The sequence below is a fragment of the Rapidithrix thailandica genome (assembly GCF_039710355.1).
GTDB lineage: Bacteria > Bacteroidota > Bacteroidia > Cytophagales > Flammeovirgaceae > Rapidithrix > Rapidithrix thailandica.
The window spans coordinates 115,344-173,014 of the sequence record NZ_JBDKWZ010000013.1; the positions used below are offsets into that span (position 1 = coordinate 115,344).

The window sequence follows — 57,671 nt, forward strand, 5'->3', positions numbered from 1 at the left end:
ACATTTCAAGAGTATTTGAGCAAATATGCCCCGTTTGAACATCACCGGGTAGCTAACAAAGCTGCTTCTGCGGCAGAGTTTGATCAAGTGTATAAAAAGGTAAAAGACAAGGGAATTGTAGTGGTGAGTTTTCATGGAATGAATAACCGGAAAAAATACCACTATGGGATCAGCAACAATGCCGTGCGCTTTATCCAAAAGTTGCAAAAGGAAACCAAAGTAGTCGTGGTAGCATTTGGCAATCCTTACAGCTTGCAATACCTTGAAAGCAGCGAGTATCTGGTATGTGCTTATGAGAATGATCCTTTGATGCAAAAAGTTGTGCCACAAGTGTTATTTGGCGCTGTTACATCACATGGGAAATTACCGGTGACGGCGTCACCGGGTTTGCCTGTAGGAACCGGGTTCAAGATTACCAGCCTGGGGCGTATGGGATACGAAATTCCGGAGGGAGTAGGTTTATCCAGTTTTATTTTAGGGAGAATCGACAGCTTGGCCGAAGCAGCGATTGCTGATGAAGCAACTCCCGGGTGTCAGATAGTGGTGGCCAAAAGCGGTAAAATCGTTTATGAAAAAGCATTTGGGTATTATACCTATGAGAAAAAGCAACCTGTTACCTTTGAGTCTATTTACGATGTGGCTTCTGTTACCAAAGTGGCTTCTACCTTACAAGCATTAATGTACCTGGATGGTAAGAGGCAGTTTAACTTGGAGGAAACTTTGAAAGAGTTTTTGCCGGAAGCGGATTCTACCAATAAAGGCGATATGCTGATGCGGGATTTGCTGACACATCAGGCAGGCCTGAAATCATTTATCCCATTTTGGAATCATGTGCGCAACAAGCAAGGCTTGAAACCGGAATTTATCTCTCAGACCCGTTCGGATAGTTTTAATCTGGAAATTTCTCCGGGTTTATATGCCGTAAATAGCATTAACGATTCTATCTGGCATTGGACGTTGGAATCATCCCTTACCCGTAGAAAAAAAAATAGCTATGGCATGTATCGCTATTGGTATAGTGATGTGGCTTTTTACATTATGCAAAATATTGTAGAAAGAGTAACCGGTTGGCCTTTGGATGAATTGGTGAGAGAAAAATTTTACAAACCACTGGGCCTGAAAACCACTACCTATATGCCTTTGAAACAGTTTTCTTTGGAACGCATTGTGCCTACCGAAATGGATACGGAGCTTCGCCATAGTTTGATTCAAGGGTATGTGCATGATCCGGGAGCGGCCTTGAAAGGAGGGGTAGGAGGACATGCCGGGCTCTTTAGTAACGCACATGATTTGGCAATTTTGATGCAGATGAACTTGCAGGAGGGGTATTATGGAGGAGAGTTCTACTTATTACCTTCGGTACTTGCCAAATACAATACACAACCTTACAAACGCTATGACAACCGGAGAGCCATTGGCTGGGATAAACCTTCTTTAGGGGAAGGGGGACTCACTTCAGACTATTCAACAGATGCCACATTCGGACATACAGGCTTCACCGGAACATGTGTGTGGGTTGATCCGGAATATGAATTAGTGTATGTGTTCCTTTCTAACAGGGTCTATCCCTTTGTGGGAAACCAGAAGTTGAACCGCAACCGTGTTCGCCAATCCATTCATAACACCGTTTATGAATCCATGTTTATTCATGAACAATGGGCCTTAAACCGCTTGAAACAGTAAGTTCTCATATAAAACTTGATGAATTTTGAAGAAGAAAATCGAGCACTTGCTGCAATAAATCTTTTGAGCTATGGTTTTTTATCCATAAAAAAGCCACTTCCAGCCATCAAGGCTCAAAGTGGCTTTTATTTTTTTACGGATAGGATGCTTAGTTTTTAGCAATCGTTTCATCCACTTTTCCACATTTCAGCATTTTATCTCCGAAATAAGGGTTTTTGATCTCCTCTTCAGCACTCAACCAAAATGCACCGGTATTGTCAAAAGCCATAGGGCAAAATTGCTTGTACACCTCATTGGAATTATCGGAAGAGGCTTTTACCAAATCGTATACTTTTTGCGTAAGTTCTTGAAAGCTTGCTCTCTGAACCTCTACATCATCGTTGTTGGCAATGGCTTCGGCTGTAGTTTTAACCTCCCCTTCGCTTACTTCAGCCAATTTGCCGGCCGCAGTTTTTGCCTCGTTTGCATCGGTGGCTACCAATGCATTTTTAAGGGCATAGTAAGCTGATAAGATTTTATCTGTCTGGTTCTCAGCTGTTACTTCAGTAGTTGTCTCCTCGGGTTTTGTGTCGGTAGCTGTGTGTTCATGCTCATGTCCATGATCGTGGCCGTGGTGAGCATGTTCGCCACCTTGTTCTTTTGATCCACATCCGCTCAATGCAAATAAGGCGATACTCATTGCACATATCCATTGAAGTAAGCTCAAGTTCATGCGTTTCATAAATTCTCTTAATTTTAGTTGTTTATCTATTTATTTGGAAAAAACTTCGATTAGCAAAATAATACATAAAGTGCCTACTAAAAAATAGACAAACGTGTTAAAAAGCTTTTTAACCTTACTTGGCTTGCAATCACCGGTTTCACAACATTTTTTCATAGGATAGTGCTTTAACTTAGTTTCCAATGGGTTAAGTTTGTAGGTGTTTTTACAAAAGTGGAGGATCTGTCTCGAAAATACGAAGCTTTGGACAAAAATTTGATTTGAAAGAAAATCGAAAGGGATAGGAACCAAGCAAATTGTTTGAGCAAATCTTACCCGGAAGAAACGTAAGTGGGTGTAAGGCATTATAAGCCGGCAAATGAACAAGAATTAATTTTTTTACTCTCCTCATGTTGGATCATTTTATATATTCTGAAAATAGTCCTTTATTATTTACACAGGCCAAATTTTGGGTGTTTTTCGGGGCGATTGTTTTGCTTTATCAACTGGTATACAAGAAGGTCTATTACCGGAATCTGATCTTGTTGCTTTTCAGTTTGTATTTTTATTATCTCTCCAGTGGGTTCTATTTTACACTGTTACTATTCTCCACGCTGGTGGATTATTACTTGGGTGATGCCATCTACAAAACCCAGGATATAAAGAAGAAAAAACGCTATGTTACCTTGAGTGTCGTAATCAACCTGGGGGTGCTGAGCTATTTTAAATACACCTACTTTTTTACAGATACTTTCAATCAAATCTTCCAAACCAACCTGCAAGCCAATAATTTGCTGGCGCAATTGGCCAACGGACTGTTTGGAACGCATTTGGAAGTTGCTCACATTTTCCTTCCTGTGGGGATTTCTTTTTTTACTTTTCAAACAATTAGTTATTCCATTGATATCTACAGAGGGCATGTGAAACCTGTCAAAAGCATTATTGATTTTGCTTTTTACGTCAGTTTCTTTCCGCAGTTAGTAGCGGGACCTATCGTCAGGGCTGCAGATTTTGTTCCTCAGATTTATAAAAAATACCATTTGAGTCAGGAGGAATTCAGTAGGGCATTTTTCTTAATTGTGAATGGCTTGGTTAAAAAAATCTTGATTTCAGATTATATCTCTGTCAATTTCGTAGACCGCGTCTTCGAAAGCCCTACGAGCTATTCCGGTTTTGAAAACCTGATGGCTGTATATGGCTATGCCATTCAAATTTACTGTGACTTTTCGGGATATACCGATATCGCCATCGGTGTGGCTCTGTTATTAGGGTTTCGCTTACCGCTCAACTTTAATTCACCTTATCAGTCTACGAGTATCACGGATTTTTGGCGGAGATGGCATATTTCACTGTCCAGCTGGCTGCGTGACTACTTGTATATCCCATTGGGGGGTAACCGGAAAGGAAACAGCCGGACTTATGTCAACTTATTAATCACCATGTTGTTAGGCGGTTTATGGCATGGAGCCCATATGCGATTTGTCATTTGGGGCGGTTTACACGGCTTGGCACTGGCATTCCATAAACTATGGAGTAGCTTCTTTAAAAATAAAGTCAAGGAAAACTTTGCCACCAAATTGGTAGCCGGGTTTATTACCTTTCATTTTGTCTGTTTCTGTTGGATCTTCTTCCGGGCCAATTCCATGGATGCCGTTTATCAAATGCTGTTGCAAATTTCAACCAACTTCCATTATGAACTAATCAACGAAGTGTTGAAGGCATATAGCAATATTTTTATCGTAATGTTGATAGGGTATGCCCTGCATTGGACCCCTTCTTCGGTCAAGTTGAACGTCTCTAATGCCTTTGCCCGCACTCCGGATTATGTGAAAGCCTTTATGTTGATATGCATTGCCATATTTTTGTTTCAAATGAAATCTTCTGAGATTCAGCCTTTTATTTATTTTCAATTTTAAAGGCGAAAAAAAAAATAGATTTTTTTTCAAAAAAGACTTGCAGGAATGAGGTTCCCGATATAGTTTTGCATCCGTAATTAAACAATTACACTCCTCCATAGCTCAGTTGGTTAGAGCGGCTGACTGTTAATCAGTAGGTCCTTGGTTCGAGTCCAAGTGGGGGAGCTTCTCAAAAAGCAGTTGTGTGAAAATACAACTGCTTTTTTATTTTTTAAATCCTGTGTAAAGGTGAAAATTTCATCCCCCAGGAATAAGGATTGATCCTATTTGTAGGGTTGGACCGGTTCTCAATTTATGAATTTTGATACCAACTTTTCTTGTTTAGCGCTCATTGAAAATGTTTCCGGTTTCAAGATTTAATCCCAATCTTTTCGGATATTTGCAACCTGATGCAAACCCAGAAAAAGACAATAACCCAAGATAAACCGGCTACAGCGCGTATATACGGGCTACAATTTGTTTTTTTGTGCCTGAGCTCTTTCCTATTTTTTCTCAGTTTTAATTTAATTATTCCCGAATTGCCCGACTATTTGAGTAGTATGGGAGGGGAGGAATATATCGGTTTGATTATCGGTTTGTTTACATTGACCGCAGGGGTTTCCCGGCCGTTTAGTGGTAAACTTGCCGATCATTGGGGGCGCATTCCCGTGATGATATTGGGAGCGGTAGTATGTTGTATTTGTGGGGTGTTGTATCCCTTTTTAGTGAGTGTTTCCGGGTTTCTTCTGTTACGATTGATGCATGGGTTTTCCACAGGATTTAAACCTACAGGTACCTCGGCATATGTAGCAGACTTGGTGCCGGCTAATCGTAGAGGGGAAGCGATGGGAATTTTGGGATTCTGTGGGAATATTGGAATGGCTTCAGGGCCGGCTTTAGGAAGTTGGGTTGCAACGGAATTCTCTTTGGACAGCATGTTTTATATCTCGGCTGCTGCTGCAATCTTATCTGTGATTGTGTTGGCCGGTATGAAAGAAACCTTGCCCAATCCCAAGCCTTTTCAATGGAAAATGTTGAGCGTAAACAGTAAAGAAGTGATAGAGCCCAGAGTATGGTTGCCCTCGGTGATTTTAATGTTGAGTATTTTCCCGCTTGGAATTGTACTTACCTTGATCCCTGACTTTAGCAAGCATATTGGATTGGAAAACAAAGGGATTTTTTATACGTATTATACCTTGGCTTCTTTGATGGTTCGAATCCTTGCCGGAAAAACGTCTGACCGCTATGGAAGAGTGCCGGTCATCATTGTAGCTTTGCTTGTGCTGGTCATCGCAATGGTGTTTCTGGGAATGGCCGAAACCAAGACGGGACTGTTAACCGGAGCTGTGTTGTTTGGCTTGGGTGTGGGAATGAATAATCCTACCATCATTGCCTGGACGATAGATCTTAGCCATGAGCAACACCGGGGAAAAGCCATTTCTACCATGTATATTGCTTTGGAAACAGGAATTGGTGTCGGTGCGGTATTTAGCGGTTGGTTGTATGGAGGAGCCGTGGAAATGTTGAAATATTCTTTTTGGTCGGGAGCCATTACCTCTTTTCTGGCTTTGTTGCTACTGACCGTACAAGCAGGCAAAAAATATAGAAAACAAAAAGAGTAGGTCAAGGTATATGTAGCAGGGTAAGAAATGCTCATACCTTCATGCCTTCAATCTTCAACCTTCAATCTTGCAATAAGCTTATGGATTGGCATGTAGCCCGTGAAGAATTTAAAAATTACTTAAAACTGGAAAGATCGTTGACGGGCAACACAGTAGAGGCGTATGTCAGAGATTTGACTAAGTTGGTGGAGTTTTTTGAGTTACAGGAGTTTTCTTTGAGTCCCGAAACCGTGGAAAGCAGTCATATCGAAGGGTTTTTAAAATACCTTACCGAGTTGAATGTATCTTCCTATACCCAAGCCCGTATTTTGTCCGGCGTAAAGGCATTTTATAAATTTCTGATCCAGACAGATTATCAGGATACCGATCCTACGGCCTTGATTTCCTCGCCAAAGCTCACCCGGAAGTTGCCGGATACCTTGGAGTTTCATGAAATAGAAGAGCTATTGAGCGTCATTGATATGGCCAAGCCGGAGGGAACCCGGAACCGGGCCATCATCGAAGTCCTTTACAGTTCGGGGTTGCGGGTATCCGAACTGCTCAATTTGAAATTGAATAACCTGTATTTTGATCTGGGATTTATCAAAATTCTGGGAAAAGGGAGAAAAGAACGCTTTGTACCCATTGGGAAAGATGCCATGAAATATACACAATTGTATATCACGGAGTATCGAAACAAAATGAAAGTCAAAAAGGGCCATGAAGATTTTGTGTTTTTGAATAGAAGGGGGGCTCAACTCACCCGCGTGATGATTTTTACGATTGTGAAAAATTTGGCCAAAGCCATTGGCTTGAATAAAAATATCAGTCCGCATACGTTCCGGCATTCTTTTGCTACCCACTTAGTAGAGGGTGGTGCCGATTTGAGGGCGATTCAGGAAATGCTCGGGCATGAATCTATTACCACTACTGAAATTTACACTCACCTGGATATGAGTTATTTGCAACAGGTGGTTCACGAGTTTCACCCAAGAGGTAAGGGGAATGATCAGTGATCATCCAACGTGAATTAGAGGAAATGTTGACAACTAAGAATATGAAAGACATTCTTGCTATTTGACGAATAGCTCCCTGCTTATTTTACCAAATTCCCATCTGTATTTCCTGAAAGACTTCTTCCTATCATATTGAATTCTGGCGGCTTAGCAAGTACACATTCCTTAAAATTGTTTATTTTGGGTTTTGATTATCCGAATACCAGGAATCACATACAAGCAATCAATACCCTATATGTAATGGAAAACTAAGCTAAATACGCCAGAAATTGAAAGAGTACACAGACCAAAAACTATCTAAATTACTAAATCAAGGAGACCCCAAAGGGTTTAAAATGATCTTTGATCAATACTATCGCCCCTTGACACTTTTTGCCTATAAGTATCTTCAAGATATGGAAGAAGCCCGGGAACTCTCACAAGACTTCTTTGCCCGGCTTTGGGAAAAACATGCTCAATTAAATATTAACCTTTCTTTGAAAGCATACCTGTACCGTGGTGTGTACAATGCCTGTCTGAGTCGCTTGAAAGCAAACTCAAAATATCATCACGTAGTGAATATGCCTGAACTGGTAGCCCATCAGGAGGATAGTTTGCACCGGATGATGCTTGCCGAACAGGAAGAGCTGCTTATCCGGGCCATCGAAAACCTGCCCGCAAAATGCCGTGAAATTTTTGAGCTCAGCCGTTTCGAACAGTTGAGTAACCGGGAAATTGCAGAGAAAATGGACTTATCCGTCAAAACCATTGAAGGGCAAATGACCATCGCTTTAAAACGTCTACGGCAGGTGCTGATTTGTGTATTGCTCTTTTGTGTGTTATCGGTTTATTAAGTTTAGTACACGTCTTTTATAAAATGACAACCCATAAACCTACTGGGGTATTTTTTGTGTCATATGTTGAAAGGGGGCGTTTTTTTCGATTGTTTTCTCTTTGTAGGAGAGTGTAAAAGAGCCTTTTTTAAAAAAAAGAAAAAAACTACAATCTTTTTTAGGGGTAGTAAGGCATTTTGATGTCTTATGCTTTGAATGTCACTATGGAAAAACCAAACTCACACCAGGACAGAAGGTGGTATCTTGCCGCAAAATTGCTAACAGATCAACTCAGTTCCAAAGAACAAGTGGAATGGGAAGGCTGTTTGGCAAATGATGAAGCCTTTAAAACGGACTTTGAGCGGCTATCGCAGCATTGGAGAAAACTGGATCAACTTCCTTATCAAGAAGTGAATACACAGAATGATTGGGAACTCCTGGTGAAGCGTTTACAAAAAGAACAAAACTTTCCTAAGGGCAAAAGACCTTTATTGCCCTGGGTGAAAATAGCTGCGGCGGTGCTGTTGCTTCTGTTGGCAACCGTATTGTTTTGGCAGACGGACATTACCCTCTTAACCAATACACAACACAGCGAATCCTCTTTGCTGGTGGTGGAAGCGCCCATGGGTTCCAAATCAATGGTCAACTTACCGGATGGCTCTAAAGTATGGCTGAATGCAAAGAGTAAGATCACATTTGATGACCGTTTTAATGTTGATAACCGGGATATCTATTTAGAAGGGGAAGCATTTTTTGATGTGGAAAAAGACAAGGTCCCTTTTACGGTACATATTGACCAATATGATATCGCAGTGTTGGGGACGGCATTTAATGTGCGGGCTTACCCGGAAGACTCCAACATCATCACCACCTTGGTGAGGGGTTCTTTAAAGGTACAACCCAAAATTCCGGGAACCCGGCATAAGGACATTCTCCTCAAGCCCAATGAAAAAGTGGTGTTGCAGAAAAGCAAACAAGTAGCGGATAGTCTTTCTGGGGATAAGGAAAATGATCCGCCGGCAAAGTCAATACCTTTGTCTGTGACCAAAGCACCGGAATTGATCAAAAATGTAGATACCCATATTGAAACGGCCTGGCGTGAAGGATGGCTGACCATTCAAGGAGAATCATTGGAAGAGTTGGCTAAACGTATGGAAAGGCTGTATGATATAGAAATTTCGTTTGAGAGTGAAGAATTGAAATCGTATCGCTATACTGGAAATATCAAGCAACTAAGCTTGGAACAGGTTCTCAAGGCCTTGGCACTTACTTCTCCGGTAGAGTTTACGATTCATGAAAAATCCGTATCTCTCGAATTGAATCAACAAGAGAAATCGAAATACCAAAAAATGCAATAGTCAAGAGGGTTCAAGGGTGGACAATACTACGATACTTCTTTTACCACTACCTCTTTTCAGGAGCAATATTATCATAATGATCTAAACTGTTATAAATATGAAGAGACTCTACGCTTTCTATCCCAGTTAATTTTCAAATTCCATAAAACAAAAAAGGACCGTAAATGCCGCCACATTTACGGGTCCGTAAGGCCTGGTTACAGGTTTCACTATGCCCATTTTCCGGACATAGTCAGGGATTCTATTTGTCTAAACCAAAACCCCCCTTAAAACTATGAAAAAACACAAATACGATCAAGTACAAGCTTGCTCGGTATTTATGAAAATTGCATTAATCATGAAAATATGGCTTTTATTGCTCATTATTACTGTTGATGTAACCTTAGCCGACACGGCTTTTTCCCAGGAGATTAGTGTAAAGATTAAAAACCTTACCCTAAGGGATGCTCTCCGTACCATTGAGAAGGAAAGTGCTTACTCCTTTTTTTATAACGATGCCTTCACTGCACTTAATAAAAAAGTGTCCTTGAAATCCAATACGGCATCCTTTCAAGTTGTGATGGATAAAGTGTTGAACGGCACCGGATTGACATATAAAATTCTGGAGGAGAATTTGGTGGTAATTGCGCCAAAGGAAGTGATTGAAGTGTTGAAAATATCAGGGCGAGTCATCTCCGGTTCCGATAAACAACCACTTCCGGGTGTCAATGTATTTGTCAAAGGAACCAGCAAAGGGACGATCACCAATGTAGAAGGAAAGTTTGAAATTGAAGCGGCTAAAGGCGATTCTTTGATCTTTTCTTTTATTGGATTTGTGACGGCTACCGTTCCGGTGACCAATAAAACCCAATTGGAAATCACTTTGGAAGAAAATGTACAGACGCTCAATGAGGTAACCGTCATCTCTACCGGATATCAAAATGTAGATAAGAGGTTGTTTACCGGGTCGGTAGTGAAATTGGATGCCGAGGAGATTAAAACCGAGGGCTCCATTGACGTAAGCCGGATGTTACAAGGCCGGGCAGCCGGCGTATCCGTACAAAATGTATCGGGTACATTTGGCGCAGCCCCCAAAGTCCGTGTACGGGGAGCAACTTCGATTACCGGAGATAACAAGCCGCTCTGGGTCGTGGATGGAGTGGTACTGGAAGACGTGGTCAACGTCTCTACGGACCAGCTTACTTCCGGTGATCCCAGCACCTTGATAGGCTCTTCCGTGGCCGGTTTGAATGCGGATGATATTGCCAGTATTAACATCCTGAAAGATGCTTCGGCTACGGCTTTGTACGGTGCCCGTGCAAAAGACGGGGTGATTGTGATTACCACTAAAAGAGGTCGTATAGGCAAACCCGTAATTACTTATACGGGAAATTATTCTACTTACCTCAAGCCGAGTTATAACGATTATAACATTCTCAATTCGGCAGACCAGATGTCGGTATATTTGGAAATGGAGCGCAAAGGTCTGTTGAATCATTCGGATGTGTCCAGGCAGGCCAATGGGGGAGTATTTGCCAAAATGTACGATCTGATCAATGAAGCGTATGACAGTGATAAGGATAATTTCGGATTGGAAAATACTCCTGAAGCCCGGGCCCGCTTTCTGAGGCGCTATGCCGGAGCCAATACCGATTGGTTTGACCTCCTGTTTCGCAATTCCTTTATACAAGAACATTCGTTGAGTGTTTCTACGGGAACAGAAGCTTCTCAAATGTACTTTTCCACCAGTTATTATAACGACAATGGTTGGAGTATTGCGGACAATGTGGATCGTTACACGGTCAATGCCCGGGGGAATTTTAAGCTTTCGGATAGGTTTAACATTGGTTTGGCTACCAGTGGAGCCATTCGTAATCAAGGTGCTCCGGGTACGATTTCACGCTCTACCAATGCGGTAGAAGGAAGTTATGACAGGAATTTTGACATCAATCCCTTTAGCTATGCCTTGAATACCAGTCGCGTGTTGACGGCTTATGATGAAAACGGGGAGTTGGAGTATTTCAGACGCAACTATGCTCCTTTTAACATTATCAATGAAGTGAATAAAAACTCTATTGATTTGAACCAATTGGACCTGAAGCTACAAGGAGAATTGGGATATCAAATTGCCAAGGGGTTGAAATACGATTTCTTAGGGGCTATTCGCTATGTGAAAACGACTACTGAGCACAAAGTGAAAGAGGGGTCAAACATGGCCGAAGCGTACCGGGCAGCCAGCTCCGAAACCGTCCGGGAGGGCAACAACTTCCTGTATAATGACCCGGACTTTCCCAATTTGCCTCCGATTGTCGTCTTGCCTTCCGGTGGGTTTTATAACCGCACCGAAGACCAAATGGTCAGTTACTATTTCAAAAACCAGTTGAGTTGGAATGCAACGTTTAAGAAGATTCATAATATCAACCTGGTAGCAGGACAGGAGATCCGTCAGATCGATCGGCAAAATGCCTTTAACAAAGGCTATGGCTATCAATTTGAACAAGGGGGAGTGGCCTTTACCGATTACCATATCATCAAACAACTGATTGAGCAAAACAATGCTTACTTCGGGGTGGGCAATTCTTACGACCGTTATGCCAGTTTCTATACGGCTGCTACCTACTCTTACAAAGGCAAGTATGTGTTGAATGCCACTACCCGTTGGGACGGTTCAAACCGCTTGGGAGAATCAAGGAATGCCCGTTGGTTGCCCACTTGGAATGCCAGTGTGGCTTGGAACGTTGATGCAGAAGACTTTATGCAAAACTGGGAAGGTATCGATTTCCTGACCTTACGGGTAGGGTATGGTTTGACTGCCAATACCGGAAATGCTACCAACTCTTCCGTTGTGTATGCGAACGGTACCACCAGACGACCCATTATTGGCGATATCGAATCTCAGATCGAAATCGAAAACCTGGAAAACAGCGATCTTACCTGGGAGAAACAATACGAAGCCAACATCGGACTGAATATAGGAGTGTTCGACCGTTTAAACCTGACGGTAGATTATTATACCAGAGACCACTTTGACTTGATCAGCTGGATCAGGACTTCGGGTATCGGTGGTGAGGGGATCAAAGCCATCAACTATGCCGATATGAAATCGCATGGGGTGGACCTTTCGTTGGGAGCCAAGATCCTTACTACAGGCAACCTGAAGTGGAACTCAAACTTTATCTTCAGTTATAACAAAAATGAAATCACTCATTTGAAAAACTCTCCACGGATCTACAACCTGGTGTTCCCCGAAGGTGGCGCATTAGAAGGTTATCCGGTGCGAGGTTTATTCTCTTTGAACTTTCAGGGGCTTTCGCCTGAAAACGGAATGCCTTTGTTTATCAACGAAGAAGGTGAACTCAGCGAAGATATTTATTTGCAAAGCGAAGGCTTAGACTATCTGGTGTACGAAGGGCCGGTAGATCCGCCTATTACAGGGGGATGGTCCAATACATTTACCTATAAAAATTTCACGCTGAATGCCTTTGTTACCTATCAGACAGGAAATAAAGTAAGGTTGGACCCTACTTTCAGGGCGAGATATTCTGACCTGGATGCGATGCCGCGGGAGTTCCTCGATCGTTGGACATTGCCTGGAGACGAAACCAGAACCCAAGTGCCTTCCATCCTGGATGAAGTAGAGTTATCCAAACTGAATTCTTCTTATCCTTATAACAATTACAATTATTCTACAGCCCGGGTAGCTGACGGTTCTTTTATCCGCTTAAAGAGTGTATCACTGACCTATCAATTGCCTGTCAAATCTCTGTTAGGAGCAAATTTCCAAAGTGCCTCTTTCAGCCTGGTGGGTACAAACCTTTGGTTGATCTATGCGGATAAAAAGCTGTACGGACAGGATCCCGAATTTTTTGGGGCTGGTGGAGTGGCATTGCCTATTGCCAAGCAAATTACCGCTTCGGTAAAAGTAAGTTTCTAGTGTATTTATATAAATAGAATTTCAAGTAGAGGAACAATACGGTATTTATCGGGAATAAATAAAACGCCTCTACCGAATCATTCAAATAAAGCATATGAATTTGATGAAAAAATATAGTTTACTCCTGCTGCTTAGTTGTGCTTTGCTCAGTGGCTGTGATGATTTTTTATCGCAGGTTCCAGACAACCGCACCTCTCTGGACACCGGAGAGAAGATTGCAGCGCTGTTAGTTTCGGCATATCCGGAGGGCAATTACATCACCTTTTGTGAAGCCATGAGTGATAATGTGACGCAAAACACCAATTCGGCCATAAAAGATGACCGGAATGCAGATGCGTATTTTTGGAAAGATGTGGCCTCTACCGCACAAGATTCTCCGGAATATTATTGGAAATCCTGCTATCAGGCAATTGCGGCTGCCAATCATGCCCTGGAAGCCATAGAAAAGGCAGGTGACCCTACTGAGTACCAAGCGCAGAAAGGAGAAGCATTGGTAGCCAGAGCGTATTCGCATTTCATGCTGGTGAGCTTGTTTGCAAATATGTACAATCCGGCTACGGCCGCTGCCGATCCCGGTATACCTTACGTCACCGAACCGGAAAAAGAGTCCTTAAAAACCTATGAGCGCAAAACGGTGGCGTATGTGTACGAAATGATCGAAAAAGACTTGGAGGAAGGTATTCCTTTGATCAATGACAATGCGTATCAATCCATTGCTTTCCATTTTAATAAAAAAGCAGCTCATGCTTTTGCTACACGCTTTTACCTTTTCAAACAGGCCTATGAAAAAGTGATTGAGCATGCTAATCAGGCTTTCCCGAACGATGCGATCAAAGAGTATATACGCGAATGGAACGGAGAATATCAGGACCTGACTGCTGATGAATTAGGTTTGCATTACACCAGTTCCAATGAAAAAGCCAACCTTTTGCTTTGTGAGACTTCTTCCCTTTGGGCGCGAAGCTATGGCAGGTATCAATTTGCCACGGATAATGCGAAGCAACAAGAAATCGTTGGGTCTGACAATGTGATGGGAGGAGGTTATGATTATAAAGTGTATCTGTATTCATCCTTAGGAACGTATTTCGTGTTGAAGTTTGAAGAGCATTTTGTCGTGACCAATACCAATTCCAATACCGGATTGCCATATACGATTGTACCGCTGCTCTCTTCCGAAGAGATGCTGTTTAACCGGGCTGAAGCTTATGCCAAACTGGGTCGCTACGAAGAAGCGTTGGCTGATTTGAATATTTTCGCCAGCAAGCGGATGAGTAATTATCAGCCTCAACATCATGATTTGAATGAAAATAAGGTCAGAGATTTTTATGAAACGGGCGATACGGAAGAAGCGTTGATCGCGGCCATCCTGGATATGCGCAGAGCGGAGTTTTTGCACGAAGGCTTGCGTTGGTTCGATATTTTACGCTACCGTTTGCCGGTGGTACACCGGACAAACAGCGGGGAAGTTTACGAGCTCAATCCTGGAGATCCTCGAAGGGTATTGCAAATTCCTCCGGAGTCCATCACGCTGGGAGGTTTGGAGCCCAATCCTCGCTAGGCCTTTGAATTTTATCCTTATTGATCTAAACCTATTTAGTCATGATAAATAAAAAGTTTATGTTGTTGTTGGGCTCATTGATGTTGATTTGGGCATCATGTGAAGACCCCTACAATGACGAATTGAATCTTGATCAACTGAATTTTGGAGAGAGCCTTCCGAAAACCGAACTGGATAATTGGTTGTATGAGAACTTTACCTCTCCGTATAATATTGAAGTAAAGTACCGATGGGACGCCTCTGAAACCGATGTGGATTATACGTTGGTGCCTCCCAAACCCGAAAAGGTGACGGAAGTAATGACTTTAGTAAAGGAGGCATGGATTGCTCCCTATATGAAAATAGCCGGAGCTGGCTTTTTCAATTCGTATAGCCCTAAGCAATTTGTACTATTGGGAAGTGCCAAATACAATCCGGGCGGAACCATCACCTTGGGGACGGCAGAAGGGGGGAGGAAAGTTGTGCTTTATGTAGTCAATGATTTTGACCTGGGTAGCCGGGAACATATTAAGCACGTGATGCATACCGTACATCATGAGTTTGCGCATATTCTGCATCAGAATATTCTCTATCCCAGTGAATTCAAATTGATTACCCCTGGGGATTATTCTTCTTCGGATTGGGACGAGTTTTCCGATGCTGAAGCCCGTAGAATGGGTTTTATTACCAATTACGCTATGGCTTCTCCGGACGAAGATTTTGTAGAAATGCTTTCGACCATGTTGGTAGAAGGGCACTGTGGGTATGAGAATATTTTAAGCGCTATCCAAGTGAGAGGCAGTGATGGAGAAGTAGATGAAGAAGCGACCAATAAAGCGGTGGAGAATATCCGGAAAAAGGAGCAAATCGTGATCAATTATTTGAAAGAGACCTACAATATTGATTTTGAGGATTTGCAAACGGAAGTACAAGCCTCTATGGATCAGTTGGCTCCTCCGTATACTCTGCTCGACCAATGGGGAAGTGACAAAGCATATTCCACCGTCAGGTTGTCTCCTGAGCTAGTCAACGGTTTGCCAGATGCCTTTTTAGCGATGTATAACGAAGCCAAAGAGAATTTGAAAAATGATACCGGGCTGGACTTGGTATATATGGAGCTGATTTATGATTCTGAGAACCAGATTCTTTTACACTTGCCGATTAAGGACAGCGGGGGAACCGTTTATAATGCTTTGTTTGCCTATAAACCTGAAACGGATGAAAATGGGAAGCTGACATTTGTTTATCAGGGAAGTAATGGCAACGGTAACTTTATCAGTGGGATGGTAAAAGCTCTGACGGATCATTTGGAAAACAACGCTTTTGTGGTGGAATGGTATCATCCGGCTAACAATCCTTGTGCCCAGTATCCAGGCTTCTTTCCGGAAGGAAACCCCGAGGCATATTTCTTCGGTAATCTTCACAACTAAATTAAATGCTGTCAGGCATTTGACTTTATGAATTTTGGATGAAAAAACAATGTAAATGAAACAAATACTGAATCATATAGCTTTGGGAATCACAGGGTTGTGGCTGTTTACAGCTTGTGAGAATAACTACGAACCTGATTTTTCCCAAGAAGCGGACCAACGCCTGAATGTTCAGCTCACCGAATACCAGACACTTTTGGAAGGCGCGCCTCACGGGTGGAAAGCCATGGTTAAAACCGGAACCAATACAGGCCTCTTTTACTATTTCGATTTTAAAGAAGGGAATGAAGTAGCAATGTTGTCGGATTTTAACAACGGTACGGCCACGGATATACAGGAAAGTATCTGGCAACTTAAGGGATTGCAACGCCCTACATTGAGTTTCCCGGTGTACTCTTACGTACATTTACCGGCTGACCCGAAAGGCAGTGTGAACGGAGGAACCAATGGTAAAGGCTTGGTTTCCGATCATGAATTTGCGATTACCAGAGTGGAAGGGGATACGGTGTTTATGGAAGGGCTTTTACGAGGCTCGGAAAGTTTTATGATCAAAGCGACCGAACAAGAAAAACAGGCTTATCAAAACGGCCGGATTAAGCAAATGATGGCACATACGTTGACCTACAACGAAGCGTATCCTTACCCCTATTTGGAACAAGGGGAAACTTCTCTCCCTCTTGCCATTAATGAAGTGGCTAAAGTGTTTTCATTGATCATTACGGGCGAAGAAGGAAAACTGAATATTCTCAGTGTGCCCTTTTCTTATTCGGCTACCGGGATTTTTTTATGGGAGGAAGTAAAGTTGAACGGTACAAGCTTTCGCGAAATCATTTGGGATGCGGATGCGGAAGAGTATTATGTAATGGCGGGTGGTACACGGATCAATTTTGCTTATTCACCCTCTCCGGTAATTGTGGATGCAAATCCTCCGCTTTATCAATCAATTGGCCGGGAGTATACTTCCGTTACTGTTGACCCGGCCCGGTTAAACGGCTTGCCTGATGCTTTTCTGGATATTTACAACCAGTCTGCGGCCGGTTTGTCCACGGTGGGAGGTTTGGGAATCATCATGGATTATTTTACCCTCACCTTTGATCAAAGTGATGTGGTAACCTTTACCATTCGTATGCATGTGCCTTCGGGAACGGTATATTATTCCAATTACAAATATGTGAAATCGGTAGATGAACAAGGGAAAATGACTTTTACCCTGAAATCCATGGATAGCAATGCCAACTTTATTGCTTCAGGGGTCAAACCTTTATTGGATTATATAGGAGGCAATATGTTCGGGATGCAACTGGTAGCCTATCCGCGGGCAGGAAGTTTTCTGGCAGGAATGTATCCCGAAGGAAATGCAGATACCTATTTCTTCGGGATATTGGAATAGTGATCCGTCAAGCGTTTAATATGTAATTCTGGTATTGAATTTTGTATTTGAAAAAGCGTGATTGCGAATAAATACAGATTGAAGTGGTTTACACGTATCGTTTTTGACCGAAGATGGAATCCAAATCGGCTCATCAAGGCACTTTTTGAAGAGAATAGCCAAAGCTATTGTTGAAAAAAGGAACACAGAGGAGGCGTTTTTGAAATGTTTTTTAGGAAAAAGAAAAAGTTTAATTCACTTCATTGTCAACACCGGGATGATTTTATAAGAAACCATATTTACTCATAAACCTGAATCTGAAATACGGTGCCTGAATGCTCAGGCACCGTTATTTTTTATAAACTTAGGTAGTGAATGTGTCATATTCATTCCCCGGTCTTTTCACTCAATTCCTATTTGCTCAAAGATCTCCCTGGCTTTTATCTATATTTGATGGTGGTACTTATTTTTTTGATATTTTTTTATGAAACCAGACGATATCAGCAAATTACGTGAGGCTTTAGCTCTCTCTCCGGATAACGACTACTTAAGGCTTATTTTAATTCAGGCTTTAATCAACCATCAATCTTATGAGGACGCTCTTTCCGAATGTCTGACACTGTTAAGTAAAAACCCTCAACACCTACAGGGAAAGCTCCACCTGGCTACCTGCTACCTGGGCAAATCGGAAACGGGTACAGCCATTATCATATTAGAAGAAATCATCGATACCCATCCTTCGGCTGAAGTATATGTACTGTTGGCGAAAGCGTATTTACTGGAAAAGGATTTGCTCAAAGCAACCGGTTTTTATCAAAAAGCCAAAGAGCTTGACTCTGAAATACAGGACGAACAACTGGACCGGGAACTCACCCTCAAAGGAATGGAATCTTTACCGGTTGAAGATGATTTTGCCCAACAAGTAGAGGCTTCCATACAACCCAAGTCCAAAGACAAAGTAACCTTTGCAGAGGTGGGAGGTATGGAAAAAGAAAAGGAGGAAATCCGTATCAAAATTATTCATCCCTTACAACATGCCGACCTGTACGAAGCTTACGGAAAGAAAGTAGGGGGAGGGATTTTGCTCTATGGCCCTCCGGGTTGTGGCAAAACACATTTGGCAAAAGCGACTGCAGGAGAGATTGATTCTGAGTTTATTTCTGTCGGAATCAATGATATTCTGGATATGTATATCGGGAACAGTGAACGGAATTTACACCAATTGTTTGAAAAAGCCCGGACCTTGTCTCCTTGTGTGTTGTTTTTTGACGAGGTAGATGCCTTGGGGGCAAACCGCTCTGATCTCAGGACTTCGGCCGGACGGAATATTATCAACCAGTTTTTGTCCGAATTGGATGGCATTCATGGCGGCAACGATGGCTTGTTGATTATGGGAGCTACCAATGCGCCCTGGCATTTGGACCCTGCCTTTCGAAGACCGGGGAGGTTTGACCGGATTATCTTTGTGTCGCCTCCTGATCCGGAAAGCAGAAAAGCGATTACCCGGGTTTGTCTGGAGAAGAAGCCGGTCGAAAAAGTGGATTTTGACAAGGTTGCCAAACAGATGAAAGATTTTTCCGGAGCAGATATCAAAGCTGTGATAGATTGGGCCGTAGAAGAAAAAATCAAAGAGGCTATGAAGTTGGGTAGCCCTTCACCGATTACGACTCAGGACTTGTTGAAAGCAAGTAAAAAAATCAAACCCTCCACAAAAGAATGGTTCGTCACAGCCCGTAATTATGCGCTTTATGCCAATGAATCGGGTATTTATGATGAAATATTGGAGTACTTAAACATCAAAAAATAACTATCGACCAAATAATTCCGAACTAGCAATGGAAACAGAAAGCATATTGCAACGGGCGGCCATTTTGTTTAATCAGGGCCGGTATCAGGATGCCGCGGAGGAAGCCAAAAAGGCCTTGTCATTTCAACCTGATCATCCGGAAGCGCTGAATATTCTGGCACAATGTCACCTACAGGCAGAGGAGCCGGAAGAAGCTGAAAAAGTGATTGATACGGCCTTACAGATTGATCCGACAGATACGACGGCTTTATATCTGAAAGCCGCGATATTGTTTCAACGGAATAAACATACTAAGGCCATAAAATTTATTGACAGTGCGTTGTCGTACTATCCGATGTCCGCAGACTGTTATGGGCTGAAAGCTGCTATTTTCCACGATTTGGCAAAATTTGAAGACGCTTTGGCTGCTGCGAATAAGGGCTTGGAATTTGATGCCAGCCATTTGCAGTGCCTGAATCAAAGGGCGCAGGCATTGAACAAATTAGGAGATGCCGAGGCCAGTCAGGAAACTTTGAAAGATGCCTTGTCAGAAGATCCTGAAAATGCCTTTACCCATACGAACATAGGTTTTGCCCTGTTGGAAAACGGACAACATCAAGAAGCCATGAAGTACTTCAGGGAAGCCCTTCGCCTGGATCCTAATTCGGAAATGGCCCGGGGAGGCATGCTTCATGCCATTAAGGCTTCCAATCTGTTTTACCGCTGGTGGTTGAAATACGTATTCTGGCTGTCAAAAATGAGCCCTAAAATGCGGATTTTTGTCATCTTCGGAGGGTTTCTGATGTATAAATTCATCGGGAGTATCAAAGCGTCCTTAGGTGTGTTTGAGCCTTTGGCCACATTGTTTATATGGACATACCTGGTCATTGCTATTTCTACCTGGATTATCCAGCCTGTCTCCAATTTATTTCTTCGTTTCCACCCTTTCGGAAAGTTTGTTTTATCGGAAGAAGAGAAGAAATATTCCCGGTATACCTTGGTCACGGCTTGTTTGAGCCTTGTGGGGGTAGCCCTGATGCTCTCGATGGGAACGGAGTCTGTCGAATCAATCCAGTGGTGGAATATGGGTTTGTATTGTACTTGCTATGGGGTGATATTTATGATTGTCAGTAGTGCGGTGGGTAGTGTCGCTTCCAAAAAAGGAAAGAGAAATGTGAAACTGGCGGGCTTTCTCTTTATCGGCTGGGCTTGTATGGTTTTATTCTTGGGAATCTTTTTGCCTGTATTGGCTTTGAAAATGTTTAACTATTCGGCTTGGGGCTTTTTGGGATTCCAGTTTTATGCCAATTCCCAACATTGATGTAATAGCTTCTTGCTGTACTTAAACATGCAAAAAAAACATCGCTTCGTAAGAGTATATTCTACGAGGCGATGCTTTGGTTTCAGGGGATTATTTTCCACTGCCAAACATCCCTTCTTCAATCAACATCATTAAAATATGAATGACTTTGATATGGATTTCCTGAATGCGGTCGGCATAGCCAAAGTGTGGCACACGAATTTCCACATCGGCCAGTCCGTTCATTTTGCCACCGTCCTTTCCGGTTAAAGCGATGATTTTCATGTTTTTTGCTTTGGCCGCTTCAATGGCGTTCAAAATATTTTTAGAGTTGCCACTGGTGCTGATGCCTAACAAGACATCTCCTTCTTTTCCCAAGCCTTCCACATACCTGGAAAAAATATAGTCGAATCCATAGTCATTTCCTACACAAGAGATATGACTGGGGTCGGAAATAGCCATAGCGGGCAAGGCCGGACGGTTTTCGCGAAAGCGCCCACTCAATTCTTCCGCAAAATGCATGGCATCGCAGTGCGATCCTCCATTGCCACAAGAAAGGACTTTGCCTCCGGCCTTGATGGCTGTCACAATCAACCGGGCTGCTTGTTGTATGGCTTCTATATTTGTATCCTCTGCAAGAAATTTGTCCAACACCTGCTGTGCCTCTTGCAGTTGCTCCCGGATTAATGTTGCTTCTTTTGTCATGATTTGTCTTTATTCATTTGAGACCAAGTCAAACTGGTTGTGTGTAGCGAATGTAAAGCAAAATTAGGAAAAGGGGGCTGTTACAATTCACTTTCTCCCGGTTTGTGATGCGGAATGCTTTCTGCTTTCGATCTCCTCCAACATTGTATTACCGGGCTACAATTTAGAGTGCTTTACTCCTGCTTCAATCCTGATATTCAAATCATTTTCCTCAGGAGGGATGGGGCAAGAGTAGGAAGGGTTATAGGCACAGTACGGGTTATAGGCCTTGTTGAAGTCTATTACAATAGTATCGCCAGAAGGAATGGTGAGATCAAGGTAACGACCACCTCCATAGGTTTCTTTTCCATTGGTTAAGTCGGTAAAAGGGAGAAACAGATGATCTTTATACTTGAGTGTTCTCCTCAATTGATGACTTTGGTAGATGGATAATGTTAAGATTTGTCCTTCGATTTCAAAAATCACTTCCCCGTACTTTTCATAAGTAGGTAGCCTATCGGTGGTCGTTTGCATTTTGAAAGGCAGGGCATTGTGCGTTTTTACAAATTTTGCAAGCACCTTGTAGGTTGAGTCGATGGGAAAGAAATTGTGTTTCTTAAACTTTTTCAGGTCTTTTTTAGGCAAAGGCGATTCTTCCGGGTTTCGAAATTCTTCATTGAGTTCTTGTTGAAAGTGTGCAATTTCTTCTTCGTACTGCTGTGCCACTGCCGATCCTATAAACACAAAACTGATGAGGTAGCTAATGAATAGTTTTTGCATGGAAATGAAAGTTAAAATTGATTTTGACAGAATATAAGTTGATCACTTAACTAGCTTGGTTGTTGACGCTTTTAACAATATACATACAAAACCTTGCCTTTGAAGCGATCCTGAACGCTTTGTCTTTATTGGGGCCCAACAAAAAAGAGTCATTCAGTAGCTTTTAGGAGGTACCTGATGGCTATGGTACTCGCTTTCATTTACGGGTTCCCGAGGACAAATATACTGCGCTGGATCCGTTTTGAAAGTTAGACATACTCTAAGAGATGTTAGAGGATTTTCTTTTCAAGGTATCAAAAATACAAAAAGGGAGAAGTGGTTTGAGAGTCGGATTTTTCCCGGAATTAACCCGTATTAACGGTTTTGTATTTGGTGAATGAAGACTATTTCGTAATATTATTATAGAATTTGTATTTTATATATAATAAATGTTTTTCCCATATACTCCGATCTTTAAATATTTCAATATGTAGTTTTTCCATTGCAATGTGGGTCAAATTCAGTACATTACTCTAAAACATGGAGATAAATTTTTGTGATAAGTTAGGTAAGGTTTGAGGGAACAAGATAATACAATTGTTTTATCCCGAAGAGCCGAAGAGTTTTCTTGCCCCGAGAAATTGAAACACACAGTCGTCACTCTCAACTATAAGTACTATCTTTGCCGGGCAATTTTTGTAAATGCCGTAAGGACTTTACTTAAAATATTGAAAAAAATTACTTAATTTGAGTAAGGAAATAACCGGACAACCATAAATGAAAAATGAATGCCGTACTTGGCATTTAGTTCTTTCACTTTAGTGATGAGCCTTATGATGGTAACAGATCTTGAAGAGAGCTTGAGAAAAACGCTTAAAGAGGTATTTGGTTACAGCCAATTCCGAGGGAACCAGGAAGCAATTATTAAAAATATCCTCAAAGGCCAAAATACCTTTGTTATCATGCCCACAGGTGCAGGTAAATCTATGTGTTATCAGCTTCCTGCGGTCATATCTGAAGGTACTGCAATCGTGATCTCTCCTCTGATTGCTTTAATGAAAAACCAAGTTGATCAACTGAATGCATTAGGAATTACAGCCTATTTTTTAAATTCCACTTTGTCCAAATCGGAAATCAACCGGGTAAAGCGCGAAACCTTAAACGGAGAAGTCAAACTCTTGTATGTGGCCCCCGAGTCCTTGACCAAAGAGGAAAATGTAGACTTCTTGCGCAATGCCAAAATTTCCTTTGTGGCAGTGGATGAGGCACACTGTATTTCCGAATGGGGACATGACTTCCGTCCGGAATATCGGAGAATCAAGTCCATCTTAGAACAGTTGGGTGACCCTCCGATTATTGCTTTAACGGCTACGGCCACTCCCAAAGTCCGGCAGGACATTATGAAAAACCTCAAAATGGAAGTGGCAGATGTTTACTTATCGTCTTTTCACCGGAAAAATCTGTTCTATGAAGTGCAGCCGAAGGTGAACAGCAAAAAACAATTAATCAAGTTTGTGAACCATCACAGAGGGCAATGTGGGATTGTGTATTGTCTGAGTCGCAAAAAAGTGGAGGAGATTGCCCAGTTGTTGCAAGTCAACGGGGTGAAAGCGTTGCCTTACCATGCCGGAATGGAAGCCGGGATCAGAGAAAAAAACCAGGATGCCTTTTTGAACGAAGATGCCGATGTGGTGGTGGCAACCATTGCCTTCGGTATGGGAATAGATAAACCGGATGTGCGTTTTGTGGTGCACTACGATGCGCCCAAGTCCATTGAAGGGTATTATCAGGAAACCGGCCGGGCAGGTCGCGATAGTTTGGACAGTCACTGTTTGATGCTTTATAGTCCCAAAGACCTGGACAAACTGGAAAAATTTAACAAAGATAAAACGGTGACCGAGCGGGAAAATGCCAAACTCTTGTTACAGGAAGTGGCGTATTATGCGACCTCTTCGGTAGACCGCCACCGTCAATTGTTGCATTACTTCGGTGAATACCTGGAAGACGATTTTGACTTTTGTGATAACACAAAAAACGATAGAAAAACTTACGAAGCCAGGGACTTCCTGATCCTGGCGTTACAAGCTGCCCAACAGACCGAAGAGCGCTTTGACATCAACCATCTGGTGGATGTACTCAGAGGGGTGAAAAACGACTATGTCAAAAGTTACCACCACGATGAGTTGGAAGTGTTTGGGAAAGCCAAAGAGCAAAGTGATCATTTCTTACATTCCTTGATCCGTCAAGCGATGATTTATCGCTACTTTGAAAAAGATATTGAAAATATCACCACCCTTAAGATTACCGGGAAAGGCCGTGAATATTTGCAGAAGCCAACGCTGGTGACCTTCACCAAAGATCACGACTATACGAAGTATCAATTGGAAGAGGATGAAGACGGAGGTAACAATGTGCCCACAAAAACCCAATATTTTGACGAGGCCCTGTTAGAATTACTCAAAGGCTTACGTAAGAAGATTTCCAAGCAGAAAAGCTTACCTCCGTATGTGATTTTCCAGGAAAGCTCTCTGGAAGAAATGTGTACTACGTATCCTTGTTCCCAAGAAGAACTGGCACAAATCAACGGGGTCGGAATGGGAAAAGTGATGAAGTTCGGGCGGCCGTTTATCGACTTGATTACAAAGTATGTAGAGGAAAATGAGATTGTGACCGCTTCGGATGTAGTGGTGAAATCGGCAGTAAATAAATCCAAAACCAAAATCTTTATCATTCAACAAATTGACCGGAAGGTTGATTTGGAAGATATTGCCGAAGCGAAGGATATCTCTTACGATGAACTGTTAGACGAAATTGAAAATATTTGCTTTTCCGGAACCAAGCTAAACCTGGACTATTACATTGAACATATCCTGGATGAAGACCGGCAAGATGAAATTTATGACTACTTTATGAATGCCGAAACGGATAGTGTGGAAGAGGCTTTGGAAGAGTTGGGGGAGGAAGAGTATTCCGAAGATGACATCCGTCTGATGCGGATTAAGTTTATGTCGGAAGTGGCCCTTTAAAGAAAAAATCTTCAAAGATAATTGAGAGGAAAACGCGGGATGGCCCGCGTTTTTTGTTATAACTCTACTCGAAAAACATTTTTTGCTTGTAATTTCGCTGACAAATCCATTAACTGAAAAAGAAATGAACATGAATGTTTTAGTAATCGGATCAGGAGGAAGAGAACATACCCTGGCTTGGAAAATCGCTCAAAGCCCAAAGTTAAGCAATTTGTATGTCGCACCAGGAAATGCCGGAACGGCTGCCATTGCCACCAACGTGGAATTGGGAGTGAGTGATTTTGACGGTATTGCGGCATTTGCAAAAGAAAAAAACATCGATTTGGTGATCGTAGGGCCAGAAGCACCTTTGGTGGAGGGAATTGTAGATTACTTTAAAAAGGACCCTTCCCTGGCCGGAATTAAAATTATCGGCCCGGACAAGCAAGGGGCTTTGCTGGAGGGAAGTAAGGACTTTGCCAAAAATTTCATGTTGAAATATGAAGTGCCGACCGGACATGCTAAAACATTCGATAAAGATACATTGGAAGCCGGCTTGAAGTATTTGGAGTCGGTACAGCCACCTTTTGTGTTGAAAGCCGATGGGCTGGCTGCGGGAAAAGGCGTGATCATTACTGAAGACTTGGAAGAAGCTAAAACGGCTTTGAAAGAGATGGTTGATGGAAAGTTTGGAGAGGCCAGCGCCAATGTATTAATCGAGCAATTTTTGAAGGGTATCGAACTTTCCGTATTTGTGCTGACCGATGGTAAAGACTATGTGATCTTACCTTCGGCCAAAGACTATAAACGCATCGGAGAAGGAGATAGCGGCTTGAATACCGGAGGAATGGGGGCTGTGTCTCCGGTGCCCTTTGCAGATGAGGAGTTTATGGAAAAGGTGGAACGCCAGGTGGTAAAGCCGACTATGAGAGGCTTACAAAAAGAAGGTATTGATTTCAATGGTTTTATCTTTTTTGGCTTGATGAATGCCCATGGAGATCCGTATGTTATCGAATATAATGTACGGATGGGAGACCCGGAAACCGAGGTGGTGATGCCTTTGCTGAAAAATGACTTATTGGAGCTATTCCAGCTGACCGCAGAGAAGCGTTTGAGCGAAGCAAAAATAGAGGTGGATAACCGGACGGCTACTACTGTAATGTTAGTGTCAGGCGGCTATCCGGAAAGCTATGAAAAAGGAAAAGAAATTACAGGTCTGGATCAAACGAACGAGGTAATCGTCTTGCATGCTGGTACTCGCTTGGACGAGCAAAACCGGGTATTGACCAACGGAGGACGAGTGATCGCCCTGACGGCCTTTGGCGATACGATGGAAGAGGCCTTGGCAAAATCATACAAAGCTGCTGAAGCCATTGCATTTGACAAAAAATATTATCGTTCGGATATCGGATTTGACTTGAAATAAAATTTTTCAGTGGTAGGGAAAAGATGGGCAACCGGAGGTAGACTTATAAGAGTTGTCCGGTTGCTCATTGAAGGTAATAGTTTAAAAGTCTATGAAAAAAATCCATCAAAACTTTAAATTAGGAGTGTTAGGCGGGGGGCAGCTTGGACGAATGCTGATTCAGCCCGGTGCCAATTTCAATGTACATATAAAAGTATTGGACCCGGACCCACATGCTCCATGTGCGCGATTGGCTACGGAGTTTGTGCAAGGTTCTCTGACGGATTTCGACACGGTGGTGAAGTTTGGGGAAGATGTGGATGTACTCACCATTGAGATTGAAAATGTCAATACGGATGCATTGGACGAGTTGGTAAAAAGAGGCGTGGAAGTGTATCCCCAACCTCATATTATCAAGCTGATTCAGGACAAGCGAACACAAAAGCAATTTTATAAGGATCATCAAATTCCAACCTCGGACTTTGTGTTGGTAGACAACCTGGAAGAAGCCAAACAATACACAGAAATGCTACCGGCTGTACAGAAATTAGGCAAGGAAGGATACGATGGCAGAGGAGTACAGGTCATCAATTCGGAGCAAGATTTTGAAAAAGGATTTGATGCATCAAGTGTCTTGGAAAAGCGGGTGGATATTGATAAAGAAATTTCTATTATCATCGCCCGGAATCCATCCGGTGAAATCAAGACGTTTCCGGCTGTAGAACTTGTGTATCATGAGCAAAACCTGGTAGATTATCTGATTTCTCCGGCTCACCTTTCACAGGGAATAGAAGAGAGAGCAAAAGAAATTGCCACGGATTTAGTAGAAAAGCTAGGCTTTACCGGTTTGTTGGCGGTAGAAATGTTTGTAGATCAATCAGGAAAAATTCTGGTCAATGAAGTAGCTCCACGGCCACACAATAGCGGACACCAAACCATAGAAGGGAACTATACTTCACAATATGAACAATTGCTCCGGGCAGTATTGGATTTGCCCTTGGGCGATACCCGCTTGCGAGGACGTTCTGCTATGGTCAATGTTTTGGGGGCCGAAGGCTATGAAGGTTCGGCCTATTATGAGGGCTTTGATAAAGTGATGGCCTTGCCGGGTACGTATATTCACTTGTACGGTAAAAAGCTAACCAAGCCTTTCCGGAAAATGGGGCATGTCACTATTTTGGATGATCAGGAAGACAAATTGATCGAAAAGGTGGAACTTGTAAAAAAGCATCTGAAAGTTATCACAAAGGATTGATAGAAATTTAAACGTATACCTATCCTTAAAACGAAAAGGGAACTTGTGCAAAGACAAGCTCCCTTTTTATATTTGGCAGATTTAAATCATCTCGTTACTAATTTTCTTCTTTCTTTTGGCTGGCCTTGAAGAGAATATGCTTTTCTTCGGCCGTGAGTTTTTCATAGCCCGATTCGGAAATTTTATCCAAAATCGCATCTATTACAGCCTGGTCCGGTTCGTCACTGTGATGATTGTTTCTTTTGGATTTTTTACCTGAATTTTTCCGGTAAGAGACATGGATTTTAGGCTTGGGTTTGAAGAGATTCGATACCCAATCCAAGACTGCCCATACAGGTTTACTCCAATCATGCCCTTTCCGCATTTGAAGAATAAACAAAAAGCCCATTAAGGCCCCGCCTAAGTGGGCAACGTTACCGCCTACATTGCCGCCTCCCAGGCCAATGATCGACATAAAAACCACTACGGCGGCAATGTATTTGATTCTTACCGGGCCAAGTAGCAATAAACTAATCCGGTATTCGGGTACTAAGGTGGCTGCACCGATCACAATGGCATCTACACTGGCAGAAGCGCCTACCATTCCGGATCCGGCATGAGCGCTAAAATACTCTACCAGATTAGACATTACCAAATAGGCTAAACCTCCGGCAATACCTCCCCAGATGTACAATGCAACTAACTTTCGGTTACCTAAGAATTCATCGAAAATCATCCCGAACCAATACAGCACCAGCATATTAAATAGCACATGAAAAAAGCCCTCATGGGTAAAAAAGTAGGTGAACAGAGTCCAAGGAGTAGTGATAAATTCATTAATAGAGGGCGATATGGATAGTAAATTAATGATCTTATCGTAAAAAGGCCCGGAACCGGATATTTTTGCGATCACAAAAATCAAATTCACCGTAACAAAGACGGATGCATTGATGATAATGAGCCGCATCAAACCGTTGTTGGGCCGGTTCCACGTGTACTTAAAGTCGTCAATAAAGCTTTTCATGGAATCAGTTTTCTTTTTTCTTTGGAACACCCACCCTTGGGCTTAGGTTTCCCTCATGAATTAATAAAAATATTAAAAATCTTATAAAACTGCCGTAGAATCCATTCGCTTTTCTCACAGAAAAAGCCAATAAACTTATTTTGCTTAATGATACCTGGGCAGTTTCCAATATTTTACCAACACAAACCCAAACAACATTCCCCCCAAATGCGCCAGATGTGCCACATTGTCACCCGGATTGTCTTGTAAGATGGAATAGATCGAGTAGCCTCCGAAGATCAATACCATGTATTTGATTTTGAGGGGAATCGGAGGGAAGAGTAGCATTACTTCCATATTCGGAAAGAGTAAGGCCATTGCCATGAGTATGCCGAATATAGCCCCCGAGGCTCCTACCATGGTAGAAAAATTGGAAGCGATATAGTAGACATTATTGGCAATCTGGATGCTGCTTTCAATATTTTGTGGCTCATTGGGGGCTTCGGGGAATTGTTCGTTCATAAACTGAAACACCCTTGTGTATTCCCGGGTTCTTTTGAGGTAGTCTTCTCCATGATCGTAAAAGAATGTCACAAATGCATCCGGGTTCGGGTCTGCGATGTATTCGTTGACGGCCTTTTCCACCCGGTTTATTTCGTAATAATTCACTCCTCCGTACAAGACCCCGGCACCTATTCCGGCAATCATATAGAATGTCAAAAAACGCTTAGGACCCAGCACTTGCTCCAACAAGGGGCCGAAGAAAAACAAACCCAACATATTGAAGAAGACATGGCCCAGGTTGGCATGTAGAAACATATAGGTGATAAACTGATAGGGCTTAAAATACTCGGATTGTATATGGCGCAAAGCCAACAATTCATTTAAGTTCATTGGCAAAATTGCATCGAGTGCAAATATCAGAATATTGATAATCAACAGTGATTTTACGACTGGAGTGATATTGAATCTCATTGTAATATTTTGTTTGTTGGCAATTGCTCTAACAAAAGTAACTATTAAATTCTCCTTTTGTAGCAGGTATAAGAATTATCCGGCATCTGGTGAACTTACATTCTGAAGCTTTTCATGATTCAATCCGCTTCCGGAGAATCAGAGAAGCCCTTGAGGGAATGTACGTCAAATACTCCCGGCTTGTTAGTGTAAATGTATAGAAAATTATCACTCTATGGGCATAAGTGAAGGGGAATCGGGCATGGCTATGGAAGAATAGATGCGAATCATTCCATCGTTGCCTTATACAAGCTCAAAGGGTTTTTGACCAGCCTGGTTATTTTACCCTTTAATATCCCTTAACATGAGTTGCAGGGAAGTGCGTCCGTTATAGGTGTTTTCTTCAATGGAATAACAGACTTGAAAAGGCCGTCCGGAGGCAACCAAAGGGTAAAAACCCGCCATGTTGAAACCTATGGCATCCAACACTTGCTGACCGTTGGCTTGTTTTACTTTAAGTTTCAAGTGCCGGTCTTTCAAGACGCGGGCATAACCCGAATCGATCACCCCTTCGGAAACAAAAACAGGTTGCATGTTTTCCGGGCCGAAGGGGGCCATTTGTTGTACTACTTGATAAAAGTTGGGATTGATTTGATCGAGAGATAACTTCAAATCGATATAGATTTTGGGAGTCAGTAAATCCTGGGTAATGGATTGAGAAACGACCTCTTCAAAACGTAGGGCGAAAGCTTCCAGGTTACCTTGATCCAGTGTGAGACCTGCTGCGTATTTGTGTCCACCGTATTGTTCCAACAAATCCTCACAAGCTTCAATAGCAGTATAAATATCGTAGTTTTCAACGGAGCGGGCCGAACCGGTGATCTTCCCTTGGGACTGGGTCAGAATGATGGTAGGGCGATAGTACCGTTCGATACAACGGGAAGCGACAATACCTATTACGCCTTTGTGCCAGTCCGGATTATACAATACGGTTGTTTTCCGGTTTTGTAATCCAAATTCTTCGATCATGGCCAATACCTCGTCCGTAGTATTGGTATCGTAGTCTTTTCGTTGTTCGTTTTTGGTGTCAATACTTTTCGCCAGGCTTTTGGCTTCTGCCTCCTCTTCCGATAAAAGTAAGTGGACGGCTTCTTTGGCATGTCCGATGCGTCCGGCAGCATTGATGCGTGGCCCTATGCCAAACACGATACCGGAAATACTCAAAGGAGGGCGCAGGCCGGCGATATTGATCAATGCCTGGATACCTACACGGGCTTCTTTATTTATTTGTTGTAAACCAAACCGGGCCAAAATCCGGTTTTCTCCGGTAATGGGCACAATGTCGGAAGCAATACTGATGGCGACCAAGTCCAAGTATTTGAACACTTCTCTTTCATCGATACGATTAAGCCGGCAATAGGCTTGTAAGAGCTTGAAACCTACCCCACAACCTGATAGCTCTTTGTAGGGGTAAGGACAATCTCTCCGTTTGGGGTCCAACACGGCAAAAGCGGGAGGAAGACTTGCCCCGGGTGTGTGATGATCGCAGACGATAAAATCAACTCCGGCAGCTTTGGCCCTGGCGATCTTCTCCACGGCCTTGATGCCACAGTCCAAGGTGATGACTAAGTCAATATTTTGTTGAATAATATACGTTACGGCCTTGTCTGATAGACCGTAACCCTCCGAATATCTGTCGGGAATATAAAACTCAAAAGGAACGGACTGGTTGCGGAAAAAACCTGAAAGCAAACTGACAGAGGTCGTGCCGTCAACGTCATAATCACCGTAAAAAAGAATTTTTTGCCCTTTTTGTACCGCTTCGGTAAGCCGTTCGGCGGCCTTGTGCATGTCGCGCATTTGGAATGGATCATGCAATTGTTGCAAGCCTGCCCGGAAGAAATGCTTGGCTTTTGGGAAGTCGTCTATCGACCTTTGCAAAAGCAGGCAAGCCGTAGGCGTGCTGACATTGATGGTTTTGCTGAGGGTTTTGATCTTTTCTACTAAGGGGACCTCTTTATATATCCATTGTTTTTCCTGCAAGATGAGATAGATTTTAATTTGAAAAAGTTAACTTAGCAAGTGAGCCTGAAGCTAGTATCAGGGCCAAGAGCCCTGAAAAATGACCATTGACCGGGGCTTTTCACAACCAAGCTTCAAAGTAAATAAATTCACAGCAAGTAACCACTCTTTCCTGCAAGCATCTTTTACATATGTCTGCCATTTTACGAATTTACTCAATGGTAGCCCTAACGTATGTTAATGCACTATCATTTGTGACTTGCATTTCCTTATTTTTGTATAAAAAGTCCTAAATAATCCTTTCTCATTACTATCACTCAGTAGTAGTACAAATACTTCTTTCAATATTCTTATACATAATTTGGAAGTCAGTAAACCAATCCTTTAGCGCACAACGGAAGAAAAACGTGTGCAGTGATCACCAACTTACTCGAAACATGAAAAGCAGGGTATACTTCTTACATGCTATCCTCAATTCTTTCAGCCGAAAATTGATTTTGGTTTTGTGTATTTGTATGGGTACGCTAAATGCCTTTGCACAATCCGATGTGGCTACTTGTGCCGAAAAAGATTCACTTACTTTAGTTACTTTATACAATACGTTGAATGGAGCCGCTTGGGCACAAGCCTGGAACCTTTCGGCACCTATGGAAAATTGGGAAGGGGTAGGTTTGAGTGAGGATCGCTGTGTGGAAACCTTACTGTTGAATAATAGAGGACTTGAGGGACAACTTCCCATAGAAATAGGTCAATTGGAAAACCTGGTGGCTTTGGACTTAAGTAAAAATACGATTTCCGGAAACATTCCCCCGGAAATCGCTTTGTTGTCCAACTTAACAGAATTGCGCCTGGGCGAAAACCCCTTGACCGGTACTTTGCCTCCCGAACTTGGAAACCTGACTGCTTTAAAACTATTAATTATCAATAAAGCCTCTTTGGAAGGTGCTATTCTGGTAGAGATGGCGGGTATGAGTAGTTTGGCTTGGCTGAACCTTTCGGAAAACCAACTTTCCGGCCTGCTTCCACAAGAGATAGGAAACCTGCTAGAATTGCAATTCCTTTTTCTCTTCCAAAACCAATTGATGGGTGAAATTCCGGAAAGCATTGGGCTGTTGAAGAAATTGGAACGGCTGGACTTGCGAACCAATCAGTTAAGTGGCTCAATTCCCGATGCGCTTGGTGAGTTAGAAAGTCTCACCACTTTGCGTTTGGATGAGAACAAACTGACCGGAGGGTTGCCCGAGTCTCTTAAAAACCTTCCTAACCTTACGGATATTAATGTAAGAAACAATATGTTAGACCAACTGGGTGATTTTAGTAATTTCATCATTGACTATATCAATGTAATCAATAACCGGTTGACCTTTGAAGATCTCCTTCCCAATATGGATGTGTTTACCTCTGCAGCTCAGGGAGATTATGTCCCTCAGGCCAAGGTTGGTTCGAAGCAAACCGTAAGTTTGCAACCCGGGGATGATTATATCATTGCTTTGAATATTGATAATCAACTTAACAGTAATGAGTATCGTTGGTTTCGAAACGGGCAAGAAATCGCCACTGGCAATGATAATTTGTATGAGTTCACCGATGTACAACCTCAGGATGCAGGAGTATATACCTGTGAAGTCACCAACCCCGGGGTGCCCGGGTTAGTGTTATATAGTTGGCCGGTGACGCTGATTGTTTCCAATGATCCGCTTCCGCGCATAGAAGTGTCGGCCAATGGGATTCTGATTCTCAATGGGGACCAAACGCCAGAGTCCTTGGATAATACGGATTTCGGGTTGGTGGGTATTGGCAACGATGCGATTCACGATTTTACCATTACCAATACGGGAACTGCTCCGTTGGTATTTGCCGGAAACCCTCCGGTACAACTGACCGGGGAGCATGCCGGGGATTTTACAGTATTTTCTAATTTTCCATCGACTCTGGAAACAGGAGAAAGTGTTCGGTTCCGAGTGAAGTTTTCGCCCCAGGAAGAAGGACCTCGTGAGGCTTCGGTTTTGATCGTGCACAATGATGTGACCAATAGCCCCTTTACGTTCGCCATCCAAGGCACCGGAGTAAATGCAACCTTGAACGCTCCCTCCGATTTGGTAGCGGAAGCAATTTCCGATTCGGAAATCCGATTGGAATGGGTTGACAACTCAAATTATGAGAATAAGTTTATTTTGGAGCGTTCCCTGGATCCCGGGTTTGTTCAGTTTACACCTATTGAAATCAGTGTGAACACAGAAACATATACGGATGAAGCGCTAATCTGTAATACTACTTACCACTACCGGATCAAATCGGTAAACGGCTCTACCGAGTCTCCTTATACCGAACCGGCCCAGGCCACTACTCTTGGTTTGGAAAATGTGAATATAGAAGTTGATGGTTCATTGACACAGTGTGAAGGAGAAACGGATAATTTAACGCTTACAGCAGTTCCTTCAGGAGCGGGATATACTTATAGATGGCTGAAGAATGGGACGGCAACCAATTTTACATCTCAAGAGTTCTCTCCGGCCGCCACCGGAAATTATCAAGTAAAGGTAATTTCTCCGGGAGGAGCTTGCGAAGGCATATCAAAGGAAGTAGAAGTGGTGGTACTTGCCAAACCACAACCCGAAATATCCGGGCCGGAGGCAACATGTCCTGGGGCTACTAGTGTGTTTTATGAAGTGAGCAGCTCCTTTTCCAATAATATATATACTTGGGAAGTGATAGGGGGAGCTATAGTGAGCGGACAAGGTACCAAAAGGATTGAGGTAGATTGGGGAGAGGGTACTGAAGGAACGGTGAATGTGCTCGAACAAATCGGTGAAAGTGGTTGCCAGGGAGAAGCTTCTTTAGAAGTAGTTTTGGAACAAGGAGTGGCTCCGACAGTAAATCTGACTTCCGATGCACCCGGTAACACACTTTGTAAAAACCAGACTGTGACCTTTACAGCGGAAGCGATGAATGCTGGCACGAACCCGGGTTTTCAATGGGAAGTAAATGGAGAAGTAAGAGCGGATGCGGGGAATGGAAGTACCTTTTCAACCAATGATTTGGCAAATGGAGACGAAGTTACTGTGAAGCTAATTCCCAGTGACGATGCTTGTGGTAGCGCTACATCGGTTTCTTCTAACACAATTACCCTCCGGATAGACGATGTGAGTATTGCCTTTTCCCATCAAATGCAAGCCAGTAACGAAGAGGGATACCCTGTAGCGTTTATCGATCAAACATCCGGCGGGGTGAAGGCCCGTACCTGGTATTTTGGCGATGCGCAAAACACCATGTCTACCGAACAGGCACCTGTTTTTGTATATGAAACGCCGGGCCGCTATCCAGTGAAATTAATCATTGAGTCAGAAGGCGGGTGTATTGACAGCCTGGTACAAGAAATTGTGGTGGAGGAAATCATCGATATCAATATTATGAATGTGATTACTCCTAACGGAGATGGAAAAAACGATGCCTTGTTTATCACCAATATGGAGCTCTATACCGAAAATGAAGTGACGGTAATCAACCGATGGGGTTCGGAAGTGTTTTCGGGCAAAAATTATCAAAACAACTGGGAGGCTACTTATAAAGGGGAAACTCTTCCTCCCGGCACCTATGTATGTATACTCAAACTACTCGACCGCAATAAAGTCTTTAAACAAACGATTACCATCATTCGCTAACCAAAGACCATGAAACGGCTAATGAATAAAGTTGTACTATTCCAGATAACATGTTTCTTTCTCCTTTCGCTTTCCATTGTCAAAGGGCAAGATATGCCGATCTTCAGTCAGAAGCTGACCAATGGTTTTTTATACAATCCTTCATTAGCCGGAGTAGCAGGGGGGAGCGCGATATTTTCCAACCAACGGATGTACTCCGAAACGATGGGAAATCCGGTCACTAATTACCTCAGTGTCCAAGCACCTTTGATGCAAGGTCGTTTGGGAATAGGAGCTAACCTCTACACCGAAGAGGTGAATGTATTTAATTCCACACATTCATCATTGGCCATGGCCTATCACTTGCCATTGATGCCGGGTGTAGGTTTTTCTATGGGAGTATCGGCTGAATACAATCAGCTGAAACTCGACTTGGATAAAGTATTGGTACAAGATTATTCCGATGAGTTGATATTGAATTACCCGGATGCCGGAAAAGTGGATTTTTCCTTTGGAGCGAATTTGCGAATGCGCTATCTGGAAATAGGAGGTTCTATCAACCGCTTGATGACCATGGCCAAATCGGATGAAGAGCAAACGTTGCTGGCTAATTATTATACAGTGTATGTAAATGGTTATTGGGATATAGATGCCCGGAATGTATTGGAGCCTTCCGTGTATTTCCGCCAACAGGCAATGGCCCCGTCTCATCTGGATATTGGCTTGTATTATATTTATAATGATTTCCTGATTGCCGGAGCCTCTTACCGTACCAATTCGGTGATGAAAGGGAGTGTGGGCTTGAAGTTGATGAACCGCTATATCATTGCCTACACGCATGGTTTTATGCAAGATGCAAACCTGGCTCATTCTGGCAATACCAGTGAAATTACCTTGAGGTTTGACTTCTGGAATGATAAGAGTGTCAACCGGTTTCAGCTTGCCAAAGCAGAGGGTAGCAAAGGACTTCGTAGAAATAGCCAATACGACAGAATGCTGCGGGAAGCCCGGGACTTTACCGGACCGTATAAGCGTAAACCGAAATTCAAAAAACGAAAGCCCTGGAAACCTAAAAAGCATAAAAGAAGGTAGTTGTGGTTAGGGTGGTATTCAGAAGCTTTGTATCTTATAATATAAAGGGGTGTTAATCCGAGGGGAAATAGTATAAACACGAATGAGTAACATTTCTCGTACTTTCCCCAAAAACAAAAGGACCGTGTTTATATACAGATAGGTATTCACAAATTCAACTCAACCAATAGCTTCCTCATAAAAGAATCACCAAATTTTTATTGAAAGCTTTATTCATTTACTTCCTTTGATCAGCATTTTCGAAAATATATAAGAACATCTAACAAGCAGATATCCAGAGAGTTCATGCTCTCCGGGTGAAAATTAAATTTGTTCATTACTCAACTAAAATTCCATGAATCAATCGCAAAACCTGCCCCGGTTTATCATTATTGGGGCAATGAAGGCAGCAACCACCAGCCTCTATTATTACCTTTCCAGGCATCCGGAAGTCAATATGTCCAGCAAGAAAGAAACAGACTTTTTTCTGGAACGGTGTTTCCACCAAGGGTTGGAGCATTATCAGGCTTATTTTGAAAATAACGATAAGGTAAAAGGGGAGGCGAGCACCAACTATACAAAGTTTCCGCATTTTAAAGGAGTGCCGGAGCGCATTCGTTCGGTTATACCGGAAGTAAAGCTGATCTATATCCTACGGGATCCCATCGAAAGGCTTTCCTCCGAGATTCATCATGCTTGGGTGCAGGGCTACGAAACCAGAAGCCTTGAGCAAATTTTAGGCGATTTTGACAATAATAATTATGTGTACATCAGTAAATATTACGAGCAGCTTTCGCAATACCTGAAGGTGTTTGATGAAAAACAATTGTTGATTTTAACGACCGAACAACTCAGGAAGGACCCGGAAACAGCAATGCAGAAAACCTTTCGGTTTATAGGGGTTAATCCTGAATTTTCCAGTGAGGAGTTTCATAACAAGCTGCACGTATCTTCTCAGAAAACTCAAAAAACGGGTTTGGGAAAAATGATTGACCAGATGGGTTGGATGCAAAGTGTGAAAAACGGAATACGGACTTTGTTGCCGGATCAAGCCTACAGCTCTTTAAAAGGCATTGCCAACCGGAAAGTCCCGAAGGTTGTACTGGAGTCGAACACCGTAGAACGTTTGTTAAATGAATTCAGGCCGGATGTAGACAAAATGCGTGAATTTACCGGCTATTCCTTTTCAGAGTGGAGGTATACCTATTAAAACCGGGTAGGTATATATCACAAAAAAGTAAGGAAACCGGGAAAAATAGCGGTGTGTCAACGAAGTACTTAATTTCCCGGTTTCCTTGGGCCTATCGGCAGACGGTACATAACAAAAAAATTATACCCCATACGGGTACTGTTTCCCTCTTTTCTTGGGCCGTATTCCGGAATGTCCGCCACATTCAAGGTTGGAGAATCGCTTACCGAAGCCAGGATCATAAAGCGAAAAGAAGATCCCAGGTAGAAATGCCGAAAGAGGTTAACCTGGATCCCCCCGGCCAGCTCCACAATATTGGCTGAAACCCCATTGACTTGGGTGTGTAACTCCCCGCCACCCCAATAACTGGAGTCGATAAGTGAGGTGCCGGCATGATCAAAGGTAGCGTGGGCATAACGCAAACCCAACGTAATCATATCGGTTTTACTGGCTTTGCGCAGGAAATTATAATCTATCCCAAACCGTAAGTAGCTCCCTTTGCTTTCATAGTCAAACGTTTGAGCCCGGTCGGCCCGTTGAGTTTGATGTCTTCCGTATGCGGCCGAAACCAACCAGGTTCTGCTAAGCAACAGATCTGTGTAGGCTTCATAGCGAGTCACCTGGTCGTTTAGGGAGGTAAGTACCAGTGGGGCCAGATCCACTCCCAGTCCTACACTGTTAATTTCCCAGTGGAAAGGTTCTTTAAGCTTTTTTTGAGGAGCTGTGGGCTCTACTGTTTTTTCCGGTTGAGGTGCTCCGGTTTGTTGTGCCAGGCCTATTCCCGAAGCCAACACCCACAAAAGACATATGTTAATAAAATATCTGTACATTATTTTTTTGTAAGGTATCATTATCAATGATATTGCTTTCCATAAACACAGAATCAAACGAAGAAGAGATGATTTGAACATCACTGAATTCTGTATAAGAAAAACAGTCCGGGCTATTTACCTGTACTTTTCGTTTATAACTCACACAAAGGGTATCCATTTCATCACTTTCGGGATAGGAAAAGTAAAAGGCTGTAGTATCGGCAAATTCCGACAAAGGCAAAGCCAACTTATTCAATAGAGTATCCCTGCTAATCAACAGTTGCGGATTGGCAATGCCTCCTACTTGGGCAAGGTCGATATTGGATTGCTCATACTTTTTCTCTTCCGCATTAAAAGAATAAAAAGCCACCAATAAGCCTGTGCCGGGATTCACCTCCGGAGTACAGTCATTGCATGAACTACAGAGGTAAGCCATTAAAAATGAGATGAAAACTAACCTTTTCATAGAATCGCTGTTTGATCTGCGAAGATAATAGAAATTAGAGATTTATTCTCTTCTCCCGACCTGATCCCTTTTCCTCTTCATAAAACTTGGGAATTTTTTAGTCGGTATACAGCTTTTCCAAAGATTATTCTATTTTTATCATATGATGGAAGCAACCTTGAACCAATTTAATCAGATCATACTGGAAGGCTCGCGAATCCTCCCTCAAGCAGTATGGTATCAAATTGACCTTCCCGAACAGGGAATTGTGGTCTTGGATTCATTTGTACTGAGAAATGAGTTTTCAGAAGGGTTTAAGGCCTCCACACACCTTCGCCTCATGTTGATGGAGAGCTTTTCGGAAGAGGATTGGGAAGTTTTACAAAAGCATCATAAGCAGACTTACAAACGCTTGCACAGTGAGTTGCCGGCTCCTCCTCCCAAAAGTAAGATCCTTTGCCATGTGGTGTGTACGGACGATGCCCAAACAGAACACAGTTATACCATCCTCAGAGAAATGGCGGAAAGGATTGCAAAGCTCAGGCATTGGGTGATATCCGATATCGCTATTAATAAACCCAACATACGATTGGCCGAAAACCTGGATATTCCATTGTATAAAATCCCCGGAAAAAAATACCTGCCCAAAGACTTACCTCCACGGCCAATTGGCGTTTGGGTGAATGAATTGCAACACCAATTGGTGGTTTATACCAAGTCCTACCCTTATTTTTTGGCCTTTGTATTGCTGCCGGTATTGTTAATGCTATTTGCCGTATCAGTGATTATGATCAATAATGAGTTGCCCTTATATTCGGTAATTCCGATCAATGTACTAGCCCTGTTCTTATTTTCCATTGCCTTTATGGTGGAATACCGGATTATCATAGACAATGCAGGGGTAGAATTGGAATGCAACAGCATCTTATTTTGGTGGGTAAAACGCAACCGCTTTCGCGATTTTATGCCTTGGAATGCTATTGAAGAAATTCAAACGATGTCTTCCTCACGGGAAAAAACCGTATTGGAAGACCATGTCGCCATCGTTTCGGACAATCACATCATCAGTGTACCCACCAAACACGCCCACTGGATATGGATGAAAATCATGGTGTGGCTTTCTGAAAACAGGGAACAGATTGGAAAACAGGATAAATAATATTCGTACGTAGTATTAGCTTTTATTTGTTTGAGTATGAGTGCATTACTTTGTTTAAAAGGATCTTTTTTTAATTAAAAGAATTTATATTCCTTGTAATTATTATCCATGGATGATAGTTTTGTGCTATGAAATTAGAAGATGAAATACAGCATACATTTACCAGCTCTCAGATCAGGGTGATTACCAACTTGGTATTTACTTCCAATTGGGCTTTAAGCAAAATTTCTCAAGCATTGAAACCCATTGGCCTATCCTTACAACAATTGAATATCCTGAGAATTCTGAAAGGACAACCTCATCAAACGGCTACAGTCAACCTGATTAAAGAACGGATGGTGGACCGGATGCCCAATGTATCCAGGCTGTTGAATAAACTAATGGAAAAGGGGCTGATTGTAAAAGAACGGAATTTGACAGACCAAAGAGTTGTTTACATAAAATTGACCCCAGAGGGGGAGAAGCTCAGTGAGAAAGGAAAAGAGATACTGGAAACCAAATGCTTTGATGTGCGTTTGAGTGATGAAGAATCTGATTTGTTAAACACGATGCTGGAAAAGTTACGATATTAAAAAATTTTTACTTGAAAATATTCCATGGATTATTTTTCCTGGGAATCTAGATTTAGAGAACAACTCTCTTACTACAAGAGCCTGAGTTGTGATTTAATAAAACCGTGAAAACTAAAATTTTTATTTGCAAAATGAACTGAAATTACCCGGGAAACTGGGCGGAAACGCTATGGAGTAATTTCATTTATTGTTAATCAATTCAATAACATGGAAGTAAAAAAGAGCAAAGAAACCATTAAGGTGGATATAGTTTCGGATGTGGTTTGCCCTTGGTGTTATATCGGGGAAAACAGGCTGGCGAAAGCCATAGCGCAAACGGACACCCCGGTAGAAATCTCCTGGAAACCCTTTCAACTGCATCCGGATATGCCTGAATCAGGTATGGAAAAGAATGCTTTTTTCCAACAGAAATTCGGAACGGATGCGGCAGGTGCTTTTAGCCAATTGGAACAGATCGCCAAAGAGGAAAACCTGAAAATGGATCCTGAAAAAATTGACAATATTCCGAATACCATCCAGGCACACCGGCTGATGTGGTGGGCCCAAAAGCAAGGAAAAGAAAAAGAATTGGCCAAAGAGCTCTTTGTCGGCTATTTTGGAAATGGGCAAAATTTTACTGATGATAGTACTTTGGTGAAGATTGCCGGATCTGTGGGTTTAGATGCGCAAGAAGCAGAAGCCTTTTTAAATTCGGAAGAAGGAAAAGAGGAAGTACAAAAAGAAGAGGCACTTTACCGGAACAGTGGTGTGTCGGCCGTACCTTCTTTTATCATCAACAATACATATTTGGTACAGGGGGCGCAGACTGAAGAGGTATTTTTAAAGGCCTTTCAGCAAATCGAAGCGGAGACGAATCAAAACACACAATGTAATGATACCTCTTGTGGGTAATTTCACTTTTGGACAAACCAGAACTAAAATAAAACGATGCTGAATTTTGAATTTAAGAATCCGACAAAAATCCTTTTTGGCAAAGGACAAATTAGTAACCTGGCAAATGAAATACCTGAAGGGTCGAAAGTATTGATGCTTTACGGTGGAGGAAGTATTAAACAAAATGGGATTTACGATCAGGTAACGGCAGCTTTAAAAGGCTATGAAGTAGTGGAGTTCGGAGGGATTCCCGCAAATCCCGAATATGAAATCTTGTTGAAAGCCCTGGAAGTTATCAAAGCTCAAAAGATTGATTTTATGCTGGCTGTTGGCGGGGGATCGGTGATTGACGGAACGAAGTTTTTGGCCGCTGCTGCTTTATATGAGGGAAATGAACCTTGGGACATCTTAGCGATGCGTATCCGTACGGAAAAAGGCTTTCCTTTCGGTACGGTGTTGACCTTGCCAGCAACGGGCTCTGAAATGAATTCGGGATCGGTGATTACCCGGGACGCAACCAAAGAAAAACTAAGTATGGGTGGCCCGGGCTTGTTTCCTCGGTTTTCAGTGTTGGATCCGGAAGTAATCCGATCCATTCCGGCAAGACAGCTCCAAAATGGTGTAGTGGATGCCTTTAATCACGTATTAGAGCAATACATCACCTATCCGGCCGGGGCGATTTTACAAGACCGTATGGCCGAAAGTATTTTACAAACATTGATTGAGGTAGGACCCAAAGTGATGAAAAATCCCAACGACTATGAAGCGGCTTCTAATTTTATGTGGGCTTGTACTATGGCATTAAATGGATTGATCCAGAAAGGGGTGCCTACGGATTGGTCCGTGCATGCAATTGGTCATGAACTCACTGCTTTGTATGGAATAGATCATGCCCGAACCTTGGCAATCATTGGCCCGAACCTTTATAAATACAAGTTTGAGAACAAAAAAGAAAAATTGGCTCAATTTGGTGAAAGGGTATGGGGTATTCAGGAAGGCTCTATAGAAGAAAAAGCATCTTTGGCCATAGAAAAGACCCTGGTATTCTATCATGATTTGGGTGTGCAGACCAAGCTTTCGGACTATACCTCCGAATACCAGGATACGGCACAGTTTATTGAAAACCGTTTTAAAGAGAGGAATTGGGTAGGGTTAGGTGAGCGCCAGGATATCCAACCCGGAGACGTTTTCAAAATAGTGGAAATGAGTTATTAATTAGTCGTTAGATAACGAGCAAAAAGGCTCTTGTTTCTGTATACTTTGTAGCGAAACAAGGGCCTTTCTTTGTTTAAAAGCTTGATCGAACCCGGCTTTATGTTAGTTTTTCCAAATCCCGTATCAGGATTTTTTTCCGGTCGAAATAGATAAGGTTGGCTTCTTTCAATTCATTGAGGATGGTGGTAACCGTTTGGCGGGAGGTGCCGGTGAGTTGGGCGATATCTTTGTGGGTGAGATGGTTTTTGATCATGATTTCAAAGCCTATTTTTTGCCCTTTTTCCAATGCCATTTCCCGGAGAAGTTCGATGATCCGGGTTCGGGAATCTTTGAAAACCAAGGACTCTACCCTGCGCTCCAGCTTTTTAATCCGCAAACCCATGAGTTTAAAAAGTTTAAAGCTCAGGGTTTTATGATTGCGGATCAACTCCTGCATTTGCTCCACATTCATAGGACAGACCGTAGTTTCGGGGTCCATCGCTTGGGCAAAGTCCATTCTCCGCTCTTCTCCCATCAAGGCCAGCTCACCAAACAACTCTCCCTCCGAAAGAATGGCTTTTACGATTTCATTTCCCTCTTCGCTATAACTCCCGATTTTTACCCGGCCTTTGGCGATCATATAGATGCAATTGGAGGGGTCATTTTGAAAATAAACAAATTCATTTTTCTTCAGGTGATAAAACTTGTGCTCCTCTTTAAAGTCCTTCAACTTATGAGGACATAATAATTTGTATAGATCTACATCTTCAAAATACCAAATAGCCCGGTTTTCCATAAATACATTGTTAAATAAAGAACTCACAAAATTCACTTTCCCATTTGTGGCGGAAGTGCTATCCGCCGGAAACCCTCTTTAGGGTGAATCCGGTGGAATAACAATATTTAACGTTGAATTATTCGAATAAAATTAAAAATTCAAAGTCGCCAACAGAGGTAAATGATCAGAAGGATAACGCCCTTGGGAAAAGTCGTTGATAATTTCATGCTTTTCCACCTTTACCTTGGCATTGAAAAAGATATAATCAATACGAGGCAATGAGTTTTCTTCACAAACTATAAACCCGGTAAACGAGCCTTGAGGGCCATAACTAGGGCGAGCAGAAGCCACAAAGGCATCCTGGTAACCGTCAGAACCCGTCATTTCAGCATAAGGCTCAGAATCGGGAGTACAGTTAAAATCCCCGGTGATGACCACGGGTAGGTCTCCTACCATTTCTTTGGCTTTTTGCTTTAGCAATCGCATACTTTGTTTGCGGGCTTCCTTACCTACATGGTCAAAGTGTGTGTTGATCATCAGAATGATTTTCCCGCTGGCTTTTTCCTTCATTTTGGCCCAAGTGGCGATTCGCGGTAAAGCGGCATCCCAAGCTTTGCTCGGCTTTTCAGGCGTTTCGGAAAGCCAAAATGTATTGCTTTCCAGCAGCTCAAATTTATGACTGTTGTATAAAACAGGAGCGAACTCTCCGGCTCTTTTTCCATCATCGCGCCCGACCCCTTTCCATTGATAACCCTCAAGGTTTTCTCCCAGAAATTCTACTTGATGTGCCAGGGCCTCTTGTGTACCAATCAGGTCAGGAGCATAATGGCGGATAAGAGCTACTATCTTATGCTTGCGCGTGTCCCAACCATTGCCTTTTACACTGTCTTGAGGATTGTCGTAACGGATATTGTAACTCATTACTTTCACCGGTACGGATTCGGGTGGTTGTGATTCCGAGGAAGTTTGCTCCTTTGGGCTACACGCCCAAAAGAAAGAGAACATAGGAATCAGGAATAACAAATTTTTCATCATAGTGCTTTTAAATTACAAAAGGAAGTGATCTGTAAAATGCAAAAAGCGATATTACAAAGACTTTGTGAGACTAGAAAATGAGGAGAAGTAATCTATCCGTCAGGCCTATAGAAGATGGGTCGAGGTATTGGTTTTTCTGTGTTATCGAAACGTGAATTTGGGGAAAGCAAGTGGGTGAAACAAAAAAAGCACCGATAGCAACCGGTGCATTTTCAAATTATATTAAACAGCGTTAATGTTTCGAAATTTATCCTATCTCAATCACCACATCCTCAGTTTGAGGGTGGCCCACACAAGTCAAAATATACCCCTCTTTAATTTCATCATGAGATAGCCCATCTCCTTCCACCATCTTCACCTTTCCTTCTTTACACAAGCCCCGGCAAGCAGTACACAAGCCACTTTGGCAAGAGAAAGGCAGGTCCAAACCTTCGTCCAAGGCTACATCCAGGATGCTTTTGTCCGGTGGAACAGTCAGTTGATGCTCTTCCCCGTCTATCAGGATTTTTACTTTATGCGTTTTGAATGATTTTAATTCCTCTGCTACTTTCTTGGGGTCTTTGGTAGAAACAAAGCTTTCGTGATGAATTTTAAATTCAGGCACTTTGGTTTTTTTCAAAGTTGTTTCCACCATATCCATCAAGGCATGAGGACCACAAAGGAAGTATTCCGTATCTTCTTCTGAAAACTTGGGAAGTAGGTTTAAGATATTCACCACTTTGGTTTCATCAATTCTTCCTGTATATCCTCCCCAGTTTTCGCTGGGTTTTGACAAGACATGTACCAAGTTAAACCGGTCGCCAAATTTTTCTTTGTATTCGGTTAATTTTTCTTTGAAGATAATGGATTGCTCGTTGCGGTTGCCATAGACCAACGAGACAGTACTGTTAGGTTCATAAAACAACACCGATTTGAGAATAGACATTAAGGGAGTGATACCGCTACCGGCACCAAACAATACGATATGCCTCTTTTTGTTTTTAGAAGCTTCCGTGCCGAAGTGCCCCATAGGTTTCATCACCTGGATCACATCACCGGACTTCGCATGGTCATTGAGGTGGTTAGAAACTTTCCCTCCTTCTACTCTTTTTATGGTGACGGCCACCGTACTGTCCAACGTGGGAGCCGAACACATGGAATAAGACCTGCGCAAGGTTTCTCCATTGACGGGTACCAACAAGGTTAGAAATTGGCCTGGTTTATATTTTACTTTTCTGAATAAAGGCTGTTTGAAATGGATGGTTACGGCATCCTCAGTTTCCCTAACCACTGATTTCACCTTTAAATTATAGTAATCAGTCATTACTTAAATATTTATTATCGCTAAAAATTCACTGCAAAAATAGGAACGAAATCAAAAACACACTACCACTCACAAATATTCAGCCTTTTTGCCTCCTAAGAAAGTATCCGTACTTGTTTGATTTCAATGATTTTCCTTTTAAATTGTTGAGTACTAAGAACAAAAGGACTGTTAAAATACAAACTTAACTTTGTTACAAGAGTACTATTTTTTTAAGTAATTCTAGCAAATCCACTGGATAAATACGGCTTTATAAAGTTCGCATTGCCTAAGAAGACCTATCAGTCAGTGATTCAATCCACGCATAAGCCATGGACCTATTGAAAGGCAAATGTAAGGGATTGGAGATTCTTTACCGAACATGCCTTTGCTATAATTTTAGCTATGTTGATTATCGATCACAAACTGTACCTTCGTAGAAACAAGCCTGTGAGTTACCTCGCCAGTCCTAATCATGGTGGCCAGTTGGATTGTAAGTTTCTAGTGTTTCATTATACTGCCAGTACGGAAGCCAGTGCGTTACAATGGTTCCAAAGCCGCGAGAGTCAGGTGTCAGCGCATATATTGATTAACCGAAAGGGACAAATCACGCAATTAGTGCCTTTGGATAAGGTGGCTTGGCATGCCGGACGGAGTTTTTGGAAAGGGTTTGCCATGCTAAATTACTATGCTATTGGCATTGAGTTTGAAAACGCCGGTCAATTGTTACAAAACGGACGCTCGTGGCGATCATGGTACGGAGCTTCAGTACCCAAGCGCCAGGTGATTGAAGCTGTTCACAAACATGATTCGATGCTTAGCGGTTGGCATAAATTCACCAAACCGCAATTGAAAACAGCCCGGAAAGTAGCCGAAGTGCTGATGGAAACGTATCCCATTCGGGAAATAATCGGGCATGATGATATCGCGCCTCATCGAAAATTAGACCCCGGTCCGGCTTTTCCCATGAAAGATTTTCAAAAAGCATTTACTCTCGAAAAGGCTCCTCTTTCTACAAACTACTCTTGTACAGCTCCTTTGAATATTCGCAGTGGTCCGGGAACTACGTTTATGTGCATTATACCCGAGGCATTGCCAAAAAATACGCAAGTGGTAGTATTGGAAGAACATCAGAATTGGGGGTATGTAAAAGTGATAGGACGAGTGAATGGAGATGATGATATTCAAGGATGGGTGCATCGGCATTATTTAAAGAAACTATAACAACACGCACACAAGTTGAAAGAGCCGATCCGGATTGTTGTCTGTTGTGTGGATAGGCGAAGGTTTTTTGACTGATAATGATTCGAAAATATATGGTTTTTACAAGGGAGGAGGAAAGAAAGGAAATGTATCTATATTTTTTAGTGATAAATCATGTAAATACTTGAATAGTAGAGCATGTTTAAATTTCACCTTTTGGACTACTGAAATGACCTTCTGAAAATCCTCATCCTCAAAGGAGCGGCCTTTCGAAGAAGCATCCCCCGTGGGGTGGTCCCCGCAACGACTTTTAAACCTGTTCTTAGTGATCTGGTGTTTTTTTACTACAGAGTTATTTTTAATCTTCTACTTATAAATTACGAATCCAATGGCAGCTCAAAATTTTTTATGGAGGGGTGGTGAACAAATACCCCTGGAAAAGGAAGAGGAAGTCTTTACCGCTATTGTACAGAATAAACGCGAATTGGAAAACCTCAGCCAAGCTACGGGAGTGAAAGAAGTAAAGAAAGTAGAGAATGGTATCTATAAAGTGAAAGTCCAAAGTGCAGTGCGTGATACCGTGATGCAACAGTACCGGGAAGCCAGTCAAACAGGAATATGTCATCATGCTTACCGGCCTAAAGATGCCAATAACACTCGCTATTACCTCACGGATCAGTTGATTATTAGATTCAAGCACCACGTAAGCCACCAAAGAATTGCTCAGTTACTATCCGAAAACGGCTTGAAAAGCCTCAAGCAATATCCGGGAATGAATCATACCTATTTAGTACAAGTGACCAAAGAGGCAGGAGGAAATCCTGTAAAAGTATCCAATCAACTCCACGGAGCAAATGAAATTGAGTATGTGGAACCGAACCTGGTAGAGCGTTTTGCCAGTGCTTATTTGCCTAATGACGATTATTTTGAACGGCAATGGCATTTGAAATCCTGGGAAGCCCCCGAATTGGTACCCGAAGCCGATGTGAAAGCGGAGCGGGCCTGGGATATTACCCGGGGAAAAGCGAATATCACCATTGCCGTGATGGATGATGGCTTTGATTTAAGTCATCCGGACTTTGCCGGAGCAGGCAAGATTGTCCATGCAAAAGACTATGTAGACGGAGATGCACATCCTTTTCCTGAAAAAAACGAGGGCGATTATCATGGAACGCCCTGTGCCGGGGTAGCATTGGCGGTAGAGAATGGTTATGGGGTGGTAGGTATTGCTCCGGGGTGTGCGTTTATGCCAGTCAGGTTTCCCCTCAGTGCCAACGATGATTTATTATGGGAGGCGTTTGACTTCGTAGGTAAACGGGCCGATGTGATTTCTTGTAGCTGGGGGCCCGTGCCTGCCTATGCACCGTTGAGTAGTCTGATCAAAGATAAGTTTTCGCAATTGGCCCAACGGGGAGGCCCACGCAAAAGGGGCTGTGTCATTGTGTTTGCTGCGGGAAACTACAATGCTCCACTTCGAGACGAACAAAACCAAACCTTTCGCTGGCGGCATCCCCACTATGGAATTATCGAACAACACGGTCCAATTGTGAACGGGTATGCCAGCCATCCCGAAGTGGTGGCGGTAGCAGCTTCTACCAGTTTGAACAAAAAAGCAATGTATAGTAATTGGGGTGAGCAAATTTCGGTGAGTGCTCCCAGTAATAACTTTCACCCTCTCGAACCGGCGGCTTATGCCCCGGGGCTGGGCATATGGACTACAGACAATGAACGGTATGGGGAAGGTTTCAGCAATGGCCGTTTCACCGGGCGGTTTGGTGGCACATCCAGCGCTACTCCTTTGGTAGCCGGTATTGCCGGGCTGATACTCTCCGCAAACCCTGGGTTATCGGCCAGGCAAGTCAAGAAAATTTTGGAAATTACGGCTGATAAAATTACGGATTTTACACAGGATGTTATTCTGGGGCATAACAAAGGCGAGTACGATGAAAACGGCCATTCCGAATGGTTTGGGTTTGGTAAGGCGAATGCCGCCAATGCGGTTGTAAAAGCGCAGGAGTTATCGGAAGAGGATTCGCATACTCATACGGTGAAATTCTCTACCAAGGTGGAAGGCAAGATCTTAAAAGACAGGGAAGAAGAGTTTTATAAGGTACAAATCGGTTCTCAATTGGTCGTTACCTTGGAAGGGCCTAATAATGGAGCTGATTTCGACCTGTATTTAAAACGTGGTGCTCCTCCTACTACCCGGGATTATGACTTTGCCGGTTTTACCGTTAGCGCCCATGAAAAAATCATCTTTGAAGATATAGAACCGGGTGAGTATTATATCATGGTTCGCTCTTACTCCGGGCATGGGGAATATAAAATTAAAATCGCCTTGGAATGAGGGCGTTTAGTGTTGACAGCACTTGGTGCTTAATTGGATCTTTTCAAGCCCTGTTTTTTACGAACAGGGCTTAGTTTTTCTTTTTTCCTTCCTTTAAAAGTGCAAGTTCGCGCAAAAAACTTGATCATCCGGATCGGTTACTGCCAACTTTTGCACTTTTGTTATCGTACACCCTGAATGTTCTTTCCTGGAAATTGCCCATTCAATCCTAAATTATCCCTGGTTATGGTTTTTTAGTTTTCTACCGATGAAATCCTTACCATATTTGTATCACAACAAGGGGTTAAGAACAAGAAAGAGTTTCAGCCAGCTAAGTTTTTGAAAAAGCTTTTAAGTAAAAATATAGAGTAAAGGTTTTTAGTGAGCATAACAAGGTAGAACAAATAAAATTTAAAGGACAATTTTTGGTGAGAAGCATTTCATGATTCATGGTTTTTGAGTAATTTGACATGTCGTAAGCCCACTGTCTTTGACGGTAGGGCTTATTTTATTTTTACAATTTGTCAATGAAATGCGCCAATACGATGATACGACTTGTTTGTGCTATTTTATTTTTAAATTTCACTTTCTGGATTTTTCCCTCCCGTCTTTTAGCGCAATCCCGCTATATCAAAGGTAAAGTCATCGATCACCTGACCGAACAAGCGCTTCCCTATTCACATATTAGTATTCAACATTCCAGCATTGGTACAGTGAGCAATGCCGAGGGAGAGTTTGTTTTAAGGGTTCCTGCACATCAGCTGCAAGATAGCCTCTTGATTTCCTCTTTAGGGTATCAAAGTTATTCTTCCCCACTCTCAACTCTTATCGGTAAGCAATTGTTGATTCGCTTACAAACCGCCACGATTCTACTCAAAGAAGTGACCGTACAGCCTGACAGGGCATTGGAAATATTGAGGGAGGCATTGGGCAAAATACCTTTAAACTATGCTCAGGAGGCCCGTTTACACACAGGCTTTTACCGGGAAACCATCCGGGAAAACGAGGCCTATTCATCGTTTGTTGAAGCGGTATTACAAGTGTATAAAGCCTCCTACCGTCAGTCTTCCCATGATTTTGTAAAAATTATGAAAGGGAGAAAGCATCCGTTCACCGAAACTCCCGATTCTCTGCAATTGCCTAAGTTGACCGGAGGGCCGCATGTAGGAATCTTTTTGGATCTGGTAAAACGAAAAAAAAACTTTTTACAAAGAAAATATTTTCGCTACTATCAGTACAGTGTGCTTTCCCTGACGGAAATGGACGGAAGGCCTGTGTATGAAATTGGTTTTACACCTAAAAGGGTTCATCCCAAAGCTCAGTACACCGGTAAAATATATATTGATACGCTAGACCAAGCCTTTGTGCAGGTGAAGTACCAATTGACTCCGGCTGGGTTACAAGTAAATAACCGCACTTCTATTTCCAATAGTTTTGTGTATCAACTGATGGGATTGTCTATGCGTTGGCGGGCAAAACAATATCAGGTGGATTATCATAAAATAGATGGCAAATGGCATTTGTATTATGCAGGAGTAAAGGGAGCTTTGCAACTCAAATTTCAAAAAGAGGAAAGGAATCGTTTGTTAATGGTTCATGCCGATTACCTGACTACAAAACATTCCTTGGAAAATGTACAGCCTTTCCGTTATGATGAAACTTTGAAAATGCAAGATGTTTTTGTGGAAGAAATCGGTTCTTATGAGCCTGATTTTTGGGAGGAGTACAATACCATACGGCAAATTGAGAATTTGGAAAAAATACTTCGGCTTCAGAAGAAAGAAACAGCAAACTAAGCGATTGCTGGCAGCCAGTAGGGGGTAAGAGAATTTTTACTATTTTCGGCAATTTCTGGATTGGTGTTTAACTTTGTTGAAATGAAACTTGCCAGAGTTTGTGCATATCCGGAGGTGTAATATTGAAAAGACTCTGGCAAAGTATCAGGACAAAAGCTAGATATTTAAAAGAAACAGGTGCGTAGAGCTATGAAGATCGGATTATTTTTTGGTTCTTTCAACCCCATTCACATAGGGCATTTAATCATTGCCAACACGATGGCCGAAGCGGCCGATATTGACCAGGTTTGGTTTGTGGTGTCTCCGCAAAACCCTTTTAAAAAACGTTCTAACCTGGCGCATGAATTTGATCGATTGGATATGGTGCGTTTGGCCATTGATGACAACCCAAAGTTTCGTGCTACGGATATTGAGTTTAGAATGCCCCGGCCTAGCTACACCATTGATACATTGGCGTATCTTTCCGATAAATATCCACAACATGAGTTCCGGCTAATCATTGGAGAAGATAATTTGGTTTCTTTTCACAAATGGAAAAACTACCGACAGTTGATGGAGCAGTACGGTTTGCTGGTGTATCCCCGTCCCAATACTTCACCGATAGATTACTCCAAACTACAAAACTATACCGTAATCGAAGCACCTTTGATTGATATTTCAGCTACCTTTATCCGGGATGCATTGCGAAATAACCACTCCATTAAATATTTGGTACACGAAGCTGTAGAGACATATATTCATGGTAAAAAGCTTTATCAGGATTGAGAGGTTGAACAAACTGTGAATTGATCGGGGGGGTATTGTGCAGAAGAAATACGCTACCTACCTTTGGCGAAAAAAGATGAAAGTAGTATCCTTTTGTATTGCAATTTTATTTTCCTCTCAGCTATTAGCACATGATATTCTATGGGGACAAACCGGCCACCGGGTAGTGGGCTTGGTTGCTGAAAAACACTTGAGTAAAAAAGCGAAAAAAAATATTCGAAAGGTATTACAGGAAGAAACCTTGGCCATGGCCAGCAATTGGATGGACTTTATTAAATCCAACCCTGAATATGATTTTATGAAGCCTTGGCACTATGCCACCATTCCCGATGGAAAAACCTATGAAGAGGCAGGTACTCCCGAAGAAGGAGATGTAATAGTGACCATACAAAGACTTGTGAAGGAGTTGAAAAGTAAGCAATTCAGCCATGGAGATGAAAAAATGGCCCTTCGCTGTTTAATCCACTTGGTAGGCGATATTCACCAACCTTTGCATGTAGGCAACGGAACCGACAAGGGGGGGAATGATGTACGCCTGGAGTATTTTTGGAACTCGTCAAATCTGCACCGGGTATGGGACAGTGGCATCATCGACAAACAGCAACTGAGCTTTACCGAATATGTGGAAAGCATCAATCACACAAGTAAGGAACAGGTTCAAACCTGGCAATCTTCTACGGTAGTGGATTGGGCTTACGAATCGATGAAATACCGCCAACAGATCTATGAATTACCCGAAAATAACAAAATCAATTACCGATATAATTATGAGCATCTGGACAGCATCAACTTACGGCTGTTGCAGGCAGGAGTCCGTTTGGCCGGCCTGTTAAATGAAATTTACGGCTAAGGGAAGCTTGAAAAAATTGCGAATTGGGAACATGTTCTTGGCTATACTGTTAGTCAATTATAGGATGTTCCCAATTTGCATTATGACGCGTTCTTACCTTCCTCCCAACGATCATCAATCCGAACAAAAAGGCTGCCTGGGCATTTTGCTGATTGGCTTGGGCCTATTGGTTTTGCCCGGTTTTCTACACTCCCTCTTCCATAATAGTTTGGAGCCGTTTTGGGAGGATTTTCTGCAACTGTCGCTCTTTGGCTTAGGGCCTATGTTTTTCGGCTTCCGTATGTATATCAAAAGCCAATGGCAAAAAAAGCTCGAACAAGAACGGTTAATTGAAAATCAGTTGATTCGCTTGGCGACTTCCCAACATGGATTGCTTACAGTAGTGGATGTGATGCTTACCTTGAAAATTACCTCCGCAGAGGCCAAAAAAGTGTTGGAAGATTTGCATACCAAAGGGGTAGTTAATATTGACTTGGCAGAGGAAGTCATCATTTACCGCTTGAATGACTATTTGACCAAGAAGGAAAAAGACCGGTTTATCAATGAGGAGAAAAAAGGACTATACAGCACGGGTGATGGGTAAAGTAAAATAAAAGGTACTTCCTTGCTTCTCCTGACTTTCCACCCATATTTCACCGCCTTGTTGATTGATAAACTCTTTACAGAAAAATAAGCCCAACCCGTTGCCTTGTTCATTGGCGGTTCCAAGGGACGTATAGCGTTCATTCAAATTAAATAACTTTACTTTTACTTGCTCCTGCATGCCCACGCCTTGATCCTTAACGGCAACTTTTACAAACTGAAGTCCGTTTTCCGGTAATTTTGCAGAGATCTCGATGGTACTTTGGCGGTAACTGAATTTGATAGAGTTTGAAATCAAATTTCGCAACACAATACGGGATGTGGTAGGGTTGGCCCGGATCATTATGGACTCCTCACAGCAGTTTACCAATATCAAATGTTTTTTTACCAATAACTCTTCCATTTCGACCGAAACCTCTTCTACCAATGAGTATAGGCTAAAGGTTTCTATTTCGTCTGGTTGGGAGTTCTCTTGTTCACTGGCCCAAGCCAAAAGGTTGTTAATCAGTAGTTTGATATTTTCAGTTCTGCCAATAAGGAATTTCATCAAATCCTGTGCTTCCGGATCGTGATCAAGGTCTTCATAAAAAGCCTGTAACAATTGGTAAAAAGAGTCGACAGGCGAACGGAGATCATGTGAGATGATCGAAAGCAGTACTTTTCGCTGTTGTAATACCTGCTCTAACTTTTTGTTTTGCCGGGCAATTTGTTTGCGGGAAGCTTCCAGTTTTTTTGCCTGTTTGTAAAGTATATAATGAATGGGATAAGCGGTCACTACAGGAATGAAAAATGACAGGGTAAAACCGATCCAATATCCCGCATCATTTAAAAAAAATAAAAAAATTACCGTGTATACCAATTCCGAAAGTATGACGGCCAAGAGCGTAGCCTGTAACGGTTTTAGCGTTGTTATACTCAGATTAATTTTCATTCATTATTTGGTTTTTCTTTGTAAAAAGATGTTTCATTCACTGCTTGCCAAGCACTATTTTCCCGCTATTATAGCATGAGAGGTATATTGAGAGGCAAATTGCACTTTGCCAGACAATAGATTGCCCACTTCCCGCTTTTACCTTGCATTAAGACGAAGGCATTTCCGGAATTTGTATCTTGGCTAAAAAAGGGGGAATTTTATTTATATGTCAATGTGGAGCGTCCGCTTCCTTGCCATCCTGCCAATAATATATTGGCAAGATTTAAAACTACTACTTTTTATGTTAAATGCTGAAAACATGAGTGTGATTTTTGTTTTTGGAAATTAGATAACACCTGTATTTTGAAGTCTTCATACATTAAAAATCGTAAATTAGTCATTCTGGACTTGGACGAAACCCTTATTCATGCCACGGATGAACCGCAAAATGAAGATTGGGATTTTGAGTTTGACAAATACAAAGTATACAAGCGTCCCGGGCTTGATTATTTTCTTGTTGAGTTGCACAAGCACTTTGACGTTGCTGTTTGGTCTTCCGCAACAGACGATTATGTAAAAGAAATCGTGCGGAATATATTTCCTGCAAAGTATGAATTAAAGTTTGTATGGGGACGCTCCAAATGTGCTTTACAATACAACCTCCATACACTGGAATATTGGGGATATTTAGATAATCATTTGAATTATGTCAAAATCCTTAAAAAAGTAAAGAAAAGAGGCTTTGCACCACTTGAACAAATGTTGATCATTGACGATACTCCTCACAAAGCCAGGTACAATTATGGCAATGCCATTTACCCGGAAGAATTTAACGGGGAAAAAGACGACCGGGAACTTGAACTGCTTTTGCAATATTTGTTGACCATAAAGGATGTTGATAACGTTCGCACCATTGAAAAAAGAAATTGGAAAGAATGAAAAAGAGAGTTAAGCCACTGCTCAACTCTCTTAAAGTAGTGGTTACAAACTTTTAAAAAGACCAGACAAAACCTCTCCGATTTTGTGGCCATTCGTATATTCAACACCCAAAAATGCGGCTACGGTTTGGGCCACTTGGTTTTGAAATAATTGCCCTTTCTCTTTTACCTCACCCAATGCCGGAGTATCCGGTCCGATGGCTGCAATCCATATTTCGTCTGAGCCTTTCTGGGATTTACCGTGGTGTTTCCAGGTTTTTAACGGCTCCGTACCCCGGCCATGATCGGTGGTAATCAACAAGGTTGTTTTGTTTTTATAATTGGGATGAGACTGTACCCAATCCCAAACCTCTTTGATAAAAGCATCGGTTTGCCGGGTCGATTTTAAGTAAGCATCGTATTCTCCGTCATGAGCAAAGTCATCGGTTTCACCATAAGCGATATGTACAAGTTTGGGTTGGTGCTTTTTGAGGTATTCCATCGCATAGTGGTGTGTAAAGGCATCCAGCCTTACCGAGCCCCAAGGGCTGGGCACTTGAGGTTGAAGTTCGTTTAAAAATTTTTCTTTTTGAGAAAGCGGTTTATCCTTTGACGTTCGGAAGCCGGCATTGACAGGGATTTTGCTTCGTTTCTCATTATGGATATAAGGAAAAACATCCCAAGAACCAAAAGCCGCTACTTTGTTTTTAAACCTTTTTTGTTGGTTTATAAATTCTAAAACCGTCACATTCGGGTTGTCTACTTTATCATTGCTATTGATTTTTTCATCGGGGTAGCCGGTCAGGATTTCATTATATCCCGGGTAAGAAAACCAATAGTCATTTTTCACATTGACAAAGTTTTCAAAATGCCGGTTACCATAAAGTACGCCTTTTTGTGCAATCACCGACCAAAAGAACGGCATCAGGATTTGTCGTCTTTCTTTAGCACTCCCTGCCCAAAATTCTTTTTTTAAAGCTTCGGGGTTGCCTACATATTCTTTATTTCCTACCAGTTTGGCATCTGCTCCGGTAAAGAGTTCCTGCCATCGCAAACCGTCCAGGGTGATTAAGATTACATTTTCGGTTTTCAGGGAAGATTGTGCCTGCACTTTGCAGAAGGTCAACATAAGAGCTAGTGCAAGTAAAAGTTTCTGTTTTATCATGTTAATTCGTGAATAATAGTTGAAAATTAAGTTTATTAAATTTATCCCATTACAATGCAAATCCCAGCCTCATTGCAAGAAGCTATTGATTTTTTCATCCGTTTGATTGGAGCACTCAAAATTATGACAATCACCGCTAAGCCCTGGGAATTTGCTGTTAAGCTATGGTTAAGTTACTAGTGAACTCCATAGAATCCTCCCCCTGGCAATTTTTTTTACGCTCTTGACCTATGTTAATGCACAGGTGGAAAATAGTGACTTGTTTTGTGGAAAAATAATGAGTCGAATGAAAAAACAACTACTTTTAATCGCTTTCACACTACTACTGGTGTTGACTTTGCCAAGCAAGGGAGCTTCCAAAATTCCATCTTTAACTTCATCCAATATGAAATTTACGATTCTGATCTTGTACCGGGCTAATCATCAATGGCTTTCGCTTAGTCGCGAACAAAGAGGAAAAATTTTTGAGCAAACAGTGCTGCCCCTTGTGGAAAAGTATCAAGAGCATCTGACGGTTCGTTTTTTTGACAGCGAAGCGCACCATGCCCGTACTTCTGATTTTTTGATCATAGAATGCGATGAGCTAAAGTGGCATTACTTTTTTATAGAAGAACTGCGGGACACAGCGTTGTTTGGAAAACCCTATATCGAAGTAAATGATATTATTGTGGGGCATGAAAACGGCTTTCAGGAATTTGAAGAAGCGGCAGAAAAAAATCAGCCATGACAAACCTACCGATTTTGTAGGAAAATGCAGAGGTTTGTGGTAAAATAGAGAATATGAAAATTTTCGGAAGAGAAGTCCACAAAGACATTATTGCAGTGGCTGTGATTTTGTTGACCATTTTCATTTGTTACATGATTTTTATGTGACAATATACCCATCACTTGCAGTGAACCACAAAGGGTTTCCGCAATTCTGCAGTAACCCTGAATATTTATACATTCAAGGAAAAACCTGTCTGTAAGAGGCTCATATAGTGAAGCCTTCTTTTTTGGAAATTTCAGCATCGGGAATAAAGCTGATTTTTACTAGTGATAATTATATTTAAGAGTAATTAAAAATACCTATTACTACTTGTTTATTACAAGGCCGTATTTCAAAGGAATATGTAAGAAATATCCTGAAGGTGCTTTCGTAAGTAGGGTCAAAATGTTTGCAAAGATAAACCCAACCCCTACTTACTATGAATCCAGCCAAGTTTACAAAAAGTCTTTTGTGCTCTCTATTACTCATTTTTGCATTGAGCTCCTGTTCGAAAAAGGATCCGGACCCGGTGAAAAATGAAATTACCGTGGATAACCAAACGTATTCCTTATTGGATGGTTATATCATTGATTACGGGGCCTACGATATGCATTATAATTTTGACTTCTACATTGGAGACTCAGACTATGACGAAGACAAAGAGGACTTTGTCGACCCAAGCATGATCATCTATATAGAGCTTTTTTCTCCGGGAACAACGGAATTTAAAGCGGGTACTTATGAATTTATTGCCAGTTCGAATAGCTCTGTCGACCGGGAAGGTAAACATTTCTTTGAGTTTGGAGTATTTGCTACAAAAGGGGAAAGTGAGCTGTATGTTGAAGGCGGAACAGTAAAAATAACCAAGGTAACCTCAGAGCATTATTTT

General features: G+C 42.2%; 44 protein-coding genes and 1 tRNA gene (2 of these 45 cut by a window edge). 32 read left to right on the forward strand and 13 right to left on the reverse strand.

Annotated features, from left to right (window positions below; all coding sequences use genetic code 11):
* On the forward strand, positions 1-1,683 hold the 3' portion of the coding sequence (locus AAG747_RS20625) for a serine hydrolase domain-containing protein (protein WP_346823119.1). It extends 1,386 nt beyond the left edge of the window; only the last 1,683 of its 3,069 coding nucleotides appear in the window; its start codon lies off the left edge, out of view; it ends in the stop codon at positions 1,681-1,683.
* Positions 1,684-1,831: 148 nt separating this feature from the next.
* Here the strand turns inward: AAG747_RS20625 and AAG747_RS20630 are convergent, their stop codons facing one another.
* Complete coding sequence (locus AAG747_RS20630; RefSeq protein WP_346823120.1) at positions 1,832-2,404, reverse strand: DUF3347 domain-containing protein; 573 nt, start codon at positions 2,402-2,404, stop codon at positions 1,832-1,834.
* A gap of 389 nt (positions 2,405-2,793) precedes the next feature.
* Here AAG747_RS20630 and AAG747_RS20635 point away from each other — a divergent pair, with 389 nt between their 5' ends.
* The 12 genes from AAG747_RS20635 (at position 2,794) to AAG747_RS20690 (ending at position 20,421) form a co-directional block, all read left to right on the forward strand.
* On the forward strand, positions 2,794-4,299 hold the full coding sequence (locus tag AAG747_RS20635) for an MBOAT family O-acyltransferase (RefSeq protein WP_346823121.1): 1,506 nt from the start codon (positions 2,794-2,796) through the stop codon (positions 4,297-4,299).
* Positions 4,300-4,390: 91 nt separating this feature from the next.
* Positions 4,391-4,464 (forward strand) — tRNA-Asn (locus AAG747_RS20640).
* A gap of 224 nt (positions 4,465-4,688) precedes the next feature.
* Positions 4,689-5,900, forward strand: a complete 1,212-nt coding sequence (locus tag AAG747_RS20645; RefSeq protein ID WP_346823122.1) for an MFS transporter — start codon at positions 4,689-4,691, stop codon at positions 5,898-5,900.
* Between the two features lie 80 nt (positions 5,901-5,980).
* A complete protein-coding gene (gene xerD, locus AAG747_RS20650; RefSeq protein ID WP_346823123.1) occupies positions 5,981-6,895 on the forward strand; it encodes a site-specific tyrosine recombinase XerD in 915 nt (304 codons plus the stop codon).
* 269 nt (positions 6,896-7,164) lie between these two features.
* Positions 7,165-7,728, forward strand: coding sequence for an RNA polymerase sigma-70 factor (locus AAG747_RS20655; RefSeq protein WP_346823124.1), 564 nt, complete (start codon positions 7,165-7,167; stop codon positions 7,726-7,728).
* A 203-nt stretch (positions 7,729-7,931) separates the two neighbouring features.
* Complete coding sequence (locus AAG747_RS20660; protein ID WP_346823125.1) at positions 7,932-9,065, forward strand: FecR family protein; 1,134 nt, start codon at positions 7,932-7,934, stop codon at positions 9,063-9,065.
* Between the two features lie 274 nt (positions 9,066-9,339).
* Complete coding sequence (locus tag AAG747_RS20665; protein WP_346823126.1) at positions 9,340-12,978, forward strand: SusC/RagA family TonB-linked outer membrane protein; 3,639 nt, start codon at positions 9,340-9,342, stop codon at positions 12,976-12,978.
* Positions 12,979-13,081: 103 nt separating this feature from the next.
* Positions 13,082-14,536, forward strand: coding sequence for a RagB/SusD family nutrient uptake outer membrane protein (locus tag AAG747_RS20670; RefSeq protein WP_346823127.1), 1,455 nt, complete (start codon positions 13,082-13,084; stop codon positions 14,534-14,536).
* A 41-nt stretch (positions 14,537-14,577) separates the two neighbouring features.
* Entirely contained in the window at positions 14,578-15,945 is a 1,368-nt protein-coding gene (locus tag AAG747_RS20675) for a zinc-binding metallopeptidase (RefSeq protein WP_346823128.1), read from the forward strand.
* Between the two features lie 55 nt (positions 15,946-16,000).
* Entirely contained in the window at positions 16,001-17,335 is a 1,335-nt protein-coding gene (locus AAG747_RS20680; RefSeq protein ID WP_346823129.1) for a DUF4302 domain-containing protein, read from the forward strand.
* A gap of 463 nt (positions 17,336-17,798) precedes the next feature.
* Complete coding sequence (locus AAG747_RS20685; RefSeq protein ID WP_346823130.1) at positions 17,799-19,121, forward strand: AAA family ATPase; 1,323 nt, start codon at positions 17,799-17,801, stop codon at positions 19,119-19,121.
* A gap of 28 nt (positions 19,122-19,149) precedes the next feature.
* A complete protein-coding gene (locus AAG747_RS20690; RefSeq protein ID WP_346823131.1) occupies positions 19,150-20,421 on the forward strand; it encodes a tetratricopeptide repeat protein in 1,272 nt (423 codons plus the stop codon).
* Positions 20,422-20,511: 90 nt separating this feature from the next.
* Here AAG747_RS20690 and lpcA read toward each other — a convergent pair whose 3' ends face one another.
* Complete coding sequence (gene lpcA, locus AAG747_RS20695) at positions 20,512-21,105, reverse strand: D-sedoheptulose 7-phosphate isomerase (RefSeq protein ID WP_346823132.1); 594 nt, start codon at positions 21,103-21,105, stop codon at positions 20,512-20,514.
* A gap of 156 nt (positions 21,106-21,261) precedes the next feature.
* Entirely contained in the window at positions 21,262-21,864 is a 603-nt protein-coding gene (locus tag AAG747_RS20700) for a DUF1684 domain-containing protein (protein WP_346823133.1), read from the reverse strand.
* 812 nt (positions 21,865-22,676) lie between these two features.
* Here AAG747_RS20700 and recQ point away from each other — a divergent pair.
* The 3 genes from recQ (at position 22,677) to AAG747_RS20715 (ending at position 27,508) form a co-directional block, all read left to right on the forward strand.
* A complete protein-coding gene (recQ, locus tag AAG747_RS20705; RefSeq protein ID WP_430300666.1) occupies positions 22,677-24,869 on the forward strand; it encodes a DNA helicase RecQ in 2,193 nt (730 codons plus the stop codon).
* A 130-nt stretch (positions 24,870-24,999) separates the two neighbouring features.
* Positions 25,000-26,274, forward strand: coding sequence for a phosphoribosylamine--glycine ligase (purD, locus tag AAG747_RS20710; RefSeq protein WP_346823134.1), 1,275 nt, complete (start codon positions 25,000-25,002; stop codon positions 26,272-26,274).
* 91 nt (positions 26,275-26,365) lie between these two features.
* Entirely contained in the window at positions 26,366-27,508 is a 1,143-nt protein-coding gene (locus AAG747_RS20715) for a 5-(carboxyamino)imidazole ribonucleotide synthase (RefSeq protein ID WP_346823135.1), read from the forward strand.
* 97 nt (positions 27,509-27,605) lie between these two features.
* Here the strand turns inward: AAG747_RS20715 and AAG747_RS20720 are convergent, their stop codons facing one another.
* The 3 genes from AAG747_RS20720 to recJ all read right to left on the reverse strand — a co-directional run bounded on the left by AAG747_RS20720 (position 27,606) and on the right by recJ (position 31,487).
* On the reverse strand, positions 27,606-28,511 hold the full coding sequence (locus AAG747_RS20720) for a rhomboid family intramembrane serine protease (RefSeq protein ID WP_346823136.1): 906 nt from the start codon (positions 28,509-28,511) through the stop codon (positions 27,606-27,608).
* Positions 28,512-28,655: 144 nt separating this feature from the next.
* Complete coding sequence (locus tag AAG747_RS20725) at positions 28,656-29,465, reverse strand: rhomboid family intramembrane serine protease (protein WP_346823137.1); 810 nt, start codon at positions 29,463-29,465, stop codon at positions 28,656-28,658.
* A 321-nt stretch (positions 29,466-29,786) separates the two neighbouring features.
* Complete coding sequence (gene recJ / locus AAG747_RS20730) at positions 29,787-31,487, reverse strand: single-stranded-DNA-specific exonuclease RecJ (protein WP_346823138.1); 1,701 nt, start codon at positions 31,485-31,487, stop codon at positions 29,787-29,789.
* Positions 31,488-31,903: 416 nt separating this feature from the next.
* Between recJ and AAG747_RS20735 the strand changes: the two genes are divergently transcribed.
* From AAG747_RS20735 to AAG747_RS20745, 3 genes are all read left to right on the forward strand, one after another.
* Entirely contained in the window at positions 31,904-35,128 is a 3,225-nt protein-coding gene (locus AAG747_RS20735; RefSeq protein WP_346823139.1) for a T9SS type B sorting domain-containing protein, read from the forward strand.
* A gap of 9 nt (positions 35,129-35,137) precedes the next feature.
* The gene (locus tag AAG747_RS20740; RefSeq protein ID WP_346823140.1) at positions 35,138-36,199 is read left to right on the forward strand and encodes a PorP/SprF family type IX secretion system membrane protein; all 1,062 of its coding nucleotides are present in this window, start codon (positions 35,138-35,140) and stop codon (positions 36,197-36,199) included.
* A 334-nt stretch (positions 36,200-36,533) separates the two neighbouring features.
* Positions 36,534-37,388: a sulfotransferase family protein gene (locus tag AAG747_RS20745; RefSeq protein WP_346823141.1), complete on the forward strand. Its 855-nt coding sequence runs from the start codon at positions 36,534-36,536 to the stop codon at positions 37,386-37,388.
* A gap of 68 nt (positions 37,389-37,456) precedes the next feature.
* On the opposite strand, the gene AAG747_RS20750 is transcribed toward AAG747_RS20745, so the two are convergent.
* Entirely contained in the window at positions 37,457-38,197 is a 741-nt protein-coding gene (locus tag AAG747_RS20750) for a DUF6048 family protein (RefSeq protein ID WP_346823142.1), read from the reverse strand.
* Positions 38,178-38,645 carry a DUF6452 family protein gene (locus AAG747_RS20755; protein WP_346823143.1) on the reverse strand — a complete coding sequence of 156 codons (468 nt, stop codon included), beginning with the start codon at positions 38,643-38,645 and terminating at the stop codon, positions 38,178-38,180. The genes AAG747_RS20750 and AAG747_RS20755 overlap by 20 nt, the downstream gene beginning before the upstream one ends.
* A 142-nt stretch (positions 38,646-38,787) precedes the next feature.
* On the opposite strand from AAG747_RS20755, the gene AAG747_RS20760 reads away from it, so the two are divergent.
* The 4 genes from AAG747_RS20760 to AAG747_RS20775 all read left to right on the forward strand — a co-directional run bounded on the left by AAG747_RS20760 (position 38,788) and on the right by AAG747_RS20775 (position 42,443).
* Positions 38,788-39,783, forward strand: a complete 996-nt coding sequence (locus AAG747_RS20760) for a hypothetical protein (protein WP_346823144.1) — start codon at positions 38,788-38,790, stop codon at positions 39,781-39,783.
* Positions 39,784-39,911: 128 nt separating this feature from the next.
* Positions 39,912-40,355, forward strand: coding sequence for a MarR family winged helix-turn-helix transcriptional regulator (locus tag AAG747_RS20765; protein WP_346823145.1), 444 nt, complete (start codon positions 39,912-39,914; stop codon positions 40,353-40,355).
* 207 nt (positions 40,356-40,562) lie between these two features.
* Entirely contained in the window at positions 40,563-41,246 is a 684-nt protein-coding gene (locus tag AAG747_RS20770; protein WP_346823146.1) for a DsbA family oxidoreductase, read from the forward strand.
* A gap of 36 nt (positions 41,247-41,282) precedes the next feature.
* Positions 41,283-42,443, forward strand: coding sequence for an iron-containing alcohol dehydrogenase (locus AAG747_RS20775; RefSeq protein WP_346823147.1), 1,161 nt, complete (start codon positions 41,283-41,285; stop codon positions 42,441-42,443).
* A 97-nt stretch (positions 42,444-42,540) separates the two neighbouring features.
* On the opposite strand, the gene AAG747_RS20780 is transcribed toward AAG747_RS20775, so the two are convergent.
* From AAG747_RS20780 to AAG747_RS20790, 3 genes are all read right to left on the reverse strand, one after another.
* Positions 42,541-43,218, reverse strand: a complete 678-nt coding sequence (locus AAG747_RS20780; protein ID WP_346823148.1) for a Crp/Fnr family transcriptional regulator — start codon at positions 43,216-43,218, stop codon at positions 42,541-42,543.
* Positions 43,219-43,350: 132 nt separating this feature from the next.
* Positions 43,351-44,235 carry an endonuclease/exonuclease/phosphatase family protein gene (locus AAG747_RS20785; RefSeq protein WP_346823149.1) on the reverse strand — a complete coding sequence of 295 codons (885 nt, stop codon included), beginning with the start codon at positions 44,233-44,235 and terminating at the stop codon, positions 43,351-43,353.
* Positions 44,236-44,482: 247 nt separating this feature from the next.
* Positions 44,483-45,538, reverse strand: a complete 1,056-nt coding sequence (locus AAG747_RS20790) for a 2Fe-2S iron-sulfur cluster-binding protein (RefSeq protein ID WP_346823150.1) — start codon at positions 45,536-45,538, stop codon at positions 44,483-44,485.
* Between the two features lie 384 nt (positions 45,539-45,922).
* On the opposite strand from AAG747_RS20790, the gene AAG747_RS20795 reads away from it, so the two are divergent.
* From AAG747_RS20795 to AAG747_RS20820, 6 genes are all read left to right on the forward strand, one after another.
* Entirely contained in the window at positions 45,923-46,741 is an 819-nt protein-coding gene (locus tag AAG747_RS20795) for an N-acetylmuramoyl-L-alanine amidase (RefSeq protein WP_346823151.1), read from the forward strand.
* 367 nt (positions 46,742-47,108) lie between these two features.
* On the forward strand, positions 47,109-49,067 hold the full coding sequence (locus AAG747_RS20800; protein ID WP_346823152.1) for a S8 family serine peptidase: 1,959 nt from the start codon (positions 47,109-47,111) through the stop codon (positions 49,065-49,067).
* A gap of 524 nt (positions 49,068-49,591) precedes the next feature.
* Positions 49,592-50,842 (forward strand): carboxypeptidase-like regulatory domain-containing protein, encoded by a 1,251-nt coding sequence (locus AAG747_RS20805; RefSeq protein WP_346823153.1) that lies wholly within the window; start codon positions 49,592-49,594, stop codon positions 50,840-50,842.
* Between the two features lie 189 nt (positions 50,843-51,031).
* Positions 51,032-51,607: a nicotinate (nicotinamide) nucleotide adenylyltransferase gene (gene nadD / locus AAG747_RS20810; protein ID WP_346823154.1), complete on the forward strand. Its 576-nt coding sequence runs from the start codon at positions 51,032-51,034 to the stop codon at positions 51,605-51,607.
* A 76-nt stretch (positions 51,608-51,683) separates the two neighbouring features.
* The gene (locus tag AAG747_RS20815) at positions 51,684-52,457 is read left to right on the forward strand and encodes a S1/P1 nuclease (RefSeq protein WP_346823155.1); all 774 of its coding nucleotides are present in this window, start codon (positions 51,684-51,686) and stop codon (positions 52,455-52,457) included.
* An 82-nt stretch (positions 52,458-52,539) separates the two neighbouring features.
* The gene (locus AAG747_RS20820; RefSeq protein ID WP_346823156.1) at positions 52,540-53,040 is read left to right on the forward strand and encodes a hypothetical protein; all 501 of its coding nucleotides are present in this window, start codon (positions 52,540-52,542) and stop codon (positions 53,038-53,040) included.
* Here AAG747_RS20820 and AAG747_RS20825 read toward each other — a convergent pair.
* Complete coding sequence (locus AAG747_RS20825) at positions 53,017-53,970, reverse strand: sensor histidine kinase (RefSeq protein ID WP_346823157.1); 954 nt, start codon at positions 53,968-53,970, stop codon at positions 53,017-53,019. The genes AAG747_RS20820 and AAG747_RS20825 overlap by 24 nt on opposite strands.
* 345 nt (positions 53,971-54,315) lie before the next feature.
* Between AAG747_RS20825 and AAG747_RS20830 the strand changes: the two genes are divergently transcribed.
* A complete protein-coding gene (locus tag AAG747_RS20830; protein ID WP_346823158.1) occupies positions 54,316-54,891 on the forward strand; it encodes an NIF family HAD-type phosphatase in 576 nt (191 codons plus the stop codon).
* 42 nt (positions 54,892-54,933) lie between these two features.
* Here the strand turns inward: AAG747_RS20830 and AAG747_RS20835 are convergent, their stop codons facing one another.
* A complete protein-coding gene (locus AAG747_RS20835; protein ID WP_346823159.1) occupies positions 54,934-56,034 on the reverse strand; it encodes a sulfatase-like hydrolase/transferase in 1,101 nt (366 codons plus the stop codon).
* 286 nt (positions 56,035-56,320) lie between these two features.
* Here AAG747_RS20835 and AAG747_RS20840 point away from each other — a divergent pair, with 286 nt between their 5' ends.
* Positions 56,321-56,761 (forward strand): darcynin family protein, encoded by a 441-nt coding sequence (locus tag AAG747_RS20840; protein WP_346823160.1) that lies wholly within the window; start codon positions 56,321-56,323, stop codon positions 56,759-56,761.
* A gap of 460 nt (positions 56,762-57,221) precedes the next feature.
* On the forward strand, positions 57,222-57,671 hold the 5' portion of the coding sequence (locus tag AAG747_RS20845) for a hypothetical protein (protein WP_346823161.1). Its footprint extends 81 nt past the window's final position; only the first 450 of its 531 coding nucleotides appear in the window; it begins with the start codon at positions 57,222-57,224; its stop codon lies beyond the right edge, outside the window.

Coding starts and splice junctions, on each gene's coding strand:
- AAG747_RS20630 (WP_346823120.1), bottom strand. CDS start 2,404: ATGAAACGCATGAACTTGAGCTTACTTCAATGGATATGTGCAATGAGT.
- AAG747_RS20635 (WP_346823121.1), top strand. CDS start 2,794: ATGTTGGATCATTTTATATATTCTGAAAATAGTCCTTTATTATTTACA.
- AAG747_RS20645 (WP_346823122.1), top strand. CDS start 4,689: ATGCAAACCCAGAAAAAGACAATAACCCAAGATAAACCGGCTACAGCG.
- xerD (WP_346823123.1), top strand. CDS start 5,981: ATGGATTGGCATGTAGCCCGTGAAGAATTTAAAAATTACTTAAAACTG.
- AAG747_RS20660 (WP_346823125.1), top strand. CDS start 7,932: ATGGAAAAACCAAACTCACACCAGGACAGAAGGTGGTATCTTGCCGCA.
- AAG747_RS20665 (WP_346823126.1), top strand. CDS start 9,340: ATGAAAAAACACAAATACGATCAAGTACAAGCTTGCTCGGTATTTATG.
- AAG747_RS20670 (WP_346823127.1), top strand. CDS start 13,082: ATGAAAAAATATAGTTTACTCCTGCTGCTTAGTTGTGCTTTGCTCAGT.
- AAG747_RS20675 (WP_346823128.1), top strand. CDS start 14,578: ATGATAAATAAAAAGTTTATGTTGTTGTTGGGCTCATTGATGTTGATT.
- AAG747_RS20680 (WP_346823129.1), top strand. CDS start 16,001: ATGAAACAAATACTGAATCATATAGCTTTGGGAATCACAGGGTTGTGG.
- AAG747_RS20685 (WP_346823130.1), top strand. CDS start 17,799: ATGAAACCAGACGATATCAGCAAATTACGTGAGGCTTTAGCTCTCTCT.
- AAG747_RS20690 (WP_346823131.1), top strand. CDS start 19,150: ATGGAAACAGAAAGCATATTGCAACGGGCGGCCATTTTGTTTAATCAG.
- lpcA (WP_346823132.1), bottom strand. CDS start 21,105: ATGACAAAAGAAGCAACATTAATCCGGGAGCAACTGCAAGAGGCACAG.
- AAG747_RS20700 (WP_346823133.1), bottom strand. CDS start 21,864: ATGCAAAAACTATTCATTAGCTACCTCATCAGTTTTGTGTTTATAGGA.
- recQ (WP_430300666.1), top strand. CDS start 22,677: ATGATGGTAACAGATCTTGAAGAGAGCTTGAGAAAAACGCTTAAAGAG.
- purD (WP_346823134.1), top strand. CDS start 25,000: ATGAATGTTTTAGTAATCGGATCAGGAGGAAGAGAACATACCCTGGCT.
- AAG747_RS20715 (WP_346823135.1), top strand. CDS start 26,366: ATGAAAAAAATCCATCAAAACTTTAAATTAGGAGTGTTAGGCGGGGGG.
- AAG747_RS20720 (WP_346823136.1), bottom strand. CDS start 28,511: ATGAAAAGCTTTATTGACGACTTTAAGTACACGTGGAACCGGCCCAAC.
- AAG747_RS20725 (WP_346823137.1), bottom strand. CDS start 29,465: ATGAGATTCAATATCACTCCAGTCGTAAAATCACTGTTGATTATCAAT.
- AAG747_RS20735 (WP_346823139.1), top strand. CDS start 31,904: ATGAAAAGCAGGGTATACTTCTTACATGCTATCCTCAATTCTTTCAGC.
- AAG747_RS20740 (WP_346823140.1), top strand. CDS start 35,138: ATGAAACGGCTAATGAATAAAGTTGTACTATTCCAGATAACATGTTTC.
- AAG747_RS20745 (WP_346823141.1), top strand. CDS start 36,534: ATGAATCAATCGCAAAACCTGCCCCGGTTTATCATTATTGGGGCAATG.
- AAG747_RS20750 (WP_346823142.1), bottom strand. CDS start 38,197: ATGTACAGATATTTTATTAACATATGTCTTTTGTGGGTGTTGGCTTCG.
- AAG747_RS20755 (WP_346823143.1), bottom strand. CDS start 38,645: ATGAAAAGGTTAGTTTTCATCTCATTTTTAATGGCTTACCTCTGTAGT.
- AAG747_RS20760 (WP_346823144.1), top strand. CDS start 38,788: ATGATGGAAGCAACCTTGAACCAATTTAATCAGATCATACTGGAAGGC.
- AAG747_RS20765 (WP_346823145.1), top strand. CDS start 39,912: ATGAAATTAGAAGATGAAATACAGCATACATTTACCAGCTCTCAGATC.
- AAG747_RS20770 (WP_346823146.1), top strand. CDS start 40,563: ATGGAAGTAAAAAAGAGCAAAGAAACCATTAAGGTGGATATAGTTTCG.
- AAG747_RS20775 (WP_346823147.1), top strand. CDS start 41,283: ATGCTGAATTTTGAATTTAAGAATCCGACAAAAATCCTTTTTGGCAAA.
- AAG747_RS20780 (WP_346823148.1), bottom strand. CDS start 43,218: ATGGAAAACCGGGCTATTTGGTATTTTGAAGATGTAGATCTATACAAA.
- AAG747_RS20785 (WP_346823149.1), bottom strand. CDS start 44,235: ATGATGAAAAATTTGTTATTCCTGATTCCTATGTTCTCTTTCTTTTGG.
- AAG747_RS20790 (WP_346823150.1), bottom strand. CDS start 45,538: ATGACTGATTACTATAATTTAAAGGTGAAATCAGTGGTTAGGGAAACT.
- AAG747_RS20795 (WP_346823151.1), top strand. CDS start 45,923: ATGTTGATTATCGATCACAAACTGTACCTTCGTAGAAACAAGCCTGTG.
- AAG747_RS20800 (WP_346823152.1), top strand. CDS start 47,109: ATGGCAGCTCAAAATTTTTTATGGAGGGGTGGTGAACAAATACCCCTG.
- AAG747_RS20805 (WP_346823153.1), top strand. CDS start 49,592: ATGATACGACTTGTTTGTGCTATTTTATTTTTAAATTTCACTTTCTGG.
- nadD (WP_346823154.1), top strand. CDS start 51,032: ATGAAGATCGGATTATTTTTTGGTTCTTTCAACCCCATTCACATAGGG.
- AAG747_RS20815 (WP_346823155.1), top strand. CDS start 51,684: ATGAAAGTAGTATCCTTTTGTATTGCAATTTTATTTTCCTCTCAGCTA.
- AAG747_RS20820 (WP_346823156.1), top strand. CDS start 52,540: ATGACGCGTTCTTACCTTCCTCCCAACGATCATCAATCCGAACAAAAA.
- AAG747_RS20825 (WP_346823157.1), bottom strand. CDS start 53,970: ATGAAAATTAATCTGAGTATAACAACGCTAAAACCGTTACAGGCTACG.
- AAG747_RS20835 (WP_346823159.1), bottom strand. CDS start 56,034: ATGATAAAACAGAAACTTTTACTTGCACTAGCTCTTATGTTGACCTTC.
- AAG747_RS20840 (WP_346823160.1), top strand. CDS start 56,321: ATGAAAAAACAACTACTTTTAATCGCTTTCACACTACTACTGGTGTTG.